The sequence below is a fragment of the Pseudoxanthomonas japonensis genome (genome assembly GCF_010093445.1).
GTDB lineage: Bacteria > Pseudomonadota > Gammaproteobacteria > Xanthomonadales > Xanthomonadaceae > Pseudoxanthomonas_A > Pseudoxanthomonas_A japonensis.
Genome location: NZ_PDWW01000003.1, coordinates 1 through 56,428, shown reverse-complemented (window position 1 = coordinate 56,428; position 56,428 = coordinate 1). Strand labels below are relative to the sequence as shown.

General features: G+C 67.7%; 53 protein-coding genes and 1 tRNA gene (1 of these 54 cut by a window edge). 24 read left to right on the top strand and 30 right to left on the bottom strand.

Features of this window, described 5'->3' with window-relative positions; translation table 11 throughout:
* The 4 genes from mutL to CSC78_RS03570 all read right to left on the bottom strand — a co-directional run.
* Positions 1 to 1,654, bottom strand: the 5' portion of a protein-coding gene (gene mutL / locus CSC78_RS03585; RefSeq protein WP_162336541.1) for a DNA mismatch repair endonuclease MutL. It extends 146 nt beyond the left edge of the window; 1,654 of the gene's 1,800 nt are visible here — the first part of the coding sequence; it begins with the start codon at positions 1,652 to 1,654; its stop codon lies off the left edge, out of view.
* A gap of 65 nt (positions 1,655 to 1,719) precedes the next feature.
* On the bottom strand, positions 1,720 to 3,261 hold the full coding sequence (locus CSC78_RS03580; RefSeq protein WP_162336540.1) for an N-acetylmuramoyl-L-alanine amidase: 1,542 nt from the start codon (positions 3,259 to 3,261) through the stop codon (positions 1,720 to 1,722).
* A gap of 75 nt (positions 3,262 to 3,336) precedes the next feature.
* Positions 3,337 to 3,819, bottom strand: a complete 483-nt coding sequence (tsaE, locus tag CSC78_RS03575; RefSeq protein ID WP_162336539.1) for a tRNA (adenosine(37)-N6)-threonylcarbamoyltransferase complex ATPase subunit type 1 TsaE — start codon at positions 3,817 to 3,819, stop codon at positions 3,337 to 3,339.
* A gap of 50 nt (positions 3,820 to 3,869) precedes the next feature.
* Positions 3,870 to 5,342: an NAD(P)H-hydrate dehydratase gene (locus CSC78_RS03570; RefSeq protein ID WP_162336538.1), complete on the bottom strand. Its 1,473-nt coding sequence runs from the start codon at positions 5,340 to 5,342 to the stop codon at positions 3,870 to 3,872.
* A 66-nt stretch (positions 5,343 to 5,408) separates the two neighbouring features.
* Between CSC78_RS03570 and queG the strand changes: the two genes are divergently transcribed.
* Entirely contained in the window at positions 5,409 to 6,584 is a 1,176-nt protein-coding gene (queG, locus tag CSC78_RS03565; protein WP_162336537.1) for a tRNA epoxyqueuosine(34) reductase QueG, read from the top strand.
* Here the strand turns inward: queG and pgi are convergent.
* The 6 genes from pgi to pcnB all read right to left on the bottom strand — a co-directional run bounded on the left by pgi (position 6,581) and on the right by pcnB (position 12,097).
* Positions 6,581 to 8,092, bottom strand: a complete 1,512-nt coding sequence (gene pgi / locus CSC78_RS03560; RefSeq protein ID WP_162336536.1) for a glucose-6-phosphate isomerase — start codon at positions 8,090 to 8,092, stop codon at positions 6,581 to 6,583. The genes queG and pgi overlap by 4 nt on opposite strands.
* Before the next feature lies 1 nt (position 8,093).
* Positions 8,094 to 8,474, bottom strand: a complete 381-nt coding sequence (gene panD, locus CSC78_RS03555; protein ID WP_162336535.1) for an aspartate 1-decarboxylase — start codon at positions 8,472 to 8,474, stop codon at positions 8,094 to 8,096.
* 73 nt (positions 8,475 to 8,547) lie between these two features.
* A complete protein-coding gene (gene panC / locus CSC78_RS03550) occupies positions 8,548 to 9,390 on the bottom strand; it encodes a pantoate--beta-alanine ligase (RefSeq protein ID WP_162336534.1) in 843 nt (280 codons plus the stop codon).
* Positions 9,391 to 9,426: 36 nt separating this feature from the next.
* Positions 9,427 to 10,239 carry a 3-methyl-2-oxobutanoate hydroxymethyltransferase gene (gene panB, locus CSC78_RS03545; protein WP_162336533.1) on the bottom strand — a complete coding sequence of 271 codons (813 nt, stop codon included), beginning with the start codon at positions 10,237 to 10,239 and terminating at the stop codon, positions 9,427 to 9,429.
* A 17-nt stretch (positions 10,240 to 10,256) separates the two neighbouring features.
* On the bottom strand, positions 10,257 to 10,745 hold the full coding sequence (gene folK / locus CSC78_RS03540) for a 2-amino-4-hydroxy-6-hydroxymethyldihydropteridine diphosphokinase (protein ID WP_379609303.1): 489 nt from the start codon (positions 10,743 to 10,745) through the stop codon (positions 10,257 to 10,259).
* Entirely contained in the window at positions 10,745 to 12,097 is a 1,353-nt protein-coding gene (gene pcnB / locus CSC78_RS03535) for a polynucleotide adenylyltransferase PcnB (protein ID WP_238391149.1), read from the bottom strand. The genes folK and pcnB overlap by 1 nt, the downstream gene beginning before the upstream one ends.
* A gap of 74 nt (positions 12,098 to 12,171) precedes the next feature.
* Between pcnB and CSC78_RS03530 the strand changes: the two genes are divergently transcribed.
* The 3 genes from CSC78_RS03530 to CSC78_RS03520 all read left to right on the top strand — a co-directional run bounded on the left by CSC78_RS03530 (position 12,172) and on the right by CSC78_RS03520 (position 14,438).
* Positions 12,172 to 12,246, top strand: a tRNA-Glu gene (locus CSC78_RS03530).
* Between the two features lie 156 nt (positions 12,247 to 12,402).
* Entirely contained in the window at positions 12,403 to 13,068 is a 666-nt protein-coding gene (locus CSC78_RS03525; protein ID WP_162336531.1) for a response regulator transcription factor, read from the top strand.
* The gene (locus CSC78_RS03520) at positions 13,065 to 14,438 is read left to right on the top strand and encodes an ATP-binding protein (RefSeq protein WP_162336530.1); all 1,374 of its coding nucleotides are present in this window, start codon (positions 13,065 to 13,067) and stop codon (positions 14,436 to 14,438) included. The genes CSC78_RS03525 and CSC78_RS03520 overlap by 4 nt, the downstream gene beginning before the upstream one ends.
* Positions 14,439 to 14,455: 17 nt before the next feature.
* Here the strand turns inward: CSC78_RS03520 and CSC78_RS03515 are convergent, their stop codons facing one another.
* The 4 genes from CSC78_RS03515 to CSC78_RS03500 all read right to left on the bottom strand — a co-directional run bounded on the left by CSC78_RS03515 (position 14,456) and on the right by CSC78_RS03500 (position 17,814).
* Positions 14,456 to 15,559 (bottom strand): MBL fold metallo-hydrolase, encoded by a 1,104-nt coding sequence (locus CSC78_RS03515; RefSeq protein WP_379609279.1) that lies wholly within the window; start codon positions 15,557 to 15,559, stop codon positions 14,456 to 14,458.
* A gap of 1 nt (position 15,560) precedes the next feature.
* Positions 15,561 to 16,136 (bottom strand): GNAT family N-acetyltransferase, encoded by a 576-nt coding sequence (locus CSC78_RS03510; protein ID WP_162336528.1) that lies wholly within the window; start codon positions 16,134 to 16,136, stop codon positions 15,561 to 15,563.
* Between the two features lie 35 nt (positions 16,137 to 16,171).
* A complete protein-coding gene (locus CSC78_RS03505; protein WP_162336527.1) occupies positions 16,172 to 16,978 on the bottom strand; it encodes a MipA/OmpV family protein in 807 nt (268 codons plus the stop codon).
* Between the two features lie 128 nt (positions 16,979 to 17,106).
* Entirely contained in the window at positions 17,107 to 17,814 is a 708-nt protein-coding gene (locus tag CSC78_RS03500; protein ID WP_162336526.1) for a pirin family protein, read from the bottom strand.
* Between the two features lie 303 nt (positions 17,815 to 18,117).
* Between CSC78_RS03500 and fdxA the strand changes: the two genes are divergently transcribed.
* The gene (gene fdxA, locus CSC78_RS03495) at positions 18,118 to 18,441 is read left to right on the top strand and encodes a ferredoxin FdxA (protein ID WP_162110889.1); all 324 of its coding nucleotides are present in this window, start codon (positions 18,118 to 18,120) and stop codon (positions 18,439 to 18,441) included.
* A 76-nt stretch (positions 18,442 to 18,517) separates the two neighbouring features.
* Here the strand turns inward: fdxA and CSC78_RS03490 are convergent, their stop codons facing one another.
* Together CSC78_RS03490 and dapA are read right to left on the bottom strand one after the other, a co-directional pair.
* Complete coding sequence (locus tag CSC78_RS03490) at positions 18,518 to 19,006, bottom strand: hypothetical protein (RefSeq protein WP_162336525.1); 489 nt, start codon at positions 19,004 to 19,006, stop codon at positions 18,518 to 18,520.
* A gap of 15 nt (positions 19,007 to 19,021) precedes the next feature.
* On the bottom strand, positions 19,022 to 19,930 hold the full coding sequence (dapA, locus tag CSC78_RS03485; RefSeq protein WP_162336524.1) for a 4-hydroxy-tetrahydrodipicolinate synthase: 909 nt from the start codon (positions 19,928 to 19,930) through the stop codon (positions 19,022 to 19,024).
* Between the two features lie 180 nt (positions 19,931 to 20,110).
* Between dapA and CSC78_RS03480 the strand changes: the two genes are divergently transcribed.
* The 9 genes from CSC78_RS03480 (at position 20,111) to CSC78_RS03440 (ending at position 26,838) form a co-directional block, all read left to right on the top strand.
* Positions 20,111 to 20,671: a glycine cleavage system protein R gene (locus tag CSC78_RS03480; RefSeq protein WP_162336523.1), complete on the top strand. Its 561-nt coding sequence runs from the start codon at positions 20,111 to 20,113 to the stop codon at positions 20,669 to 20,671.
* A 2-nt stretch (positions 20,672 to 20,673) separates the two neighbouring features.
* On the top strand, positions 20,674 to 21,180 hold the full coding sequence (locus CSC78_RS03475; protein WP_162336522.1) for a peroxiredoxin: 507 nt from the start codon (positions 20,674 to 20,676) through the stop codon (positions 21,178 to 21,180).
* 115 nt (positions 21,181 to 21,295) lie between these two features.
* The gene (locus CSC78_RS03470) at positions 21,296 to 22,693 is read left to right on the top strand and encodes a PhoH family protein (RefSeq protein ID WP_162336521.1); all 1,398 of its coding nucleotides are present in this window, start codon (positions 21,296 to 21,298) and stop codon (positions 22,691 to 22,693) included.
* A gap of 123 nt (positions 22,694 to 22,816) precedes the next feature.
* Positions 22,817 to 23,440: a TetR/AcrR family transcriptional regulator gene (locus CSC78_RS03465; RefSeq protein WP_162336520.1), complete on the top strand. Its 624-nt coding sequence runs from the start codon at positions 22,817 to 22,819 to the stop codon at positions 23,438 to 23,440.
* 45 nt (positions 23,441 to 23,485) lie between these two features.
* Positions 23,486 to 23,773 carry a YciI family protein gene (locus tag CSC78_RS03460; RefSeq protein ID WP_162336519.1) on the top strand — a complete coding sequence of 96 codons (288 nt, stop codon included), beginning with the start codon at positions 23,486 to 23,488 and terminating at the stop codon, positions 23,771 to 23,773.
* 24 nt (positions 23,774 to 23,797) lie between these two features.
* The gene (locus CSC78_RS03455) at positions 23,798 to 24,406 is read left to right on the top strand and encodes a DNA-3-methyladenine glycosylase I (protein WP_162336518.1); all 609 of its coding nucleotides are present in this window, start codon (positions 23,798 to 23,800) and stop codon (positions 24,404 to 24,406) included.
* Positions 24,407 to 24,459: 53 nt separating this feature from the next.
* Positions 24,460 to 25,137, top strand: a complete 678-nt coding sequence (locus tag CSC78_RS03450; RefSeq protein WP_162336517.1) for a YoaK family protein — start codon at positions 24,460 to 24,462, stop codon at positions 25,135 to 25,137.
* A gap of 43 nt (positions 25,138 to 25,180) precedes the next feature.
* Complete coding sequence (gene thiD / locus CSC78_RS03445) at positions 25,181 to 25,990, top strand: bifunctional hydroxymethylpyrimidine kinase/phosphomethylpyrimidine kinase (RefSeq protein WP_162336516.1); 810 nt, start codon at positions 25,181 to 25,183, stop codon at positions 25,988 to 25,990.
* Positions 25,987 to 26,838, top strand: coding sequence for an alpha/beta hydrolase family protein (locus CSC78_RS03440; RefSeq protein ID WP_162336515.1), 852 nt, complete (start codon positions 25,987 to 25,989; stop codon positions 26,836 to 26,838). The genes thiD and CSC78_RS03440 overlap by 4 nt, the downstream gene beginning before the upstream one ends.
* Before the next feature lie 75 nt (positions 26,839 to 26,913).
* On the opposite strand, the gene galE is transcribed toward CSC78_RS03440, so the two are convergent.
* Positions 26,914 to 27,930 (bottom strand): UDP-glucose 4-epimerase GalE, encoded by a 1,017-nt coding sequence (gene galE, locus CSC78_RS03435; RefSeq protein WP_162336514.1) that lies wholly within the window; start codon positions 27,928 to 27,930, stop codon positions 26,914 to 26,916.
* 229 nt (positions 27,931 to 28,159) lie between these two features.
* Between galE and tviB the strand changes: the two genes are divergently transcribed.
* The 7 genes from tviB to CSC78_RS03400 all read left to right on the top strand — a co-directional run bounded on the left by tviB (position 28,160) and on the right by CSC78_RS03400 (position 35,707).
* Positions 28,160 to 29,437, top strand: a complete 1,278-nt coding sequence (gene tviB, locus CSC78_RS03430) for a Vi polysaccharide biosynthesis UDP-N-acetylglucosamine C-6 dehydrogenase TviB (protein ID WP_162336684.1) — start codon at positions 28,160 to 28,162, stop codon at positions 29,435 to 29,437.
* A gap of 28 nt (positions 29,438 to 29,465) precedes the next feature.
* The gene (locus tag CSC78_RS03425; protein WP_162336513.1) at positions 29,466 to 30,473 is read left to right on the top strand and encodes an NAD-dependent epimerase; all 1,008 of its coding nucleotides are present in this window, start codon (positions 29,466 to 29,468) and stop codon (positions 30,471 to 30,473) included.
* Between the two features lie 83 nt (positions 30,474 to 30,556).
* Entirely contained in the window at positions 30,557 to 31,183 is a 627-nt protein-coding gene (locus tag CSC78_RS03420) for an XrtA/PEP-CTERM system exopolysaccharide export protein (protein WP_162336512.1), read from the top strand.
* Positions 31,183 to 32,772: an XrtA system polysaccharide chain length determinant gene (locus CSC78_RS03415; protein WP_162336511.1), complete on the top strand. Its 1,590-nt coding sequence runs from the start codon at positions 31,183 to 31,185 to the stop codon at positions 32,770 to 32,772. The genes CSC78_RS03420 and CSC78_RS03415 overlap by 1 nt, the downstream gene beginning before the upstream one ends.
* Positions 32,773 to 32,812: 40 nt before the next feature.
* The gene (locus CSC78_RS03410) at positions 32,813 to 33,559 is read left to right on the top strand and encodes a P-loop NTPase family protein (protein ID WP_162336510.1); all 747 of its coding nucleotides are present in this window, start codon (positions 32,813 to 32,815) and stop codon (positions 33,557 to 33,559) included.
* A gap of 22 nt (positions 33,560 to 33,581) precedes the next feature.
* Complete coding sequence (locus CSC78_RS03405) at positions 33,582 to 34,883, top strand: porin family protein (protein ID WP_162336509.1); 1,302 nt, start codon at positions 33,582 to 33,584, stop codon at positions 34,881 to 34,883.
* Positions 34,880 to 35,707, top strand: coding sequence for an acyltransferase (locus tag CSC78_RS03400; RefSeq protein ID WP_162336508.1), 828 nt, complete (start codon positions 34,880 to 34,882; stop codon positions 35,705 to 35,707). Before CSC78_RS03405 ends, CSC78_RS03400 begins: the two co-directional genes overlap by 4 nt.
* Before the next feature lie 50 nt (positions 35,708 to 35,757).
* On the opposite strand, the gene CSC78_RS03395 is transcribed toward CSC78_RS03400, so the two are convergent.
* The 7 genes from CSC78_RS03395 to CSC78_RS03365 form a co-directional block, all read right to left on the bottom strand.
* Positions 35,758 to 36,978, bottom strand: a complete 1,221-nt coding sequence (locus CSC78_RS03395) for a pyridoxal-dependent decarboxylase, exosortase A system-associated (protein ID WP_162336507.1) — start codon at positions 36,976 to 36,978, stop codon at positions 35,758 to 35,760.
* The gene (locus CSC78_RS03390) at positions 36,975 to 38,192 is read right to left on the bottom strand and encodes a glycosyltransferase family 4 protein (protein WP_162336506.1); all 1,218 of its coding nucleotides are present in this window, start codon (positions 38,190 to 38,192) and stop codon (positions 36,975 to 36,977) included. The genes CSC78_RS03395 and CSC78_RS03390 overlap by 4 nt, the downstream gene beginning before the upstream one ends.
* A 2-nt stretch (positions 38,193 to 38,194) precedes the next feature.
* Positions 38,195 to 39,385, bottom strand: coding sequence for a GNAT family N-acetyltransferase (locus CSC78_RS03385; RefSeq protein ID WP_162336505.1), 1,191 nt, complete (start codon positions 39,383 to 39,385; stop codon positions 38,195 to 38,197).
* Positions 39,385 to 40,575 carry a glycosyltransferase gene (locus CSC78_RS03380; RefSeq protein WP_162336504.1) on the bottom strand — a complete coding sequence of 397 codons (1,191 nt, stop codon included), beginning with the start codon at positions 40,573 to 40,575 and terminating at the stop codon, positions 39,385 to 39,387. The genes CSC78_RS03385 and CSC78_RS03380 overlap by 1 nt, the downstream gene beginning before the upstream one ends.
* Positions 40,576 to 40,626: 51 nt before the next feature.
* Entirely contained in the window at positions 40,627 to 41,901 is a 1,275-nt protein-coding gene (locus CSC78_RS03375) for an O-antigen ligase family protein (protein ID WP_162336503.1), read from the bottom strand.
* Positions 41,902 to 41,962: 61 nt separating this feature from the next.
* Positions 41,963 to 43,087, bottom strand: a complete 1,125-nt coding sequence (locus CSC78_RS03370; protein ID WP_162336502.1) for a glycosyltransferase family 2 protein — start codon at positions 43,085 to 43,087, stop codon at positions 41,963 to 41,965.
* 8 nt (positions 43,088 to 43,095) lie between these two features.
* On the bottom strand, positions 43,096 to 44,658 hold the full coding sequence (locus CSC78_RS03365) for an oligosaccharide flippase family protein (protein ID WP_162336501.1): 1,563 nt from the start codon (positions 44,656 to 44,658) through the stop codon (positions 43,096 to 43,098).
* 154 nt (positions 44,659 to 44,812) lie between these two features.
* Here CSC78_RS03365 and CSC78_RS03360 point away from each other — a divergent pair, with 154 nt between their 5' ends.
* Positions 44,813 to 45,946, top strand: a complete 1,134-nt coding sequence (locus CSC78_RS03360; protein ID WP_162336500.1) for a glycosyltransferase — start codon at positions 44,813 to 44,815, stop codon at positions 45,944 to 45,946.
* A 45-nt stretch (positions 45,947 to 45,991) separates the two neighbouring features.
* Here CSC78_RS03360 and CSC78_RS03355 read toward each other — a convergent pair whose 3' ends face one another.
* Genes CSC78_RS03355 through CSC78_RS03345 form a run of 3 tightly spaced genes read right to left on the bottom strand, consistent with a single transcriptional unit; the run spans position 45,992 to position 50,858 of the window.
* Entirely contained in the window at positions 45,992 to 46,999 is a 1,008-nt protein-coding gene (locus tag CSC78_RS03355) for an NAD-dependent epimerase/dehydratase family protein (protein WP_162336499.1), read from the bottom strand.
* The gene (locus tag CSC78_RS03350) at positions 46,996 to 48,066 is read right to left on the bottom strand and encodes a Gfo/Idh/MocA family protein (protein WP_162336498.1); all 1,071 of its coding nucleotides are present in this window, start codon (positions 48,064 to 48,066) and stop codon (positions 46,996 to 46,998) included. Before CSC78_RS03350 ends, CSC78_RS03355 begins: the two co-directional genes overlap by 4 nt.
* Positions 48,063 to 50,858 (bottom strand): right-handed parallel beta-helix repeat-containing protein, encoded by a 2,796-nt coding sequence (locus tag CSC78_RS03345; protein WP_162336497.1) that lies wholly within the window; start codon positions 50,856 to 50,858, stop codon positions 48,063 to 48,065. Before CSC78_RS03345 ends, CSC78_RS03350 begins: the two co-directional genes overlap by 4 nt.
* Before the next feature lie 314 nt (positions 50,859 to 51,172).
* Here CSC78_RS03345 and CSC78_RS03340 point away from each other — a divergent pair, with 314 nt between their 5' ends.
* Together CSC78_RS03340 and CSC78_RS03335 are read left to right on the top strand one after the other, a co-directional pair.
* Complete coding sequence (locus CSC78_RS03340) at positions 51,173 to 52,156, top strand: polysaccharide deacetylase family protein (protein WP_162336496.1); 984 nt, start codon at positions 51,173 to 51,175, stop codon at positions 52,154 to 52,156.
* Between the two features lie 16 nt (positions 52,157 to 52,172).
* Positions 52,173 to 52,880: a J domain-containing protein gene (locus tag CSC78_RS03335; protein WP_162336495.1), complete on the top strand. Its 708-nt coding sequence runs from the start codon at positions 52,173 to 52,175 to the stop codon at positions 52,878 to 52,880.
* 58 nt (positions 52,881 to 52,938) lie between these two features.
* Here the strand turns inward: CSC78_RS03335 and CSC78_RS03330 are convergent, their stop codons facing one another.
* From CSC78_RS03330 to CSC78_RS03320, 3 genes are all read right to left on the bottom strand, one after another.
* The gene (locus CSC78_RS03330) at positions 52,939 to 54,522 is read right to left on the bottom strand and encodes a class I adenylate-forming enzyme family protein (RefSeq protein WP_202924113.1); all 1,584 of its coding nucleotides are present in this window, start codon (positions 54,520 to 54,522) and stop codon (positions 52,939 to 52,941) included.
* 2 nt (positions 54,523 to 54,524) lie between these two features.
* Positions 54,525 to 54,779: an acyl carrier protein gene (locus CSC78_RS03325; RefSeq protein ID WP_162336494.1), complete on the bottom strand. Its 255-nt coding sequence runs from the start codon at positions 54,777 to 54,779 to the stop codon at positions 54,525 to 54,527.
* 326 nt (positions 54,780 to 55,105) lie between these two features.
* Positions 55,106 to 56,428 (bottom strand): right-handed parallel beta-helix repeat-containing protein (locus CSC78_RS03320; protein WP_202924112.1); only part of this gene is annotated, 1,323 nt, incomplete at its 5' end.

Below are 56,428 nucleotides of genomic sequence, written 5' to 3'. Positions count from 1 at the left end.
TGGCACGCACGGCGCCGTGGCAGGCCATCGTCGCCAACAGCTCGTCGCGCGCCGCCGCCACGCGCCGGCTCTCGCCGTGTTCGCGCAGGTCGGCCAGTACGTCGCGCAAGAGAGCCTCGGGTTCGGCATTCGACAGCAGGGCGGGAATGCTGCGCACGTTCAACGACTGCGGGCCGCTGCGGGTGACGTCGAAACCGAGCGTCGCCAGCGTGGCGGCTTCGCGCTCGGCCACGTCCGCCTCGCGTTCCGCGACCGCCAGCGCCATCGGCACCAGTAGCGGCTGCGAGCGCAGGCCGATGCTGTCGTGCGCGCCTTTCAGTTTCTCGTAGCCGATGCGCTCATGGGCCGCATGCATGTCGACCACGATCAGGCCGTCGGCGTTCTCCGCCAGGATGTAGATGCCGTGCAGCTGCGCAATGGCGAAACCGAGCGGCGGAATGCCGTCGGCATCGGTGGCCGGCATTGCCTGCACGGACGCCGGCGGCATCATGCCGGCCTGCATCGCGTCTACCGCCGGCGCCGCATACAACGCGGCATACGCCGCCGGCGCTTCCGCCACGTTGAGCCCCAGCGGCGACTGCTGGGTGGGCATCCAGGCGGACGGCACGGATGCAGGCCGCGCAGCGAACGGCGACGGCGTGACGTCCTGCGGCATCGCACCCGCGCGCGTTTCCGCCAGCGCTTCGTGCAGCGTGCGATAGACGAAGTCGTGGATCAGCCGCGTATCGCGGAACCGCACTTCATGCTTGGCCGGATGCACATTGACGTCGACGCGGGTGGGATCGAGTTCGAGGAACAGTACGTACGCCGGCTGGCGGCCATGGAACAGCACATCCTGGTACGCCATCTTCACCGCATGCGCGATGTTGCGGTCGCGCACCGAACGCCCGTTGACGTAGACGTACTGCTGGTCGGCGCTCGCGCGCGAATAGCTGGGCTGCGCGATCCAGCCGTGCAGGCGCATGCCGGCGGCCGCATGATCCACGCGCAGCGCGCTGCGTGAGAAGTCGTCGCCCAGCGTTTCGCTGAGGCGGGCGAGCGATTCCAGCTCGTCCGCCTTGTACCGCCGCGACGGCCGACCGTTGTGCGAGACGCGCAATTCGATGTCGGGACGCGCCAGCGCCAGCGAACGGAGCCACTCTTCGATGTGGCCCATCTCGGTGCGCTCTGCGCGCAGGAACTTGCGCCGCGCCGGCACGTTGTAGAACAGCTCGCGTACTTCCACGGTGGTGCCGACCGCGTGCGGCTTGGGCGCCACTTCGCCGACCTTGCCGCCTTCGACCTGAAGCGATGCACCGTGTTCGTCCTGCGCGCGGCGCGAGGTCAGTGCGAAGCGGCTGACCGAGGCGATCGACGGCAGCGCTTCGCCGCGGAATCCGAGCGTGGCGACCGCTTCCAGGTCGTCGAGCGAGGCGATCTTGCTGGTGGCGTGGCGCGACACCGCCAGCGGCAGTTCTTCCGGTGCGATGCCGCCGCCGTCGTCGCGGATGCGGATCAGGCGGACGCCGCCCTCTTCCAGATCGATGTCGACGCGGCGCGCGCCGGCATCCAGGGCGTTTTCGACCAGCTCCTTGACCACGGACGCGGGCCGTTCGACGACTTCGCCGGCGGCGATCTGGTTGATGAGGGTGTCGGGAAGCTGGCGGATCGGCACGTGCTGGCGGCGCGGTGGCGCCGTCTCGGGGAATCAGCCGTGATGATAGCCGAGCGGGCGCGGACTCAGGGCGCGCCGGCGGCGCCGCCTGCCGCGACGGTACGTGCGTCGGCCTCGGCCTGCGCACGGGCGGCGAACAGCGTGCCCGGCGGCGGCTGGCGGGTGAAATACGTCTGCACGCCATCGAGGACGGCCGAGGCGATCTGGCGCTGGTAGGCCGGATCCTTCAGGCGACGCTCTTCGTCCGGATTGGAGATGAAGGCGGTTTCCACCAGCATCGCGGGCATGTCGGACGTGCGCAGCACGGCGAAGTTGGCGCGCTCGATGTTCGGCTTGTGGTTGTTGCCGATGCGCTTCAGGCCCGCCAGCACGTGGTCGGCGGCGTTCTCCGATGCGCGCATGTGGCCGCTCTGGGCGAGGTCGAGCAGGATCGACGACAGCGTGTTGTCGACCTTCTGCAATGCCACGCCGCCGATCAGGTCGGAGGAGTTTTCCTTGTCCGCCAACCAGCGGGCACGCTGCGAAGACGCGCCCTTCAGGGAAAGGACATAAACGGACGACCCGCGTGCGGCCCGGTTCTCGGCGGCATCGGCATGCAGCGAGACGAAGATGTCGGCGCGCGCGGCACGTGCCAACCGGGCGCGCTGCGGCAGCGGGATGAACACATCCGTGTCGCGCGTGAGGAACGCCTTCAACCCTGGCGTCGCGTTGATCTGACGCGCCAGTTCGCGCGCGATCTGCAGCACCACGTGTTTCTCGTGGGTGCCGTTGGGTCCTACCGCGCCGGGATCCTGCCCGCCGTGGCCGGGATCGATCGCCACGACCAGGGGACGCATCCCCTTCGCCATCGCCACGGCAGGCCTTGCCTGCTCATCCGCAGGCACCGCTGCAGGCTGCTCGACGGTGGTGGTCGCCGTGGGAGGCACCGACGGCTGGCCGGTGGCGATCGTGTACGCAGGACGCTCCGTCGTGGCGGACGGGACAGCGGCTGACGGCTGCCCGTTGAGGATCGCCTGCGGCGAAGGGCCTGCGGCCGCCAGGGCGGTGGGCACGTTCGATTCCGAGGCCGCACCGGCCTGGACCACCTGCGCGGTCAGCAGGGCGGTCGCGCGGGCGGCATCCGCCTGTGGCGACGTCGAGGGCGTCGCGGTTGCAGGCGCTGCAGACGTGTTGGTGGCGACGGACGTGGCGGGTACCGTCGCGCCATCGCCCGGCCATTCGATCACCAGCCGCGCATTGGCGCCTTCCTGCTCCATCCGCGGCTTGAGCGCGGTGACCGGCGACGCGAGGTCGAAGACGACACGCAGCGTGTTCGCGTCCGGCTGGCCGGTACGCACGGCTCGCACGACGCCGGCCGGCGCCGGCAGCCGCAGGCCGGCTTTCGCCGTCGAGGCTGGCAGGTCGACGACCAGACGGTCAGGACCTTTCAGGGCGAGGGTCTTGTACTGCCCGGCGCCTGCGAGCTGGATTTCCGCCCGCGTGCCGGTGCTGCCCTGGGCAACCGTGACGCCGGTGACTTCGCCGGCCAGCAGCGTGCACGGCACCACGGCCAGCACCGCCGCAAGGGCGAGACGCAGCGTAGCGGTGGTGGGAATCCCCGGGCTCATGCGGCGGATTCAAGCATCATCCGCCCACGAATGCAAGGCGTTTTCCCTTAATAATCCGTGACCTGCCGGATGTTCCTAACCGACCTGGAGAGATGGTGCCTGCAACTGCCGTTCGGCAGCCAGCCGTCCAAGCCACTGCTCGCCAACGGCCGAGGCGCCGCTCAGCGACGCCGAGCGGCCCGCCCCTTCGACCGCCAACGCCACGTGCAGGTCGGGGGCAGGCAGCGCAGCGGCGCCACGCTCGGGCCATTCGACCAGCCACAGGACGGCGGCACCCTCGTCCAGGCCGAGGAATTCGAGTTCACCGGCGTCGCCGATGCGGTACAGGTCCAAATGCCAAGCCTCTCCCCCCTCGACCGGGTAGCGCTCGACCAGCGTGTAGGTGGGACTGCGGATGGCACCCGCCACACCAAGCGTCCGCAACAGCGCGCGCGCCAGCGTGGACTTGCCTGCACCAAGGTCACCTTGCAGGTGCACGACGGCGGCCGCAGGTCGCGTGCGTGCGAGCGCCTGGCCCAGCGCTTCGGTGGCGTCGTTGTCGGGAAGGAACACGTGCATGCGGCGATTCTAAGCGCTCGCGCAGCATCCGCCATGCAGGCATGCGCCGATCATGGATTGGACAATCGCCGCAGGTGCGCGAACAGGTCGGACGGCAGCAGACCGCGCTGCCCGTCCCACGCCACGGCGTCGCCGGCCAGCGCGTGCAGCAGTGCGCCCGCGCTGGCGGCATCGAACGCGGAAAGACCCTGCGCGCGCAGCGCAGCGATGATGCCGGTCAGCACATCGCCCATGCCGCCCACCGCCATGCCGGGATTTCCGGCGTCGATCACGCGCGGGGTCTCGCCAGGCGCCGCCACGACCGTGCCCGCGCCTTTCAGCACGACCACGCAGCCGTGGCGCTGTGCGATCGCGTGGGCGGCGGCGAAACGATCACGCTGCACGTCGGCGCTGGTGCATTCCAGCAGACGCGCCGCTTCGCCCGGATGCGGTGTCAGGATCGCGTCGTCCAACGGAAACGGCGAACTGGCGCGCAGATTGAGCGCATCCGCATCGAGCACCAGCGGCTTTGCACTGCGCACGGCATGCAGGAAAAGAGCGCTACTCCACTCGCCCTGCCCCAGTCCGGGACCGACGGCGATCACGCGCGCGCGCGCTATCAATGGCGCAAGATCATCCGTCGATTCCACGGCGCGCACCATCGCTTCCGGCCTGCGTGCCAGCAGCGGCGCGACATTGACCGGACGCGTGGCCACGCTCACCAGACCAGCACCGGTGCGCAATGCGGCTTCGGCGCACAGCGCGATCGCGCCGCCACTGCCCTCGTCGCCACCGATGCAGAGCACATGACCGGATTCGCCCTTGTGCGTGTTGCGACGGCGCGGCAGCAGCCAGCGCGCGAGTGCGTCATGACCCAGCAGCGCAGCCTCGATCTGCACGCTGTCGAAGGCGGCGGCAGGAACGTCGAGTTCTTCCAGCGCAAGCTCGCCGGTGTATTCCAGCGCATCGCCGGTATACAGGCCGGCGTGCCGCACGATGAACTGCAGCGTGCGCGTCGCCAGTACCGCGGCGCCCGGGGCACATCCCTTGTCCGCATCCACGCCGCTCGGTACGTCGAGCGCGAATACCGGTGCCGCCTGCGCATTGATCGCCTCGATCAGCGCCCGTACCTCGCGCTCCGGCGCGCGCGACAGCCCGATGCCGAACAGCGCATCCACCACCACGTCCGCCTTCGGCAACGCGCCGTTGAACAGCGTGACCTGGCCGCCCCCTGCGACGTAGTCGGTGCAGGCGCGTTGCGCGACCGGGTTGCCGGGAACGTGCGCCGGCAGATGGACAACGTCGACGCGGCGCCCCGCACGATGTGCGTGCCGCGCCAGCACGTAACCGTCGCCACCGTTGCTGCCGGGTCCGCACACCACGACGATGCGTTGCGCCTCGGGCCAATGCAGCAGCAGGTGCTGCCAGGCGGCCAGCCCGGCGCGTTGCATCAGCACATACGGATCACCGCCGAGGACCTGCGTGGCGCGCGCATCCAGTGCCCGCGCGGCGTGCGTGGAATACAGGGGCCAGGTGCCGGACATGGCGGAATTCTAGGTCTACCCCGGGTTGCGGGGAAGTGAATCCGGCCGGCCTCCTATAATCCACACATGCCATCCGTCGGTTCCACCACGACTCCACCCGATCCCGCCGCACTCGCCCACCGCGTGCGGACGCTGGCGCGCGAGTTCGGTTTCCAGCGCTGCGGCATCGCCGGCATCGAACTGGGCGACGACGAGCGCCATCTCCGCGACTGGCTGGCGGAAGGCCTGTACGGCTCGATGGAATGGATGGCCCAGCATGGCGACAAACGGTCACGTCCGCAGGAACTGATCCCCGGCACGCTGCGGGTCATCTCGGTGGGACTGGACTACGGCCGCAACGACAGCGACGACGCGTGGGACACACTGCGCGATGGCGAGCGTGCCTACGTGGCGCGGTACGCTCTCGGCCGCGATTACCACAAGCTGATGCGCAACCGGCTGCAGAAGCTGGCCGAATGCCTGCAGCAGGAAGTCGGGGCATTCGGCCATCGCGTCTTCGTGGATTCGGCGCCGGTGCTGGAGCGTGCGCTGGCGCGCAACGCCGGGCTGGGCTGGATCGGCAAGCACACCTGCCTGATCGACAAGGACGGCGGCTCCTGGTTCTTCCTCGGCGAAATCTACGTCGACCTGCCGCTGCCCGTCGACACGCCGGCCAGCGCGCACTGCGGCACCTGCACGCGCTGCATCGACGTCTGCCCGACGCAGGCGATCACCGCACCGTACCGGCTCGATGCGCGCCGCTGCATCTCCTACCTGACCATCGAACACGATGGCGCGATTCCGGAAGAGCTGCGCCCGGCGATCGGCAACCGCATCTTCGGCTGCGACGACTGCCAGCTCGTGTGTCCCTGGAACAAGTTCGCCAAGCGCACGGACGAACCGGATTTCCGCGCACGCAACGAGCTTGACGTGGCGACGTTGCCGCAGTTGTTCGCATGGGACGAGGCGGAATTCCTGCGCCGCACCGAAGGTTCGGCGATCCGCCGCAGCGGGCACGAGCGCTGGCTGCGCAACATCGCGGTGGCGCTGGGCAATGCGCCCACTACACCCGACGTGCTGGCCGCGCTGGCCAGCCGGCGTGAGGATCCATCACCCCTCGTACGTGAGCACGTGGCCTGGGCACTAGCGCGCCACCGCCTGACGGTGGGAGCGACGCAAGTCGCGAAGCGCGCCGACCACAAGCTCGCGACTCACGTCGCTCCCACAAGATCCCGGAGCGCTCGTTGTGGCAGCGGCGACTAGCCGCGTGCTTTCAGCTCCGCCAGCAGCGCGCGCGTCACCGGATCCTGCGCTTCACCCTGCCCCTTCAATGCAGGCAGCAGGCCGTTGGCGAGCTGCTTGCCCAGTTCGACGCCGAACTGGTCGAAGGCATTGATGCCCCACAGCACCGACTGCGCGTAGACGCTGTGTTCGTACATCGCGATCAGGCCACCGAGCGACTGCGGCGTCAGCGCATCCAGCAGGATCATCGTGCTGGGCCGGCCACCGGCGTAACTGCGGTGCGGGTCATCGCTGGTCTGTCCGTTCGCCAGGGCTTCGCTCTGCGCCAGCAGGTTGGACATCAGGGCGAGGTGGTTCTCGGCGTAGGGATCGTCGTTGCGGACGGTGCCGACGAAATCCAGCGGCACGATCTGCGTGCCCTGGTGCAGTGCCTGGAAGAAGCTGTGCTGCACGTCGGTGCCCGCACCGCCCCACCAGACCGGGACGGTGTCGACGTCGACCGGGCTGCCATCCAGCTTTACAGACTTGCCCAGGCTCTCCATCACCAGCTGCTGCAGGTAGGCCGGCAGCAGCGCGAGGCGCTGATCGTAGGTCATCACGCCGTGCGCGGCATGGCCGAGGACATTCCGGTTCCACACCGCCGTCAGCGCATGGCGCACGGCGATGTTGTCCGCCAGCGGCGTGCCGATGACGTGGGCATCGAACGCCGATGCACCGTCCAGCAACTGTTCGAAGCGGTCGAAACCGATCGCCAGCGCGATCGGCAGACCGACCGCCGACCACAGCGAGTAACGGCCACCGACCCAGTCCCACATCGGCAGCACGCGCTCGGGCGCGATGTCGAAGGCCGCCGCGGCCCGCTCGGGGTTGGCACTGACCGCGTACAGCCGTTCGCTGCCACCCAGCCAGTCGCGCAGGATGCCGCCGTTGAGCAGCGTTTCCTGTGTACCGAATGTCTTGGAGATCAGCACCGCCGCCGTGCGCGCGGGGTCGAGCGGCGCCAGCGTGCGTTGCGCCGCCGCACCATCGACGTTGGACAGGAAGTGCACACGGAACCGGCCCGGCAGCGGATCGCGCAGCGCGTCCGCGACCAGCCGCGGCCCGAGATCCGAACCGCCGATGCCGACACTGACGATGTCGGTGACGTCGCTGCCTTCCAGCTGCGCGATCAGCGCCGCCATGCGCTGGCGAACGTCGGACGCGGCAGCGAAGGCTTCGCGCGCCACGACGGCCTCCGAATGCTGTCCACGGAGCGCGGTATGCAATGCCGCCCGACCCTCGGTGACGTTGACCTTCTCACCATCGAACAGACGGCGGAAGGCACCGGTCAGGTCGACTGACTCCGCTTGCGCAAGCAGTGCCTGCCAGGCCGGCGCGTCGTACGACTGCCGCGCAAAGTTGAAGTACAGCGGACCGCTGCGCAGCGTATGGGCGGCGACGCGATCCGGCCCGCGCGTCAGCAGCGTGCTCAACGGAACCGCACGCAGGCGCGCGGCGTGGGACTGCACTGCGTCGAAACCCTGGCTCATGTCAGGCCGCCTGCTTGGGGATGCTGCGGTTGGTGTGGGTGATGCGGTTCTGGCCATCCACGTAGACGAGCGTGGGCTGGAACGCATCGGCTTCCTGTTCGCTCATCGAGGCGAACGCGGCGATGATGATCAGGTCGCCCACCTGCACGTGGCGCGCGGCGCCGCCGTTGAGCGAAATGATGCCGCTGCCTTCGTCGGCGCGGATCGCGTAGGTGGAGAAGCGGGCGCCGTTGGTGACGTCCCAGATGTGCACCTGTTCGAACTCGCGGATGCCGGTGGCGTCCAGCAGCAGGCCGTCGATGGCGATCGAGCCTTCGTAGTTCAGCTCGGAATGGGTGACGGTCGCGCGGTGGATCTTGGTCTTGAGCAGGCTGAGGTGCATGTCGGCGGGGAGAAGAACGGGAGCGCGGAGTTTATCCCCTCATGCTGGCCTTGTACCGCGTGCGACTGGCCGCTCAGAACTCCAGATTGTCGATCAGCCGCGTGCGGCCCAGCTTCGCGGCGACCAGTGCGACGCGCGCGCCTTGCTCGCCATCCTGCGGTTCGCTGAGGTCGGGACGACGGATCACCGTGTAGTCCACTTCATAACCAATCGCGGCGAGCTGTCGTCCAGCCTCGATCTCCACCTGTGCGCGCGGCGTGCCGGCCACCAGGTTTTCGCGCATTGCGATCAGGGTCTTTCGGATCTCCGCTGCACGCGGGCGCTCGTCTGCCGACAGGTACTGGTTGCGCGAACTCATCGCCAGGCCATCGGGCTCGCGCACGATGCTGCCGGCAAGGATCTGGATGGGGAACGCCAGGTCGGTGACCAGTTGGCGGATCACCGCGAGTTGCTGGTAATCCTTCTTGCCGAACGCCGCCACATCCGGCTGCACCTGGTTGAACAGGCGGCTGACCACGGTGCATACGCCGTCGAAATGGCCGGGGCGATGCGCGCCCTCGAGCACGCTGCTCACGCCCGGGACATGCACGTTGGCCGCCAGCTCGACGCCGAACGGGTACATGGATTCCACCGTCGGCAGCCACAGGACATCGCAGCCCGCGCCTTCGAGTCCGCTCATGTCCGCTTCCGGCGTACGCGGGTAGCGGGTGAAGTCCTCGTTGGGACCGAACTGGGTCGGATTGACGAACACGCTGGACACCACGCGGTCCGCGTACTGCCGCGCCAGCATCACCAGCGAGTAATGACCGGCGTGCAGGTTGCCCATCGTCGGCACGAAACCGACCCGCAGGCCCTGCTGCCTCCACTCCCGGACGCGTGCACGCAGCGCGTCAAGTTCGGTGATGGTCTCGATCATCGTGGCCCCTGTGGCGAATCGGTGCGCGCGGCGCAGTCAGTAGGAGTGGGCGTCGTCGGGGAAGGCCCCGCTGCGCACCGCGTCGGCGTAGGCGCGCACCGCGCCCGCCACGGAGCCGCCTTCGGCAAGGAAATCCTTGACGAACTTCGGCCGCCGGTGGCCCGTGTCCAGGCCGAGGAAATCGTGCAGCACCAGCACCTGTCCGTCGCAGCCGGGACCGGCACCGATACCGATGGTGGGGATGGCGAGGTCGGCGGTGATCGCGGCCGCCAGCGACGAAGGCACGCATTCCAGTACCAGCAACTGCGCGCCGGCATCGGCGACCGCACGGGCCTCTTCACGCAGGCGAGCGGCAGCGACTTCATTGCGCCCCTGCACCTTGTAACCACCGAACGTGAGGACCGACTGCGGCGTCAGGCCCAGATGGGCGCAGACCGGGATGTCGCGCTCGACCAGGAAGCGGATGACCTCGAGCTTGTGGCCCGCGCCTTCCAGCTTGACCATCTCCGCACCCGCCTGCAGCAGCGCGATAGCCGCATCGAGCGCGCGCTCGGGCGTGGCATCGGACTGGAACGGCAGATCGGACACCAGCAGCGCCCGGTTGAGGCCGCGCGATACGGCACGCGTGTGGTAGACGATGTCGTCCACCGTCACCGGCAGCGTCGAATCATGCCCCTGCACCACCATGCCCAGCGAGTCGCCGATCAGCACCAGGTCGACGCCGTTGGCGTCCAGCACGCGGGCGAAACTGTTGTCGTACGCCGTCAGCATCACCAGCTTGCGACCGTCGCGCTTGGCGTCGGCGAGGGCGGGAACGGTCCAGGGCTTGCTGTCGGCATGCGTGCTCATAGCGCCGCATTATCCACTCATAACGGACGGATGTTGGACATTTCCAGCACGGACACAGCATCCCGCGCAGCGCCATAGCCAGGAATACGGGCCTCCGGCAGCACGTCCAGCAGCGGGACCAGCGCGAAGGCGCGCTCGTGGAGGTGCGGATGCGGCACGCGCAGGCCGGGCTCGTCGATCACCGCGTCTCCGTACAGCAGCAGATCCAGGTCCAGCGTGCGCGGGCCCCAGCGCTCGCCGTCCGGTCGATGCCGGCCGAATTCGGTCTCGACCGCCAGCAACCGTTCCAGCAACGCGCGCGGCGTAAGCGAGGTCTCCAGCAGCGCGACAGCGTTGATGAAATCGGGCTGGTCTTCCCTGCCCCAGGCCGGCGTCCGGTAGAAGCGCGAGACCTCGCGCACGGTGATGCCCTCGCGATGGTCCAGCGCTTCGACTGCCTCGCGCAGCGTATCGGCGGCATCGCCGAGGTTGGCGCCCAGGCCGATGCAGGCCTGGATGACCGGCATCATTCCGGCGACGAGCCGCCGGTACGGCGGCGACGGCGGCGACGGCGCTTGGAAGGCGGCGCGTCTTCGTCGGCGAAGTCTTCCGTCGGCGCGACGCCGAGCGTAGCCGCCAGTTCCTCGCCGGACTGCGTCTGCGCCTCGCGCCAGAACGCGACGTCCTCGGCATGCTCGGGCGAGGCCGCCAGCCGCAGGACCAGGAAGTCGAACGCGGCGCGGAAGCGCGGATGCGTCAGCAGGCGCGTCACGCGCTTGCGCTGGCGATTGCCGAAGCGCGTCTGCAGCAACCAGATCTCCTGCATCGGCAGCGAGAAGCGGCGCGGGAGCGCAACCGTATTCAACTGGTGCAGCGTGACCCGGTCGGCGGCGCGACGTTGCGCCTCTTCGGCCTGCACGCCTTGCGCCTGCAAGCCCATCAGCGCGCGGCAATACGCCGGCCACAGCAACAGCGCGAACAGGAAGGCCGGCGAGACAGGTTCTTCGTTGGCGACGCGCTGGTCGGTACCGCTCAGGCCGGCCAGCACCATGCGTCGCAGCGCACCGCTGCGATTGGACGCCAGCGCGGCCGCGGTTTCGGGAAACAGCACCTTGAGCAGGCCGAAGCGCTCCAGCCCCTCGAAGCTGGCCACGCCGTGCCCGGACAGGAACAGCTTCAGGATCTCTTCGAACAGGCGCGCCGGCGCGGCTTCGGCCAGCAGCGGCGCCAGCGGCGCGATCGGCGCAGCGGTGTCGGCGTCGATCTCGAAGCCCAGCTTGGCGGCCAGGCGCACGGCGCGCAGCATGCGCACGGGATCCTCGCGGTAACGCTGCTCGGGATCGCCGATCAGCTTCAGTCGCCGCGCCATCGTGTCTTCGAAGCCGCCGACGTAGTCGCGGACCGAGAAGTCGTCGATGGCGTAGTAGAGCGCGTTGGCGGTGAAGTCGCGCCGCACTGCGTCGTCTTCCACCGTGCCATAGACGTTGTCGCGCACGAGCCGGCCGTTGTCCATCTCGCGGTCGCCGCTGCCGTCGTCGACGTTGGCGCGGAAGGTGGCCACCTCGATGATCTCTCGCCCGAACACCACGTGCGCCAGCCGGAAGCGGCGGCCGATCAGGCGGCAGTTGCGGAACTGCTGGCGCACCTGTTCCGGCGTGGCGTCGGTGGCGACGTCGAAATCCTTGGGGTGGCCGCCGACCAGCAGGTCGCGCACCGCGCCACCGACCAGGTAGGCCTGGAAACCGGCATCCCGCAGGCGGTAGAGCACGCGCAGCGCGTTAGGGCTGATGTCCTTGCGCGAGATGGTGTGCTGGTCGCGCGGGATGGTTCGCAGAGCGGTGGCGGGCGTAATAGCGGCAGTTCCATGCAGGAGGGTCACGCGGCCGGCGGGGTGGATTGCCCTCGACCCGACCGCCGCCTATACTAATCCGCTACGCCGGTTTCACCAAAAACGCTCCCTTCGTCTAGTGGTTAGGACGTGGCCCTCTCAAGGCTAAAACAGGGGTTCGAGTCCCCTAGGGAGCGCCATCCGGCCGAGGCTGCGGGTTGAGATCCGCAGCAGGTGAGCCACCAGAACCCCGCCCAGGCGGGGTTTTGTGTTTGGGAGCACGGGCTCGCACGCATTAAAGACGGTTTAATCGCACCGGCCTAGCATGGCCGCTCCCATCCACCCGAGGGCCGCACGTGTCGCGCCTGCTCCTGGTTGAAGACGATCGCATGCTGGGCGACGCGCTGGCCGCCGCGTTGGCACAGGACGGCTGGTCCATCGACCGCGCTGAGGACGTCGCATCCGCGCGGCTGGCGCTGGTCGACCATGGCTACACCGCCGTGCTGTTGGACCTCGGCCTGCCACGCGGCTCCGGGCTGGATGTGCTGATGGCGCTGCGCCAGCGTTACGACACTACCCCGGTGCTGATCATCACCGCGCGCGACCAGCTCAGCGACCGCGTCCGCGGCCTGGATGCCGGCGCCGACGACTACATCGTCAAACCCTTCGAAGCCGGCGAGCTCGGCGCACGCCTGCGCGCTGTGGTCCGCCGCACGCAGGGCCGCGTGGCGCCGGTGCTGCGCCATGGCGACATCGTGCTGGATCCCGCCGACCGCTCGGTGCGCTTGGGCGATCGCCCGGTGCGCCTGGGCGTGCATGAGTACCGCACCCTGCTCGCCCTGATGGAACGCCCCGGCCGCGTGATCGCGCGCGACATGCTGGAATCGCTGGTCTACGGCGGCGACGGCTCGATCGAGAGCAACACCATTGCGGTGTACATCCATCAGCTGCGCAAGAAACTGGGAGAGGGCGTGATCAGTACCGTGCATGGCTTCGGCTACCGCCTGGGAGAGGGCGAATGAGCCACTCGCTGAAGTCGAAACTGCTGCTGGCGGTGATGGCGCCGCTCGCGCTGGGATGGGGCGGCTGGCTGGCCAGCCAGCACTTCCAGATGACGCGGCAGCAGCAGGGCCACGATGACCTGTTCCTGCAGGAAGTCAGCGAACAGATCCTGCTGTCGATGCCAGGCAACCTCGATTCGCTGGACGAAGGGCCGCGCCTGACGCTACCCACGCGGCCGCGCACGGCCAGCAAGAAGTTCGACACCTTGCGTTACCAGGTCTGGATCCTCGGCCGGCGCGTGCCCGTGGTGGCGTCGAACGGCGCCCCGATGCAACCGTTGCGCGCCGACTTCAAGCCTGGCTTCGTGGTCAGCGACGTGGCGGGTGAACCGTGGCGCGTCTATGCCGCCACCGATGCCAGCGGCCGCATCCAGGTGCAGGCCGGCATGTCGCAGTCGGCGATGAAGGCCGAACTGGCGCATTGGGTGAAGATCAGCCTGTGGAGCGGCATCGGCATCCTTCTGATGCTCGGCGCTCTCGTGGGCCTGGCGATCCACTGGAGCCTGCGGCCGATGAACCGGCTGCGCCGCGAGATGGCGCAGCGCGAACCGCATGACCTGGCGCCCTTGCCCGTCTCCGGCCTGCCACGCGAGATCAGGCCCCTGGTGGATTCGTTCAACCTGCTGCTTGAGCGCCTGTCCGACGCGATGCGCGGCGAACGCCAGTTCCTCGCGGACGCCGCGCACGAACTTCGCACGCCGCTGGCTGCGCTGCTGACGCAGACCCAGGTGGCCATGCGTGCCGGCAGCCAGGAGGACGCGCAGGCGGCCTTGGCGCAACTGGCGCACGGCATCCAGCGTACCTCGCGCCTGGCCCAGCAGTTGCTGGATTCCGCTCGCGTCGATGCCTCACCACTGCGCGAAGACCGTCCGGTGGTCGCGCTCCCCGACGTGGTGACGATGGTCGCGCGCGAGTTCGACTCGATGGCGAGCCGCCGCCAGCAGACGCTCGCGCTGCATGCGGAACCGGCCAGCGTGCAGGGCGACCTGGACGACCTTGGCATCCTCGTCCGCAACCTGCTCGACAATGCGGTCCGCTACAGCGGCGACGGTGCACGCATCGAGATCGCCTGCGGCGCCGACGACGAAGGCGGGACGGCCTGGCTGGTCGTGCGCGACAACGGTCCCGGTGTGCCCACCGAGGAGCGCGAGCGCATCTTCGAGCGCTTCTTCCGCGGCAGCCAGGGCAACGGCGAACGCGGCAGCGGCATCGGCCTGTCGCTGGTCGACCGCATCGCCCGCGTACACGACGCGCGCATCACCGTGGAAGACGGCATCGCCGGCCGTGGCTTCGGCTGCCGCGTCGAGTTCCGCGCGGCACCGGAGGCCTGAGTTCCGGGGAGGCGGCGTTACTCGCTGCGCCACCACGGCTGCGTGTCGACGGGTCGCGCGATCGCCAGCGGCTGACCGATCACCGGCGTGGCGATGTCCACGTCCGCCTGTTCCGACAGGGTATACAGCCGCTCCATCGGCTCGCTCCAGCCATGGAACGCCAGGTCGAACGTGCTGTTGTGGATCGGCACCATCGACCTGCCGCGCAGGTCCCGATGCGCCTGCAGGGTCTGCTCGGGCAGCATGTGGACATCCTGCCAGCGGCGATCGTAGGCACCGCATTCCAGCAGGGTGAGGTCGAACGGGCCCAGGCGCTCGCCGATGGCGCGGAAACCATCGAAGTAGCCGGTGTCGCCGCTGAAGAACACCTTCAGGCCATCCGCCTGGATCACCCACGACGCCCACAGCGTGGCATTGCGGTCGAACAGGGTGCGACCGGAGAAGTGCTGCGACGGCGTGGCCGTGAAGCGCACCCCGTCCAGCTGCACGTCGTCCCACCAGTCCAACTGGCGCACCTTCTCGCGGGGCACGCCCCAGCGGACCAGGCGATCGCCCACGCCGAGCGGCGTCAGGAACACCGCCGTCTTCGTCGCCAGCGCGCGCACGGTGTCGCGGTCCAGGTGGTCGTAGTGATCGTGCGACAGCACCACCGCGGACAGCGGTGGCAGGTCGTCGAGGGCGATGGGGGGCGCGTGGAAGCGCTTCGGCCCGGCCCATTGCACTGGCGAGGCGCGTTCGGAAAACACCGGGTCCGTCAGCCAGAAGCGGCCATCCAGTTTGAGCAGTACCGTCGAGTGCCCCAGCCGGTACAACGTACCGTCCGGCGCAGCGTCCAGGTGCTGACGCGTCAGCGCCTGCATCGGGATCGATCCGCTCGGCACGGTGCCGGCCGGCTTGCCGGTCACCAGGAAATCCCACCAGAGCTTGCTGGTCTGGCGCCAGCCCATGGGGCGCGGTTTGCGCTCGTTCTGGAAACCGTCCTCGCCGAACTGCGGCGACTGCGGATACGACAGCGTGGCGCAGCCGGACAGGCCGGCATAGGCGAACGCGGTGGCCGACACGCAGGCGGCCGCTGCGAGAGGCTTCAGCCGCTTCCTGCGTCGCGGCACAGGGGTGGACACCTTAGTCATCCTGATCGCTCCGCAACGGGGGGAACACGTACTGGATCATCGTCGCAGCACCGGTATGGCCGGGCATCGCCATCGGCGCACCGCCCTGCCCCACCGGCACCTGCCAGCGCAGGTCGACGCAGCCCAGGTCCGAGGCCATCCGGCGCGCCGCGTCGAACAGGCGGGAGGCGACGTCGGATGGCCGGGCACTCGCGGGCACGAAGAGCGCTTCCAGATTGAGGTAGTACGCACGCTCGACCATCGAGAACCCCACGGTGGCGAACGCGTAGCCCGCCGGTTCTCCCCGCCGTTCTGCGATCCACGCCCAGGCACGCAGCGGCGCCTCGAACAGCGCTTCCATCAGTTCCAGCACACCGCCGGCCGCGCGCGTACCCGGCGTCGGCGGACGCTCCGCCTTGTGCTGGTCGCACAGGTGCATCAGCGCGGCGGCCTGCGCGCGGGTAACGCGACGGACCTCGACCTGGTCACGGCCCAGCATGTTGGCCCAGGCAGGATCGCCCGGAGCGGGAAGATAGCTGCCCGGCAGTGGCAGCGCTGCCGGCCCCGCAGGCATGAGTCGTGCCGTCATGGGCACCTCCGGAAAAGTGGAAGGATGGACACGCATCAGAAGCCGCGCGAAATGCCGACGAACAGGGAGGTACTGTTGTCCTTGCCCAGTTCGACCAGCGGGCTGTCCTTCAGCACATCCGGCAACGCCCGGTATTCGAGGTTGCCCAGCAGCGCCCAGCGCTTCGCGAACGGATGGACCAGGCTGAGGCTGGCGCGCGGCACCGTGGCGGCACCGGGGCGATAGGCCGCCACGCCGCGCGCGACTTCTTCGTCGAGGATGCCGTAGTAGTAGTCGGCCATGTCGGCCGACAGGCGCACCGCGCCGACTGAGGGCACCAGCGTCGTGCGTCCCAGCGTCAGCGGATAGCTGTAGTCGAGCGTGACGGCATAGCCGTCGCTGGTGCCGCTGACGTCGACGCGTGCATCGAGATCGAGTTTGCCGGCGGCGCCCTTCCAGCTCGCACCGACGCCGACGTCGACGCTGTCGTCGCGGTCGGACAACAGGCGGCGGTCCACGCCGCGGCGTGCCAGTTCGGCGACGCCGAAATCATCCGCATCCAGGCCATCCAGCCGGCCGGCGATGAAGGTCCTCAGTTCGAACCGGTCGTCGGTATAGGCGCGATAGCCCAATGCCGCGCCACGCAGATAGAAGCGGTCACCGTCGTAGGCGATGTTGGGATACAGGCGCGTGCGCGTCCCCTCGCCCGCATATTCGCTGTCGCGATGGACGACCGCCACGCCCGCGCTCCAACGCGACGGCAACTGGTCCTGCGCCTTCGCATCGGTGCGTTCGACGACCTGGGCGAGGGCGGAAAACGGCAACAGCAACAACAGGGGCGTACAGACGCGCAGCGCAAGCATGGAGACCTCGGCGATGGGGGAACCGGACGATCCGGCCTACCCATGCTCGCGCGCGCTCTTTAAGAACTCCTTAAGCGCAGGAACGGTCGACGCGACGTACGTCGACCACGCCCCGTCGACCGCGCGGCTTATTGCATCCGCGGCAGGTCGAACACCAGCACTTCCGCACCGATGCCACGCTCGATGCTGACCAGCGGCTCCGCGTCGTACAGCAGCGCGTCGCCGGCCTTCAGCGGCTTGCCGTTGACGGTGACTTCGCCACGCGCCACGTGCACATAGCCCAACCGCCCTTCGGCCAGCGGCAGGTCCGCCTTCTCGCTGCCGTCGAACAGGCCGACGTACATGCGCGCATCCTGCTGGATGCTGATCGAGCCGTCGCCCCCGTTCGGGCTGACCACCAGGCGCAGGCGGCCCTGCTTCTCGGTGGCCGGGAAGGCCTTTTCCGCGTACGAGGGCGTCACGCCCTGGCGATCGGGGATGATCCAGATCTGCAGGAAATGCGTGGTGCCCGTCTCGCTGTAGTTGAACTCGGAGTGCTGCACGCCGGTACCTGCGCTCATGCGCTGCACGTCGCCCGGCACGATGCTGGAACTGTTGCCCATCGAATCCTTGTGGCCCAGCGCACCTTCCAGCACGTAGCTGATGATTTCCATGTCGCGATGGCCGTGTTCGCCGAAGCCGCGGCCGGCGGCCACGCGGTCCTCGTTGATCACGCGCAGCGGGCCCCAGTGGACGTGCCTGTCGTCGAAGTAGTTGGCGAAGGAGAAGCTGTGCCACGAATCGAGCCAGCCGTGGTTGGCATGGCCGCGGGCATCGGCGGAACGAAGGGTGATCATGGCGGGACTCCTTGGTGTGGCGAGGCGTGCAGCATGACCCTCGACAAAATTGGGATAAATCAGGCAGCAATCAACTGATTGTTCTATCTATATCAATCAATTCAGCTCCATGCCCGATTCGCCCGACCACTGGAACGATGCCTTCCGGCATGGCGCTGCCACCTTCAAGGGGATCATCCGACCGTCGTGTCGTCGCCCGCTGGCCGCGGCCATCGGTCGCAGGGCACCGACAAGAAAGATTCCCAACTCGACGGACGTGGTGATTTAAACTTGCGCGGTTCTTTCTGCTGCACATCGAGCCTCATGCCTTTCGTCGTCACCGAAAACTGCATCAAGTGCAAGTACACCGACTGCGTTGAAGTCTGTCCGGTGGACTGCTTCCACGAAGGCCCGAACTTCCTGGTGATCGATCCGGACGAGTGCATCGACTGCACGCTGTGCGAGCCGGAATGCCCCATCAACGCGATCTATCCGGAAGACGACGTGCCTGCCGGGCAGGAAGGCTATGTGGCGCTCAACGCCGAGTTGTCGCGCGCCTGGCCGGTGATCACCACGCGCAAGGATCCGCTGCCGGATGCGAAGGAATGGGAAGGCAAGCCGGGCAAGCTGCCGTTGCTGGAGCGCTGAGCCCGCGACCGGGCCGGAAACAGCCAATGAAAAAGGGCGCCTCGCGGCGCCCTTTTTTTTCTGGCGTGGTGACGGATCAGCCGCCCAGCTTGGCCTTCAGCGCGGCGAGCAGCTTGACCGCGGCCGGCGACGTAGCGGGCAGCCCGCGCGGGTCGACCGCCGACACGTAGGCCCCCGCTTCCACGGCCGACACGCGCACCAGGAAGCTCGCGCCTTCATAGCTCACGTCGTAGGTACCCAGCAGCTGCGCTCGGCTGGCAACCGTCACGCCCTCGACACCGGCCAGCGCCTCGCCGACGCGCGTGAACGCCTCGTCGCGCGAGCCGGCCACGTTGAAGCCGCCTGCCGCCGGTGCGGCGGCGGGACCCACCTGGCCTGCCGCCGGCACCTGCATCGCGCCGCTGGTGTTGGGCAGGTTGAGGTCCGGCGGAACTTCCAGCGGACGCGCTTCAGGCGCCAGCGCATAGTCGCCCTTCGCACCCTTCTTGAACCACGAGCAGCCGGCGACGGAGACGACCAGCAGCACGAGGGCGAGCGGACGCACGAGGGAAGACGAAAGACGCATGAAATTCTCCTGGGTTCAGGCCGCGAGGCTGTCGCGGCTGGATTGTGCTTCCAACGCCTGCGCCAGAGCGGCGAGACGGTCGGCGGTATCGGTATGGGCGGAAGACAGCGTAAGCAGCGGCAGGCGCAGGCCGTGGCCGAAGCCCGCGCGCTGCAGCAGCGCCTTCACCGGAATGGGATTGGATTCGACGCCGAGGAAGGCGTAGATCTCCTGCACCTGCGCATCCAGCGCCGCGGCGGCGACGGCATCGCCCGCGCGGGACAGGTCGCACAGGCGGCGGAACGTGCGGGGCAGCGCGTTGGAACCCACCGAGATCAGGCCGTCGGCACCGGCGAGCATCGCGCGCGATGCGGTCGGATCGTCGCCGCTGAGGATGGCGAAACCCTCCGTGCGCAGCGCCAGCAGTGCGGCCATGCGCTCGGGCTCGGCGCGCGCTTCCTTGATGCCGACGATGTTCGGATGGTCGACCAGTTCCGCCACCGTCTCCGGCAACAGATCGCAGCCGGTACGGCCCGGCACGTTGTAGAGCACCACCGGCAACCCGCCCTGGTCGGCGACGGCGCGGAAGTGCGCCACCAGGCCGGCCTGCGTGGGTCGCACGTAAGGCGGCGTCACGACCAGCGCGAACTGTGCCCCACCGGCGGCCGCGCGACGCGTGGCCGCGATGGTCTTCGCGGTATTCATCTGGCCGGTGCCGGCCAGCACGGGGATGCGACCGCGCACCTCTTCCACGGCGATCCGCAGCACGGTGTCGTACTCGTCGTCGGACAGTGCCGCTGCCTCGCCCGTGGAGCCCGCCACCACCACGCCCTGGGTGCCGCCGTCGAGCTGCTGTTTGAGCAGCGCGCGCCAGGCTTCCAGGTCGAGTTCGCCCGACGCCAGGAACGGCGTGGCCAGTGCGGTGATGCTGCCGGAAAGGTGCAAGATGGAGGCTCTCGGTGGGGATCCGACGGCCGGTGACGCCCGTAAGCGCAGTTATCCCGGTCCGCCGACAATGTCGGCCGCATGTTACTTGCGGGCTCAAAGGGCGGGCAAGTATGCTGCCAGCGTCGCCGGGCCGCAGCCCGGCCGCCATTCAGCCAGACCGCAACGCCGGAAGCTCTCTTGACCGATTCCACGCCCCGGCCTTCGCCGACCGAAAACCACCTCCTGATCACCGCCTACACGACGCATCCGGAATCGCCACTCCTGTCGGTGACGCGCCGGATCGCCGACAGCGGCTGCAATCTGGTGGACGCACGGCTGTCCACGGTGGGCCGCGACGTGTCGGTGACCGCGCTGGCGACCGGTTCTTGGGACGCAGTGGCGAAGCTGGAGGCGATGCTGTCGCGGCTCGAGCGCGATGATGGCCTGAAGCTGGTGTTCTACCGCACCGGCCCGAAGGTGGTGCAGTCCAACCTGCTGCCGTACATCGTGGAAGTGGTGGCCGCCGACAAGCCGGGCATCCTGTTCCAGCTGGCCGATTTCTTCGACCGCCAGGGCATCACCATCGAGAACCTGCAGAGCACGCGCTACCGCGCGATGCAGACCGGTGCGGAAATGTTCTCGGCGCAGGTCACCATCGGCGTGCCGGCGAACATGCACATCGCCGCGCTGCGCGACGATTTCCTCGAGTTCTGCGACCATCTGAACCTGGACGCGATCATGGATCCGATGAAGTTCTGACGATGACGGCGAAAAGCGCGAACGCACTGCCCAAGTCGACTTTGAAACTGCCGCTGGCGCTGTCCGGCGGCGAACATTCCCCATCTGCCGCAGGCGCTACCACCCTCGCCGATTACGCCGGCACCTGGCTGGTCCTGTACTTCTATCCGAAGGACAGCACGCCCGGCTGCACCACCGAAGGCCTGGATTTCAACGCGCTGCTGCCGAAGTTCAAGAAATTGAACGCCACCGTGCTGGGCGTCTCGCGCGACTCGGTGAAGTCGCACGACAACTTCTGCGCCAAGCAGGGGTTCAAGTTTCCGCTGGTGAGCGACGCCGACGAAGCGCTGTGCAAGGCCTTCGACGTGATCCACGAAAAGAACATGTACGGCCGCAAGGTATTGGGCGTGGTGCGCAGCACCTTCCTGATCTCGCCCGATGGCCGCATCGCACAGGAATGGCGCGGCGTGAAGGTTCCCGGCCATGCCGACGCCGTGCTGGACGCCCTGAAGGCCCACCAGGCCCAGTGACGGAATCCCCTTCCCTTTCACCCACCATCCCGCGCCGCGGCGGGTCATGGTGGTTCGCTGCTGTCCGCGGAAACGTCGCCCGTGTTCACACATCTTCCTCGATGAGGTTGCCCGAATGACCCGTAGCAAGCGTATCTATGTGTTGGACACCAACGTGCTGATGCACGACCCCACCGCGCTGTTCAAGTTCGAAGAGCACGACGTCTACCTGCCGATGCAGGTGATCGAGGAACTCGACAACGGCAAGAAGGGCACCTCGGAAGCGAGCCGCAATGCGCGGCAGGTCAGCCGCTTCCTCAACGAACTGGTCGAAACCTCGGGCCTGGACAACCTGGCCGCCGGCATCCCGCTGATCCAGCCCAACAGCCTGCAGCTGCGCGGCTCGAAGAGCGCGGGCCTGCTGCGCTTCCAGACCAGCCATTTCGAGGCCGGCAAGAGCTTCGGCGCGGTCATCCCCGACAACGCCATCCTCGGCGCGATCCTGGCGCTGAAGGAGCAGGAGCCGGAGATCCCGGTGGTGTTCGTCTCCAAGGACATCAACCTGCGGATCAAGGCGGCGATCGCCGGCATCGTGTCGGAAGACTACGAGAACGACCGCGCGCTGGACGACTTCAGCCTGCTGTATACCGGCGCGGATCCGCTGCCGGAGGATTTCTGGCAGCGCCACGGCAAGGACCTGCGCTCGTGGACCGACAAGGGGCGTACGTTCTACGAAGTCGCCATGGCCGAGGACGCCGGCTGGTATCCCAACCAGTTCCTGTACCTGCCCGGCGACGATGAATCGGAGTTCCGCGTCAGCAAGGTGGAAGGCGACAAGGCGACGCTGCAGATCGTCGACGATTTCCGCCACAGCCAGCATGCGGTCTGGGGCATCAACGCGCGCAACCGCGAGCAGAATTTCGCGCTCAACGCGTTGATGGATCCCGACATCGACTTCGTCACCCTGCTCGGCACCGCCGGCACCGGCAAGACGCTGCTAGCGCTGGCCGCCGGCCTGGCGCAGACGATGGACCAGCAGCGTTACCGCGAGATCATCATGACGCGCGCCACGGTCAGCGTCGGCGAGGACATCGGCTTCCTGCCGGGCACCGAGGAAGAGAAGATGACGCCGTGGATGGGCGCGCTGACCGACAACCTGGAAGTGCTGACGCACAATCAGGAAGGCGGCGCCTGGGGCCGCGCGGCGACCAACGACCTGCTCGCCTCGCGCATCAAGATCCGTTCGATGAACTTCATGCGCGGCCGCACGTTCCTGTCGCGCTACCTGATCCTCGACGAGGCGCAGAACCTCACGCCGAAGCAGATGAAGACCCTGATCACCCGCGCCGGCCCCGGCACCAAGATCGTCTGCCTGGGCAACGTGGAGCAGATCGACACGCCCTACCTGACGGAGACGACCTCCGGTCTGACCTACGCGGTGGACCGCTTCAAGAACTGGGCGCACAGCGCGCACATCACGCTGCGGCGTGGCGAGCGTTCGCGCCTGGCGGACTACGCGTCGGAAGTGTTGTAGGTCTCGCCGGCGTGCCGGTTGTCCGGCACGCCGGCTCTTCTACAAATCAACTGAACCACTGGCGATTTCTTGTCCTGTAGCATCTTACTTGACAATTAGGACGATCATCCTAATCATTGCTCGATGGACAAGAAAGCAACCCGTGACCAGATTGTCGAAGCGGCGGACGACCTGTTCTATCGACAGGGCTACGAGCACACGTCCTTCACCGAAATCGCGGATGCGGTGGGGATCTCACGCGGCAACTTCTACCATCATTTCAAAACCAAGGACGACCTCCTCTCGGCCGTTATCATGCTGCGCACGGACCGTACGCATGGACTCCTTCAACAGTGGGAAGACCAGGGCATGCAACCGGCAGATCGGATCCGCGACTTCATCCGTATCCTGGTCGCCAACCAAACCCAGATCATGCGCCACGGTTGTCCCGTCGGAACGCTCTCCGCGGAACTGTCGAAGCTGGGACACGGCGCAGCTGCGGAAGCAAACGGGTTGTTCCTCCTGTTCCATGCTTGGCTGCGGCGGCAGTTCGCACAGTTGCGGCCCGGTCATGATGCCGATGCACTGGCACTGCACCTGCTGGCCCGCAGCCAAGGAGTCGCCACGCTGGCGCAAGCCTTTCAAGACGCCGACTTCGTGATGCGCGAAGTGGCGTTGATGGAGCAGTGGCTGGACGCATGCGTGCCTGCAGCCAGCCAAGACTTAGCCACGCCTCGCCGGCAGCGCAAAGCAGCGGGCAAGCGTTGATGCCGACCACCCAAGTCTGGTGCAACAAGCAAGGAGACCCAGCTGATGTACATCGTACTGCTCAAGTTTTCCGACGATCGTGGTCAAGCAGGCGCACTGATGGAGGCGCATAACACCTGGCTCAAACGCGGCTTCGACGAGGGCGCGTTCATCTTGGCAGGCAGCCTCGTACCGGGCCTGGGAGGCGCGCTTCTGGCGCAAGGTATGGCACTGGACGCACTACGCGAGAGAGTGGACGAAGATCCCTTCGTGGCCGCCAACGTGGTGTCCGCAGAGATACTGGAAATTGCACCGTCCAAGGCCGACGCGCGGATGCAGTTCCTGCTCTCCTGAGCCGTTCCACCAAGGACCACGAGCATGGACAAGACCATCACCGGACCTGACGGAAAGCAGCGCTGTCGCTGGTCCGCCGCCACGCCGGAGTTCCTCGACTATCACGACCTGGAATGGGGATTTCCGGTTGCGGACGATCATCGCCTGTTCGAAAAGCTGTGTTTGGAGGGATTCCAGTCCGGATTGAGTTGGCGCACCATCCTGGCCAAGCGCGACAACTTTCGTACCGCATTCCACGGATTCGATTTCCATCGCATTGCACGCTATACCGAGCAGGACATCGAGCGTCTGCTGCGCGATGAAGGAATCGTGCGCCATCGGGGCAAGATCCAAGCCACGATCGAAAATGCGCGGCAAGCGCTACGCATGGTCGAAAAAGAGGGTTCTCTGGGAGCCTTTTTCTGGCGCTACGAGCCCGATCCTGCAAAACTGCCGCCGCCACAAAGCGCCTCCACCTCACCCGAGTCCATCGCCCTGTCCAAGGCGCTGAAGAAGCGCGGCTGGAAATTCGTCGGCCCGACGACGATGTACGCCTTCATGCAGGCCATGGGTCTGCTCAACGACCATGTCGAAAACTGCAGCCTCCGGACTGAGGTCGCATTGGAACGCCATCGTTTCCAGCGACCGGGTTGAATCTACGGTCGGATAGACTGATCGGGCACAGGTGAGGAAACCGATTCGGACACATGGGTACGCAACTTCCCCGCTGGGTCTGGATCGGTGCGGTGACGCTGGCCTGCGTGGCCGGCATGGTCAACGTCATCGGCTACCTGGGGTTCGAACACCAGGCGGTCAGCCACCTGACCGGCACCACCAGCCTGCTGGGCGCGGCGATCGCGCACGGTGACGGACGTGCGGTGATCCACCTGTGGGGCGTGCTGATCGCGTTCTGCCTGGGCGCGATGCTGAGCGGCCTGATCATCCAGGACCAGACCCTGCAACTGGGCCGCCGCTACGGCGTGGTGCTGGCGCTGGAAGCCGCGCTGCTGCTGGCGGCGATCCCGCTGTTCAAGCAGGAACAGATCTGGGGCGCGCTGCTGGCGGCCGTGGCCTGCGGCCTGCAGAACGCCATGGTCACCACGTACAGCGGCGCGGCCGTGCGCACCACGCATCTCAGCGGCATGTTCACCGACCTCGGCATCGGGCTGGGCCATCTGTTGCGGGGCATGCCGTTGCCGGTGCGCCGGCTGACGCTGAGCGGACTGATCATCAGCGGGTTCCTCGGCGGTGGCGTCCTGGGCGCATGGCTCTACCGCCACCTCGGATACGACGCCCTGTTGGCGCCGGCGTTGCTGACCGGCGGCACCGGCGTGGGCTACGTGCTGTACCGCCAGTGGCAACGGACGAAGACGCCGGCTGCCTGACCCATCGCGCCACACGCCTGAGTGCGGGTGGCACAATCCACGCATGACAGTCCCTTCCGTGGTTTCCGCCCTCACCATCGCCGGCTCCGATTCCGGTGGCGGCGCCGGCATCCAGGCCGACCTCAAGACCTTCGCCGCGCACCGCGTGCATGGCCTCTCGGCGATCGCCGCACTGACCGCGCAACACACCCGCGGCGTGACCGCGGTGAACGTGCCGCCGATGGACTTCCTGCGCGCGCAGCTCGATGCCTGCTTCGAGGACTTCGACATCCGCGCGGTGAAGCTGGGCATGCTGGCCACCGCCGACGTGATCGGTGTGGTGGCCGAGGCTGTGCGCGCGCAGCGCCCGGCCACCGTGGTGGTCGACCCGGTGATGGTCGCGACCAGCGGCGCCAAGCTGCTCGAAGACAGCGCCCTGCATGCCCTGCGAACGCTGTTGCTGCCGCTGGCCGACGTGGTGACGCCGAACCTGCCCGAGGCAGAGCTGCTGCTCGGCCGCGCCATTCCCGATGCACAGGCGATGCGGTCGGCGGCGAACGACCTGCTGGCGCTCGGTGCGCGCGCGGTGTTCCTCAAGGGTGGTCACCTGCCGGGCGATGGCGATGTGGTGGACTTGTATGCGGACGCGGACGGCGTGACGGAAACCTCACACCCTCGCCTGTCGCTCGAAGCGCATGGCACCGGCTGCACGCTGGCCTCGGCCATCGCCGCACGCCGGGCGCAGGGCCTACCGATGAAGGACGCCTGCCTTGCCGCATCCGATTACGTTCACGCCGCCTTGCGCGGCGGATACCGGCCAGGGCGCAGCGACATCGTCGTGCTGGACCATGTCGGCGCGGCGCCTGTCGCATGAACGTCGTCGACCAGCACGTGCTCCACGAAGAGATTCCCCTGCAGTCTCAGGACGGCCACGCCTACACCCTGATCGCGCGCATCCCCGCGAATCCGTCCAGCGCGCTGCTGTGGATCCCCGCGCTGGGCGTGGCCGCGCGCCACTACCTGCCGTTCGCCGAGACGCTCGCCACCCGCGGCGTGGCGGTGTTCGTGCACGAATGGCGCGGCAACGGCAGCAGTTCGCTGCGCGCGGACCGGCGCACCGACTGGGGTTACCGTGATCTGCTGGAAACGGATATTCCCCTTAGCCATGAAGCGCTACGACAGCGCCTTCCTGGCATGCCGCACCGCATCGGCGGACACAGCCTGGGCGGCCAGCTGGCAGCCTGCCATGCCGGCCAGGCGCCGGACGCGTTCGCCTCCCTCTGGCTGGTCGGCAGCGGCACGCCGTACTGGCGCACGTTTCCGGCGCCGCGCGGCTATGCGCTGCCGTTCTTCTACCAGTTCGCACCGTGGCTGGCCCGCGCCTGCGGCGCGTTGCCCGGGCGGCGACTGGGCTTCGGTGGCGACGAAGCGCGCGGCCTGATCCGCGACTGGGCGCGCGTGGGGCTCAGCGGCCGCTATCGCGCGGCGGGCTGGCCGGTGGACCTGGAAGCCGGCATGCGCCAGGTGCATGCGCCCGTGCGCGGCGTGCTGTTCGACGACGACTGGCTGGCGCCGGAAAGCTCGCTCCGCGCGCTGATGGCGAAACTGCCGGATGCACCGGCGCACGTCACCGTGCTGGACCACGCCCGCCTGGGCGCGCGCGCCGACCATTTCGCCTGGATGAAGCAGCCGCAGGCCGTGGTCGACGCCCTGCTCGCCTGAGGCCGTCCCGGCAGTCCGGGAGCGTCGCGATGCCGGCGCGGAATCCGGCCAACCCGATCGCATCCCGGGACGCGCTCAGGCGACCGGGTAGCCCTGCGGATTCTGCGATTGCCAGCGCCAGGCGTCACGGCACATCGCCTCGACCCCCAGTTCGGCACGCCACCCCAGCACATCGTTGGCCAGCGACGGATCGGCGTACACCTCGGCGACATCCCCCGCGCGCCGTTCGACGATCTGATAGGGAATGTCCCGCTCCGCGGCGCCGGCGAACGCCTTGACCAGTTGCAGCACGCTGATGCCCTGGCCGGTGCCGAGGTTGACCGTCAGGCTGCGGCGTTCGCGCAGCAGGAAATCCAGCGCATCGGCATGCGCCCGCGCGAGGTCCATCACGTGGATGTAGTCGCGCACGCCGGTGCCGTCCGGCGTGGGCCAGTCGCCGCCGAACACGCTCAGGTGTTCGCGGCGCCCCACCGCCACCTGGCAGATGTACGGCATCAGGTTGTTGGGGATGCCGGTCGGGTCTTCGCCAATGAGGCCGGATTCGTGGGCTCCCACCGGATTGAAGTAGCGCAGGTTGGCGGCGTGAAAGGCGGGATCGCTGGCGCAGAGGTCGCCGATCAGCTCCTCCATCACCAGCTTGGTGCGGCCGTAGGGATTGGTCACCTGCAACCGCGCGTCCTCGCGCACGGGGACGCTGGCGGGGTCGCCGTAGACGGTGGCGGAAGAACTGAACACCAGGCGCTTCACGCCTGCAGACTGCATGCCGTGCAACAGGTTGAGCGTGCCGCTGATGTTGTTGTGGAAATAGTCCAGCGGACGCTCGCACGACTCGCCCACCGACTTGAGCGCGGCGAAATGGACCACGGCATCGAAGTGCTGCCGCGCGAAGAAGCCGGTCACGGCGTCCCGGTCGCGCAGGTCCAGCGGCTGGAAAGGCACCGGCTGCCCGGTGATCTGCTGCAGCCTGGCCAGCACACCCGGCGAGCTGTTGCTGAAATTGTCGGCCACCACCACATCGTGGCCGCGCTCGACGAGTACCACGTAAGCATGCGCGCCGATGTAGCCGGCGCCACCGCACAACAGGATCCGCATCTCGACTCCCCAGTCGCTGGTCGCCTACCTTCCAGGTGGGCGGGTCATCGGATAGATACGCGTGTGGCGCGGCAATCAGGCCATGCGCACCCCCTGTCCTGTGCACGCGGGTTTGCACGTTGATCCTCAAGATTCCGTGCCGGGGCCGTGACGCACCGGCATCGCCGCTCGCTATAGACTGCTCGACCAACTGCAGCACACAGGGGATTCCACGTTGACGAACGCTCCATTGCCCACCCTGGACCAGGTCCGCATCGCCGTGATCGGCCTGGGCTACGTCGGCCTGCCGCTGGCGGTCGCCTTCGGCCGCAAGTTCCCCACGCTCGGCTTCGACATCAACAGCAAGCGCGTGTCCGAACTGCGCGACCACCAGGACCACACGTTGGAAGTCAGCGCGGATGAACTGCGCGATACCCCGCAGCTCGACTTCAGCGATGACCCGGCCGCGCTGGCGGGCTGCAACGTGTTCATCGTCACCGTCCCCACCCCGATCGACGACTACAAGCGGCCCGACCTGCATCCGCTGGAGTCGGCCAGCCGCACCGTCGGCCGCGCGATCGGCAAGGGCGCGGTCGCCATCTACGAATCGACCGTCTATCCGGGCGCGACCGAAGAAACCTGCGTCCCGATCATCGAGCGTGAGTCCGGCCTGCGCTTCAACCAGGACTTCTACGCCGGCTACAGTCCCGAGCGCATCAATCCCGGCGACAAGCAGCATCGTCTGGAAACCATCATGAAGGTCACCTCCGGCTCCACCGCCGAGGTCGCCGATTTCGTCGACGCGCTGTACGGCAGCATCATCACCGCCGGCACGCACAAGGCCAGCAGCATCCGCGTCGCCGAGGCCGCGAAGGTCATCGAGAACACCCAGCGCGACGTCAACATCGCACTGATCAACGAACTGGCGCTGATCTTCCACCGCCTCGGCATCGACACCCATGAGGTGCTGGAAGCCGCCGGGACCAAGTGGAACTTCCTGCCGTTCCGTCCCGGCCTGGTCGGCGGGCACTGCATCGGCGTGGATCCGTACTACCTGACCCACAAGGCGCAACAGATCGGCTACCACCCCGACGTGATCCTGGCCGGCCGCCGCATCAACGACGGCATGGGCAGCCATGTCGCGCGACGCGTGGCCAAGCTGATGGCCCGGCAGAACCTGCCCACCGCGGGCGCGAAGGTGCTGGTGCTGGGGCTGGCGTTCAAGGAAAACTGCCCCGACGTGCGCAACACGCGCGTGGTCGACATCGTGGCCGAACTGCGCAGCTACAACGCGCAGGTCGACGTGCACGACCCGTGGGTGAATGCGGACGAAGCACGCCACGAGTACGGCCTGGACCTGGTGGCGGAGCCACAACCCGGGCAGTACGATGCGGTCATCCTGGCCGTCGCGCACCGCGAGTTCACCGAGCGCGGCGCCGAGGGCATCCGCGCCCTCGGCAAGCCGGGCGCGGTGATCTTCGATGTGAAGCGCACCCTGCCCCGGCATGCCGTCGACGACTGCCTGTAACCGCCCCCTTTCTGTACGGAAATTCCCGATGCGCGTTCTGGTCACCGGTGCCGCCGGTTTCATCGGCTCCCATCTCAGTCATCGCCTGCTCGACCGCGGCGACGAGGTGCTGGGCTACGACAACCTCAACGACTACTACGACCCCACCCTGAAGGAGGCGCGGCTGGCGCGGCTGCTGCCGAAGGAGGGTTTCCGCTTCGTCCGGGGCTCGCTGGAAGACCGCGCCGCCCTCGAGGCCGCGTTCGACGACTTCAAGCCCCAGCGCGTGGTGAACCTGGCCGCTCAGGCCGGCGTGCGCTACTCACTGGAGAATCCGCACGCCTACATCGACAGCAACATCGTCGGCTTCACCAACATCCTGGAGGCCTGCCGCCACCGTGGCGTCGAGCACCTGGTCTACGCCTCGTCCAGCTCGGTCTACGGCGCGAACCGCAAACTGCCGTTCGCGGTGGAGGACAGCGTCGACCACCCGGTCAGCCTGTACGCGGCGACCAAGAAGGCCAACGAGCTGATGGCGCACACCTACAGCCACCTGTTCGGCCTGCCCACCACCGGACTGCGCTTCTTCACGGTGTACGGGCCGTGGGGACGTCCGGACATGGCGCTGTTCCTGTTCACCAGGAACATCCTGGAAGGCAAGCCCATCGATGTGTTCAACCACGGCCACCATACCCGCGACTTCACCTTCGTCGACGACATCGTCGAAGGCGTGATCCGCACCCTCGATACCGTGCCGGGCCCCGACCCGACCTACGACCCGCTGCTGCCCAACCCCGGCTCGTCCAGCGCGCCGTACCGCGTCTACAACATCGGCAACCACCAACCTGTGCAGCTGCTGCGCTATATCGAGGTGCTCGAGGATTGCCTGGGACGCAAGGCGGAGAAGCGCCTGCTGCCGATGCAACCCGGCGACGTCCCCGACACCGAGGCCGATGTCGAAGCCCTTCGCCGGGACACGGGCTACTCGCCATCAACGACCATCGAGACCGGCGTGCGCCGGTTCGTCGACTGGTACCGGGAGTTCTACCGCGCCTGAGCGCGGCCCCCTGAGCCCGGTGGCCGGGCACGCCCCTTGTCTGCGTTATATGAGGCAATCCGCAACAACACAGGGGATGCTTCATGAACCGTACCTTCGTCGGCCTGACGGCCGTCACGCTGGCGCTCCTGCTCGCTGGCTGCGCCTCCGGCGGCGGCAGCAGCAAGTCCGCGCCGCCCCAGCAGGCGAGCGTCGCCGTCGAGAACTACCAGATCGGTGTCGACGACATCGTCCAGGTTTCGGTATGGCGCAACCCGGAACTGGGCATCACCGTCCCGGTGCGTCCGGACGGCATGATCTCCGTGCCGCTCGTTGGCGACGTCATGGCCGGTGGCCGCACGCCCACCGAGGTGGCCGCCGACATCCAGAAAAAGCTCGCCGACTTCGTGCGCGACCCGCAGGTCGCCGTGATCCTGACCGAACTGCGCAGCCACGAGTACCTGTCGCGCGTGCGCGTCACCGGCGCGGTGCGGCAGCCCATCTCGATTCCCTACCGGCAGGGCATGACCGTGCTCGACGCGGTACTGGCGGCCGGCGGTGTCAACGAATTCGCCGCACCCGACCGCTCCGACCTGTTCCGCCGCAACAAGGACGAGACCAGCGCCACCTATCCGGTGCGGCTGGACCGCATCCTGAACCGGGGTGACCTGTCCACGAACTACACGGTGGCGCCGGGCGATGTCATCGTGATCCCGGAGCGCACGTTCTGATGAGCTCCACCACTTCGTTGCCGCCCCCGCGCACGGCCGCGCAGGCCCGCAAGGCGGATGAACTCAAGCCCGAAGAGCTGCTGCTGGTCCTGTTGAAGGAAGCGCGCAGGCGCGTTCTTCCGATCGCCGCCACCTTCACCGCCGTCACCCTGCTGACGCTGGTCGTCGGCTTGCTGGTGATCCCGCGCAACTACGTGGCGTCCACCACGATCCTCGCCCAGGACAGCGACATCATCCAGCCGCTGCTGGAAGGACGCGCCGTCCCCACTGGCGTGGCCGACCGCGCCGGCATGGCACGGCAGATCGTGTACAGCCGCAAGGTGCTGCAGGAAATCCTCGCCGTGGGCAAATGGACGGAGAAGGATCTCAGCCCGGTCGCGCAGGACAAGCTGATGGAGGACATCCGCAACAACACCGCCATCAGCAGCCCGCGCAACGACCTGGTGCAGATCAGCTACCGCGACACGAATCCCGAGCGCGCCTACCACGTGACGGAGGCCTTCGGCACGCTCTTCATGCAGGAAGCCCTGGCCGCCAAGGAACGCGAAAGCCGCGAGGCTTACGAGTTCATCGACAAGCAGGTGCAGGAGTACCACCGCAAGCTGACGGACGCGGAAAAGAACCTGCAGGCCTACCGCTCGCAGAACGCCGATGCCCAGCCCGGCAGCGCCACCGACGTGAACACGCGCATCAGCTCGCTGCGCACCCAGGTCGAACAGACGCGGATGTCGCTGCTCGAGCAGGAATCCCGAGCGGCCGCCATCACCGACCAGTTGTCCGGCGAATCGGCCGTCACCGCCGTGCAGACGCGCGAGAGCCTCTATCGCGCGCAGCTGATCGAACTGCGTGCGGAACTCGACCGGCTGATGCTGACCTTCACCGACCGCCATCCCGACGTGGTGCGCGTGCGCCACCAGATCGAGGACGTCCAGCGCGCCATCGTGCAGGAGCAGGAACGCCGCCAGCAGCCCACGCCGGGCGCGCTGGCGTCGGAGGACGCCCAGCTCAATCCGCTGTACAACGAACTGCGCAGCCAGCAGGCCCAGGCCCGCCACGAGGCCGCCGCGACCCGCTCGCGCATGGGCATCGCCGAATCCATGCTCGGCGCCGAACTGGACCGCAGCCGCCGCATCGCCGAATCCGAAAGCGCGCTGGCCGAGCTCACGCGCGACTACGAGGTCAACCGCGAGATCTACCAGGACCTGCTGCGCCGTCGCGAGAATGCGCGTGTATCGATGGGACTGGACCAGGAGAACCGCGGCCTGACGCTGCGCATCCAGGATCCGGCCACCATGCCGCTGCGCCCGAGCGGGCTGCGCTTCATGCACATCGCCGCCGCCGGCTTCGTGGCCGCGCTGGCCCTGCCGCTGGGGCTGCTCTTCCTGCTGGTCCGGTTCGATCCCCGCGTCCGCGTGGCCCGCCAGATCGTGCAGAAGACCAGTTATCCGCTGCTCACCGTGATCCCGACCTACCTTACGCCGAAGGAGCGTCGCCGCCAGTCGCTGAAGTTCATGGCCAGCGCGGCGATGGTCTGCAGCGTGTTCGTCGTGTACGCCCTGGTGTTCGCCTTCAAGGTCGCCAGCGCCTGATGCGCCGCCCATGCACGACGCCCGTCGCCAGGAAGAACCCATGAACATGAATACCCACCCGAACAGCGGCGCCGCGGAACGCACCGAGCCCACCGTCCCGGCGCGCTCCATCGTGCGCGCCACCGAGACCCAGGCCTTGAGCCCGCGTGCCCTCGAGGATCGCCGGCTCATCCACCGCAACGATTCCACGCGCCTGCATGCGGACGCCTTCCGCGACCTGCGCACGCGCCTGCTCGCGCTCGGTGGCGACCGGAACTTCGTCACCCTCGTGGCGCCGGTCGTACCGGGCTGCGGTGCCAGCTTCGTGGCCCGCAACCTCGCCGCCGCGTTCGCCTTCGACGAGACCAAGACCTCGACCCTGATCGACTGCGACGCACTGCGGCCGGCACAGCAGGCGGCGCTCGGCGTCGACGCCGCCCAGGGCGGGCTGATGGACTACCTGGACGGGCGCATCGACGAAATGGCACCGGTGCAGTACCGCACCGTGCTGCCGCGGATGGACCTGGTGCCGACCGGCGGCGTGCGCGAGATCACGGGCGAATCGTTCTCCTCGCTGCGGATGCGCAGCCTGGTCGATTCGCTGCGAAGCACGCACGGCAACCGGTACCTGGTGCTCGACGGCCCGCCGGTCCTCAAGTCGCCCGACGCGCGCATCCTCTCGGACCTGGCCGACCTGGTCGTGCTGGTGGCCGGCTACGCGCGCGTGACCACCGAACAGATCGAGAAGGCCGCCGCCAACTTCGCGCCGGAAAAACTGGCCGGCGTCGTCTTCAACGACATCCAGTAACCGTATCCATCGGGGAGCTCTCATGAAACGGCATCCATGTCGTCCGGCGCTGATCTCGGCGGCGATTGCAGCCGCCATCGTGTTCGATGCGCATGCCGTGCGGATCGACTACACGCTCGATGCAGGCATCGAACGCGACGACAACGTCACGCTGTCCCAGACCGACCCGATCGAGCAGGACATCTACCGCGTGGGGCTGGGCTTCGCCATCGAGCAGAACTCGTCCGCCGTGCAGGCGAGGATCGCCGGCCGCCTCGACCACCGGCGTTACGAAGCCATCTACCCCGACGCCACCGACCGCACGCTGGATGGCCGCCTGAACTGGATGGTCATTCCCGACCGCCTCGGCCTGGTGGTCGAGGACAGCTACGGCGTACAGACCATCGACCGTTTCGAGCCGGACTCGCCAGACAACCGCCAGCAGGTCAACGTGCTGTCGCTGGGGCCCGACCTGCATTTCAACCTGGGAGAGGCGCTGCGCGGACGCGCCGAACTGCGCTTCATCAACAGCGACGCGGAGGTCACCGAGGATTTCAATTCGGACCGCATCGTGGGCGCACTGCGCGCGATCAAGGACCTGGATGCGACCAGCGCGCTGTCCTTCAACCTGCAGATGCAGGACGTCGACTTCGACAACGACCTGTTCGCCCGCGACCATCGGCGCTACGAGGCGTACGCCAGCTACAACCGCCGGTTCAGGCATTTCGACATGCTGCTCGATGGCGGCTATGCGCGCCTCGACTACAAGGACGGGCAGTCGCGCAACAATCCCCTGCTACGCGCCGAACTGGGCTGGCGCCCGAGCGAGCGCAGCCGCTTCAGCGTTAACGCCGCCAACCAGTTTTCCGACGCCGCGACGAGTGCGCTCAGTGCCATCGCCGGTGCCGCCCCGGGCATTCCCGAGTCCGTCCTGGTCGGGCGCTCCACGATCACGCCGTCCGCCTACGAGCAACGCAGCCTCAACCTGGCCTACGAGTACACCGGCGTCCGTACCATCTACACGCTCTCCGGCTATACGCAGAAGCTGGAGTACGTCGATCCGGGCGCCTCCACCGAAGAGAGTCGTGGCGTCGCCGCCGAACTCAGCTACCGCCTGCGCCCCTCGCTGACGATACGCGGATCCGCGTCGCGGGACCGTACCGAGGCGGTGGCACCGGCCCGCCGCGAGAACAACCGCCTGTACTCGCTCGGCCTGGAGAAGCAGTGGTCGCGCCACTGGTCTTCCATGCTGGAATACACGCGTTATGAGCGTACCAGCGCATTCGCGACCGGCGAATTCAAGCAGAATCTGATCTACCTCAGCATCGCCTACCGAAACCGATGAGCAACCAGAACAAGGCGGCGACGCCGTCGATGCGGCACTGGGTCGCCACCTCGCCGCATCCTCTCGCGGCGGCCGTGCGCAACGTGCGGCGCGGCGTCCACGGTTTCACCCTGCCGGCGCCGCGCGTACTGGTCCTGCCCTACCTGTGGCTGTTCCTCGCATGCCGCAGCGCGATCTTCTTCGTCCGTCGGACGCTCGTCGCCGAGCCGCTGTTCAAGGCGTACTGCACGCGCGTCGGCAAGGGCGTCACCACCGGCATCTATGTACCGTGGGTGCAGGGCAAGGGCGACCTGATCGTCGGCGACCACGTCCGCATCAGCGGCAAGCTGTCGATCAATTTCGCCGCGCGCTTCGTCAAGCGCCCGTGCCTGGAGATCGGCGACCATAGCGACCTCGCACACGACTGCCGGCTGGTCGTGGGCAAATCGGTGAAGATCGGCCGCCATGTGGAGATCGCCGGTGGCGTGACCATCCGCGATTCCGGCGGCCATCCGGCCGACCCGGCGCGCCGCGCCGCCGGCGCACCGCCGGACTCGGCGGACGTCAAGCCGATCGTCATCCACGACAACGTGTGGATCGGCTCCCAGGTCCTGATCCTGCCCGGCAGCGATATCGGCGAAGGCAGCATCGTGTCCGCGCATTCGGTGGTCTCAGGCACCGTCGCGCCCTATACCGTGGTGGCGGGCAATCCCGCGCGCCGCATCGGGACGCTGACGCCGCCGCCGGACCGCGCCCATCTCACCCCTGCCACGAAGCCGTCCCCCGCCGCCAAACCCGAAGCCTCGGCTGCGCCCGCCGCGGATGGCGCAGCGGCGACCGGCTGAGAAAAGCCTGCAGGTGCCGGCGAGCCCGGCACCTTCCCCTTCCTTCTCCCTCAGACCAGCGCTTCGACGGCCTCGGGATGACTGAGGAAACCGCGCGGACTGGCGCTGCGGCCATACGCGCCGGACTGGAACACCACCACCAGATCGCCCGGTTCGGCCACGTCCAGTTCCATCCGGTCTGCCAGCAGGTCCAGCGGGGTACACAGCGGACCGACCACGTTCGCCGTTTCGGTTCCGCCACGGCGTCCGTTGACGGCGACCGGATAGTTGCGACGGATCACCTGGCCGAAATTGCCCGAGGCCGCGAGGTGATGGTGCATGCCACCGTCGACGACCAGGAACACCTGGCCGCGCGACCGCTTGCGGTCGATCACGCGCGACACGTAGATGCCGGCTTCACCGACCAGGTAGCGCCCCAGTTCGATCACGATGTGGGCGCCCGGCAGATCGCGCACCAAGCGGTCCGACAGCGCCGCCAGGTTGTCCGTCACCGGCATGGCATCCAGCGCGGCTTCACCGGGCGAATAGGGAATGCCGAAACCGCCACCCAGGTTCAGGCTTCGGATCGGCGCCGGCAGCAGGTCCTGCCATTCGAGCGCCTGCTCGTAGCACTTGGTCTGCGCCTCGACGATGGCCGCGTGCCGCAGGTTCTGCGACCCGGCGAACATGTGGAAGCCCTCGAACGCCAGGCCGGCGCCGGCGATATCGCGCAACAGGTCCGGCACGCATTCGGCATCGACGCCGAACTGGCGCGCGCCGCCGCTCATCTTCATGCCCGAGGCCTTCAGCTCGAACGGCAGGTTCACCCGCACCGCCACGCGCGCCGGCACGCCATTGCGCTGCGAGGCCTCGGCCAGCACCTTGATCTCGCGGAAGGATTCGACGTTGACCAGGATGCCAGCGGCGACGGCCTGCTGCAGCTCGCCGTCGGACTTGCCAGGACCGGCGAAGCTGATGTGCTCCGGCGCCATGCCGGTGTCCAGTGCGACGCGCAGTTCGCCGGCGGAGGCCACATCGAGGCCATCGACCAGGCGCGCCATGTGTCCGACCAGGGCGGGCATCGGATTGGCCTTCATCGCGTAATGCAGCAGCACCGCCTTCGGCAGCGATGCGCGCAATGCCTGCGCTCGCGCGGTCAACCGCTGGCGGTCGTAGAGGTAGCACGGCGTGCTGCCAACGGCGTTGACGACGCGCGTCAGAGGTTGTCCGCCGACGAGGATTTCGCCGGTGGTGTCGCGGGGCCAGTCCCAGCTGGGAGTCGATGCATTCATGCGGTGCGGATGTCCGTCTGTCCGGTGGAGCCCTGCCCGATCGCCTGGTGGAATTCGACCAGTTGCAGGATGTTGTTGCGCCATTGGCGGTGGCGGGTGATGTAGGCACGGGCGTTGGCGCCCACGCGCCGCAACGCCTCCGCGTCCTGGCTGTACTTCAGCACACTTTCCACTGCCGCTTCCATGTCGCCAGCCGGGAACATCCAGCCGGTCGCGCCCTCTTCCAGTACTTCGCGGATGGGCTCGAAATCGGGCGCCACCGGCGCCACGCCGCAGGCCATGAACTCGAACAGCTTGACCGGCGAGGTGTAGTCGCCCGCGCTCGGCAGCACGGCCATGTCCATCGCCGCCAGCAGGCCGGGCACCGCATCGTGCGGCACCCGTCCGGTCAGCACCACACGGTCGGACAGGCCGCGCTCTTCCACGAACGCACGCAGCGCCGGATACGTCGAGCCATCACCCACGAGCAGCAGCTTGAGGTGCGGCGCCGCCTCCAGGCGATCGGCGATCTGGTGGACGAAGCGGTCGATGGCATGCCACGGCACGAACGCCCCCAGGTAGCCGCAGACCACATGGCCTTCCAGACCGTAGTGGCGTCGCGCATCATCGCGCTGGGCCTGGGTGAAGGTGAACTTGTCGATGTTCGCGGCGTTGGGCGTGATGATCGCCGGGGCCAGCGCGCCATGCGCCGCGAGCGCGCGGTCGCGGAACACCGACGACACGAACACCAGCCCGTCCGCGTTGCGGAAGGTCCAGCGCTCGATCGCCATCGCCAGCCGCTTGAAGAACAGCGGGCGCACGCGCTCGACGGTCGCCGAGTCGTTGACTTCCATGATCATCGGCACGCCGCGCCTGCGCGCGAGCCAGGTCGGCAGGAACATGAAGAGCGAATAGCGCTCGTAGATGAAATCCAGGTCCGGATGCTGGCGCAGGTAGGCCAGCAGGCGCCACGCGGCGACCAGGTTGTAGGCCACCTCGGCCAGTTCGAACAAGGGCTCGGGGAGCTTGTTGACCCACGCCATCCACGGCCTCGCCTGCTGGGTGGGCGACATGGCCTTGGGCGATGAATACGGATCCGCACCGGGCAGCGAAATGATGTCCACGGCCACGCCTTCGACGCGCAGCGCGTCGGTGATGCCGCGGATATGCACGCCCTCCACGGCCTTGCCCTGGGTGCGATGGTGGTAGAGCACGCGCTTGACGGGGATGTCCATGTTCACTCGCTGGATGAAGTAAGCGGCGCTTGGCGCGCCAGGGGAATGCCGAAGGTGCCGGTGCCCAGCGCCTGCGCGACCAGTCGTTCGCTGTCGTGCGCCAGTCCGCGTTGCCGCACGTCGATCCACTCGAGCGTGCGCGCTTCATGCGACAACCGGCGCTTGTACGGCTGCGCGCCGGCCAGGAAATCGAACGCCGCCAGCCCCTCGTCCAGGCAATGCTGGATGCAGGCGGCCAGCGCGACCGAGCCCGGACTGTCGTAGCGCGGCAACGCGCCATAGTTCAGTCCGCAGTTGTAGAAGTACACCGTGCCGCGCCAGTGCAGGTTGTACAGATACCCGACCACCAGCGCGCCCGCGCTGACGCGCGTCAGCCGCACATAGCCATCGCCGGTACCCTTCCGCACCAGCGCCTGGTGGAAGGCATGGAAGAAGTCGCTGGAGAACGACCCCTCCTTCCCCTTCGACCGCCACCGGCGCTCGTGCAGCGTGCGCAGCTCGTCCAGCCATGCCAGCGCCTGCCCGATGCTGTCGGCCACCTCGACCTTCAGGGGACCGTGCGCTTCGTAGGCACGCAGGCTCTGCCGCAGGTGGTGGCGGAAGTTGCGCTTCAACGAATCGACATAGCCCTTGCCGCTGTCCCGCAGCCGGTCCAGGTCGACCCGACAGCAGGGCTGGCTGAGCACGCAATAGCAGTGCAGGCCGGCGGGCAGCGCGGACGCGATATGCGGCCCATGCGCGGTGGCGGTGATGCGGAAGCGCCTCCACCCCTCCCAGTGGCCTTCGAGGGCGCGGAACAGGGCCGCGTACGCGGCGACTTCACCGCCGCGCCTGACCAGCAGTCCGGAATACTCGACGCTGATCTCGTCCAGCGCGTCCATGCCGGTTTCCTGCAGCCGCAGCGAATGACGCCCGAAGAAGCGGCCCTTGCCGCGCTCCGGCGCATCGACCGCCACGGCCAGCGCCAGCAGGCCCTCCGCGTCCTCGATGCGGAACACCCGCGGCACGATATCCGCCGGCAGCTGTTCCAGCCAGGTCGATATCCAGTGCCAGTGCGTGAACGGGGTACCGTCGGACTGCGCCTGCAGGCGCATCCAGTCGTCGGCAAGATCCGGGTATTCGGCCAGCACCCGCCATGTCCCCCTCGCCTCGCTGCTGATCCGCGATGCCGGGCCGCCGACGGCGCCCGTCATCAGGCACGGCCCAGGCAGACGTCGCCGTCGCTCACGCCCAGCACCTGCCGGCAGATGGCCAGCGTATCGGCCGCGACGTCGCCCCAGCCGCGGCTCACCGACGCCGACACCGCGGCGGCGTCCCAGGTGCGCGCCAGCGCATCGGCCAGGCCGCGCTCCAGCGCAGCGGCATCGCGCGGCGGCACCAGGATGCCGTTGCCGGCCTTGATGATCTCGCCGGTGCCGCCGACCGCGGTCGCCACCACCGGACGGCCGCAGGCGATGCCTTCGACTACCACGTTCGGATAGCCTTCCGACCAGCTCGGCAACGTCAGCACATCGGAGGCACCGATCCATTCGGCGACCTGAGCCGGCTCGAGTCCGCCGGTCATGGTGACGCGCCCGGCCAGGCCGGTCGCCTGCACCAGGCCGGCCAGTTCCTCGCGCATCACGCCGTCACCGACCAGGGCCAGGCGGACGCGCGGATCCTGTCCCGCGAGCGACTGGAATGCCTGCAGCAGTTCGCGCATGCCCTTGGCTTCGACGAAACGGCCGACATAGGTGATCAGGCGCGCATCGGCGGGGACGCCCAGCTTGCTGCGCATCGCCTGGCGGTCGCGCGGATGGAACACGTCGGTGTCGATGCCGTTGACCACCGGATGCACGCGCTCGGGATCGGCGCCGAAGGTCGCGATGGCGGTGTCGCGCATCGCATGGCTGACGGTCAGGATCGCGTCCAGGCCCTGCAGGGTGCGACGGGTCAGGTGGGCATTGAGGCCGGTGCGCACATGGATGTCGGAACCGCGGGCACCGACGATGCAGGGCACGCCCAGGCGCCGTGCCGCACGCTTGGCCGCCGCACCATCCGGGTACACCCAGTACGCCAGCACCAGGTCCGGCTCGAACCGGCGCATCCGCGGCACCAGCGCGCGGCTCGCCATCCAGCCGTTGGTGGCGCGCGACAGACCCGGCAACGCCGGATAGGTGAAGGCCTCCACGTCCACGCCGTCCAGCGTGTAGTCCTCGCCGACCTCACCGCGCAGGAAGCTGCGCGGCGACAGGCCCGGAATGCGGGGATAGCTCGCCTGCTGGAAGAACACGCGCACCTGCGCGAGTTGCGACAGCGCGCGTGCGGTCTCATGGATGTAGCGGCCCCGCGTCTGGTCGTGGGGCACGGGCAACATCGGGGTGACGAGGGCAATCCGGGGCATCATCAATCTCTTTGAACGCGAATGGTCCGTCTCTCAGGCCAGAGACAGCGGTCATCCCATCGCCAGCAGCACCTTCAGCACGACATAGAAGCCGACCACGGCACCCGCCGTCAGCACGGCCCAACGCACGAGGTGGTTGCCGAGGCGCAGTTCGCCCAAGGCCGGGAAGCGCGCCAGGACATTGGAATGGTGGGCCACGACCAGTGCGGCGAGCAGGTACAGCAGGATCACGTAGCTGCGGCTCAGGAAGAACGCCGCAGCGAAGAAGCCTGCCTGCGCCACCAGCAGCACCAGCGCCATCGCCCTGGCCTCCTGCCACTCCACGATGTCGTCCTCGTCCTCGAATTCCGGCTCGAAACGGACGATGCGGTACATCATCCAGAAACCGTACCCGACGAAGGTGAACCACAACGAGAAACCGATGATGCCCGTCTCGGCGAGCACCAGGATGATCGAGTTGTGCGCGGTGAGGTAGTGGTACTGCGTGAACTGCCCTGCCCCCACGCCCAGCACGGGATGGGTGATGAACATCTGCATGCCTTCGTACCAGGCATCGATGCGGCCGGAAGCGGAGGACTCCTGCACGTTCAACTCGTCCAGTCGCGACGGCATCATGCGCAATACCACCATGGCCCCCGCGCCGAGCATGGCGGCCCAGATCGCGCCGCGCTGGATCCAGATGTAGACAGCGGTCATCGCGACCACGGCCAGGAACGAGCCGCGCGAGTTGGTCAGGTAGATGCCGTAGAACAGCAGCAGGCATCCGCAGTACCAGAACAGGCGCCGCAGGCCCAGCAGGCCCCCGCGGCTGCCCAGGTAGGCCGCCATCGGCAGCGAGATGACGAACAGCATGCCCAGGTCGTTGGGATCGCTGAAGATGCCGACGTACTGGATGCGGCCGTCCTCGACCGTCGTCTGGCCGGTCCAGCCGACACCGGTCGCCGCTTGCTCCCAGCCGTGCGCCGCCATGACGAACGCGCACAACACGATCACCGTCATGATCGTCCGCGTGTAGGCGGGCGTGTTGACTGCATTGGCGAGCAGGAAGAAAGACACCAGGCAGGGCAGGAAGTACAGGAACGCCCCCACCGCGCCTTCCATCCACCCTATCGCCAGCAACGACAGGCAAAGCACGAGGTGGAACATCGGCAGCAGGAGGTACTGCGGCGCATTGAAGCGCTTCTCGCGCGAGAAGACCCAGGCGCCCAGCGCCGACACCATCGCCATCGGCAGGATCGGAATGCCGAGGTCCGCCATCTGCGGATAGTCCTGCGGCCTCAGCAGGACCAGCATCAGATAGATCAGCACGAAGACGAACATCATCATCGGCGTTCGCCCCCCCTGGCGTGCGCAACTCCTTCAGGATGCCACGATCCACCGCATCCGCTCACCACAGGTGCAACCTCGGGTTCCGGACATAGGCGACCAGCGCCTGACCGGCGTAGAGATTCATGTGCAGGAACGTCGACGCCAGGCGCACCGGCATCCACTCCGACAGCGCAGGCAGCCAACTGGCGGCCACCGCGAGCGCGACGCCCCCCAGGCCGGCCAGCAGGCAGGCCAGGTACAACGGGTGCGAGAAGGCCAGGATGGCCGACGACACCGCCAGCACGCAGAGCAGCCACGGCACCATCAGCCTCAGCAGCTTGTGGCTGACGAAGCGGAACCACAGCGGGTTCTGGAACGGCACCACCAGCCACGGCGCGATCGCCACCGCCTGATAGTTGCCGGCCAGCGTACGCACCTTGCGCACGCGTTCCTGCGCCGAGGTCGTGGATGGCGTGTCCCAGGCCACGGCGCCCGCCTCGAAGACGACCCGGTAGCCGTCGCGCACCACGTTCATCGGCGTCAGCACGTCGTCCAGCACGGTGCCGGCGGGAAGCGGCACGTACAGGTCCCGCCGGATCGCGTAGAGCGCGCCCGTGACCCCCACCACCGAGCCACTGCGGGCCTCGGCGTTGCGGATCATCTTTTCGTAGCGCCAGTACGCACCGACCTTGGCGGCGAAACCGCCGGTCTCGTCGGTGAAGCAGAGCTCGCCGCTGACCGCGCCGACGTCCTGGTCCGCGAAGTTCGTGGCCAGACGCGACAGCGCGTCGCGCTCGAGCCGCTGGCGCACGTCGACCATCAGCAATATGTCGCCGGTGGCGGCGTCCACCAGATCCGCCAGGCACGCCGCCTTGCCCCGGCGCTGCGGGAACTCGACCACGCGCAGGCGCGGCGACGCGATCCGGCGCAAGGCGTCGGCCGTCGCGTCCGTGCAACCGTCGCAGGCGACGACGATGTCCAGGTGCTCGGGCGGGTAGTCCAGCGACAGCAGGTTCTCGACCTTGGCCACCGCGCTTCCGGCCGCGTTGTACACGGCCAGGAGTGCCGTCACGCGGGGCGTGTACGGACGCTTGCGCACGGGATCAGGGAACAGGCGACCCCACGCCAGCACCCACAGCGGATAACCGGCGTAGGTGAACGCGATGACGGCCAGGCTGCCCCAGAAGGCGATGAGGACGGGCATGTCCGCCATCAATGCACCCCGTCCGTCGGCAACCCGTCGGCCCAGCGCTGCAGGCGTCCCCGCATCCGGCCCGCAAGCGCCGGGTAGCGTTGCAGCAGGGCGTCGAGATGCTGGATGTCGCCGGCACGCCAGGCGCGCATCATGACGGTCCCCAGCACGAACACCGCCGCATAGATCAGGCCACCCGCCAGTTCGGTCCAGGGATTGATCCCGCCCAGCAGCATCGGCACCAGGGCGACGGCGATCGCCATCAATGCGCACAGCAGCATGCGGCCGAGTTCGCGCCACGGCATCCGCAACTTCAGCAGGCGGGACACGCCGGTGGCCATCAGCGTGAAGATGAGCACTTCCGAGATGGCATGCGCGGCCACGGCGCCGTTCAGGCCGTAGCGCGGGATCAACAGCACCGACAGCACGCCCACGCTCAGGATGGAGAACAGCACGTAACCCACGCGCAGATGCTGGTTGTCGGTCGTCGACAGCAGCGCATTGAACGCGCCGCCGATCATGGTGAATCCGCCCACGATCATCATCACGCGCAGGGGATTCACCACCGCCTTGTACTCCGCGCCGTAGAGCAGGGTGATGGCGCTGTCGGCCACCAGTGCCCCGCCCCCCGCCAGCAGCAGGCCGATGAAGGCGAAGTAGCGCATCGCGTTGGCCATGATCGCGTTGACGCCCTCCTGCCCGCCCTTGCCGAACGCATGCCCCATCATCGGCATCAGCACCGTGGCCAGCCCGGACGCGAGCAGGTCCACGCCTCCGCGCGTCAGCGCGGCGGCGATCGCGAAGTAGCCCACCGCCGCCGAACCGACCATGGCGTTCAGCATCCAGGTCTCGATGGACTTGTTGCTGATGGCGTAGGCCAGCGTCAGCAGCACGGTCCATCCGAGGTGCCGCTTCAGGCGCGCCAGCGTCGCCGGATCCACGGGCTCCCGCGACGGCCGCACGCCCGCCTTGCGCAGCATCATGGACGAACACACGACGTACCCGACGCTGACGAACGCGAACAGCAGCAGGTACGCCAGCAACGGCGCCTTCATCACCACCATCACGAGTACCGCGGCGATGCTGAGCAGGCTCATCGTCACCGTGGAGCGCGCTTCGACGTGGAACAGGCCGTACCCTTTGGCCACCGACACATCGAACAGGAACATGGCCTTTGCGATGGCGGCGACCAGCACCACCGCGGCGAATACCGCCAGGTGACCGTCCCAGCCGGCGGGCTTGAACCAGGGCATCGCCACCAGGAACAGGCACCCCACCAGCACGACACAGGCGAGCTGTCGCCGGCGCAGCCATCCGTGGATGCTGCTCGCGTTCTCCGGCGAGCTCCTGCCCAGGCTCTCCGATGCGAAGCGGATCACCGTCGTGGTCAGGCCGTTGTTGCTGAACATGATCAGCAGACCGGCCATCCACACCATGTAGGTGTACCGGCCGAAGTCGTCCGGCCCCAGCGTCCGCGCCAACAGGATGCTGGTCAGCATCCCCAGCGCATACGTCACGTAGGTCGACCCCATGACCATGATGGCGCCGCGGATGGCCGTTCGGCCGTTGAAAGGCTGGTTCATATTCCCCTGGGATCGGTGCAACGGGCCGCACCTGTGCTCACTGCCTCGAACAACGCAGAAAACAGCGAACAGTGGTCACGCGTCGTCGCATCCGGCTCAGGCTGGCGTTCATACTCTGACCTGCCGCCGGCACCTTTCACGTTGTCATCGCCATATGAAACCAACAGGCACGCTGGGCATCGTTCATGTCCTCGACTCCCTTGAATACGGCGGACTGGAACGCGTCGTTGCCGACCTAGCCATCGCACAGGCGAAACACGGGCACGCGGTCACGGTGTTCAGCCTCTGCGACACCGACGGATTCCGTCCCTTCCTGGAGCAGGCCGGCATTCCCGTCGTCATCGGGCACAAGCGGGGCGCGGCGGATCCCGCAATGATCCGCCTGCTGCGTTCCACCCTGCTGGAGGCCGGCGTGGACGTGGTGCATACCCACAACTTCGTGCCGAGCTACTACGCCGCCGCCGCCACGCGTTTCGCTCGGCGCCGTCCCGTGCTGGTGAACACCTGCCACAACATGGGCGGCAGGCTCGGCAATCGCCGGTTGCGCTGGCTGTACCAGTGGTCGCTGGCGCATTCGCGCAGGATCGCGATGGTCGGCCGCAAGGTCCGTGACCAGTTGCTGTCGCGCAACCTGGTGCCGGCCAGCCGCAGCAGCGTGGTGATGAACGGCATTCCGGTCGACCAGTTCCCGCGCTCGCCGGCGCTCCGTGACGAGGTCCGCCGCGAACTCGGCATCGCACCGCAGGCCTTGGTGGTCGGTACGGTCGGCCGCTTGGTGGAGCTGAAGAACCAGCGGCTGCTGCTGGATGCCGTGGCGCACCTGGCAGCCTCCCATCCGGACCTGGTGGTGGTGCTCGCCGGCGATGGCCCGTTGCGCAGCGGACTGGAAGCCTCCGCCGGACAACTCGGCATCGCGGATCGCGTCGTGTTCACCGGCGCGCGCAAGGACGTGCCCAGGCTGCTCAACGCCTTCGATGTCTTCGCCCTGCCCTCGCGTACCGAAGGATTGTCGATCGCCCTGCTGGAAGCCTGCGCGGCCGGACTTCCCCTGCTGGCCACGCGTGTGGGTGGCAACGACGAGATCGTACAGGCGGACGAGACCGGGCTGCTGGTGCCGTCGGACGATGCGGTCGCATTGCGCACGGCCCTGTCGCGCCTGCTGCAGGTGCCCGCCGAGCGACAGCGCATGGGCGAGAACGCGCGGCGCTGGGTGGTCGAGCACGGTTCGATCGACGTCATGCGGGCAAACTACGACGCGCTGTACGGCGCCGCGCTGGCAACGCGCTGACGCCCCCCGCGACGGCTGTCGCCGCGCGGGTGGCGCCCGGTGCCGTCAGCCAGCGCGCTTAGCAAGATCCTCGAACGCGCGCTCCAGGCCGATATCGGTCGGCACGCGCTGCTGCCAGCCGATCGCCTTCAGCTTGCCGTTCGGGTATTCGAAGCGGCGGTACATGGAACGCACCACGTAGGGCGTGAACACCGCCGGCAGCTGCCCCTTCGACCACCGGTGATAGCGCAGCAATATTTTCGCGCCCAGCATGAACACCGGATACGGCACCGGCAGCACGCGCAACCTGGCGACCTGGCGACGGTAGGCGCGCAGGTACTGCGAACATGTCGGAATGTCGTCATCGACCACGTTGTACGCCTGGCCATCGGCGCCGCCCAACGCGGCGCAGGCGATCGCATCGGCGCAGTTGTCCACGTAGGTCAGCGGCAACGGCGCGCGGCCGCCCAGGCTGAAGAACAGCCCCATCGCACCGATGCCGACGCGGTTGGAGAACGCGCCGCCACCGGGCCCGTAGATCACGCCCGGCCGCAGCACCACGGTCTCGAAGCCATACCGCTCGCGGTACTCGTCGAGCAGGTGTTCCTGCCGCGTCTTGGCGTGCGCATACGGCCCCTTGTCGATGCCGATCGGCTCGACCGGCACCGTTTCGTCGTGGGCCGCACCCGTCGGCAGCGAGGCGGTCTGGTAGACCGCGAACGAACTCACCATCACCACGCGGCGCACGTGGGCGGCGGCCGCCGCATCCAGCAGGTTACGGGTGCCGACAACGGTATTGGCGAACATGTCCGCCGCCGAACCGCGCATGCCCGCCGCCGCGTGCACCAGCACGTCGACGCCTTCCAGCATCGGCGTCAGATCGTGGCGATGCAGCAGGTTGGCGGCAACGACACTGACGTTCGCGTCGGGGTAGTCGCGCTGCAAGCCCTCCAGCAGGCCCGGCGGCGCCGTGCGGCGCACATGGATGCGCAGGTCCTGCACGCCGGCTGCCAGCAGGCTGTCGGCGATCCTGCGTCCGAGGAATCCGGCCGCGCCGGTCAACAGCACGGTCATGCCGGCCGCTCCAGTGCTTCGACGATGCCGTCGATCAGGGTCGCCACCCGCAGGATGTGGGCATGCGGCACGGGATCCTCGTCCCGGCCGTCGATGGCGCCGTAGAAGCCGCGCAGCAGCACGCGCATGCACTGGAAGTAATGGAACTGGTTGCGCATGAAATCCCCGGTGTTCCTCGCGCCGTTGCGGGCGAAACGCAGCGACTGCACCCAGGCCGGGAACAGCCGGCCCAGCGAACTGGGCTGGTCCTGCCGCGCACTGCGCACCAGCGTGCGCGCGGCGTAATCGAGTTCGACGGTGTCGCGGGTGCCGTATACCTTCATCGTGTGCGAGACCGGTCGTGCATGGGAGCTGACCATGCCGGACACCGTGACGCCGTTGGCCCCCGACAGCGTGAAGCGCAACTCGTCCGGCATCGCATCGAGCGCGGGGTCCCCGCTGGCCGGGCGCATGCGGTGGGCGAAGGCGTTCACCGTCACCGGCTCCTCCAGGAAGCCGACCACCTTGGCCAGTACATGGTCGAGCACGTTGTGGAACAGCTTGCCGGGCAAGCGGTGTACCCAGTGCGCAGGATCGCCCATCACCGCCATGCCGTAGTCGCCGCCCAGGTTGTAGCCGTAGGTGGTGTCGATATGCACCACGTCGCCCAGCGTCCGTTCGGCCATCAGGTCGCGCAGCTGCAGGCCCGGCGTCTCGAAGTTGTAGAGGTAGTTCACGCCGATCTTCCGCCGGGTCGCCTGCGCGCATTCCAGGATGCGGCGCGTACCCGCGGCGTCGAGCGCAAAGGGCTTTTCGAGGAACACATGGCAACCCAGTTCCATCGCCTGGCATGCGAGCTGCACGTGCGAGTCCGGCGGCGTCACGATGTGCACCACGTCCAGCCGCTCGGCGCGCACCATCTCTGCCATGTCCGCATGCGCGGCCACGCCGTTCCAGCGCTGCGCGAACCGTTCGACCATCAGCGGTTCGCGATCGCATGCGGCGACCAGGTCGGCACCGCCGATGGCGCGCAACTGCTCGGCATGACCGTCCGCGATCTTGCCGCACCCCACGATCCCAACCCTCATCCGACGCTCCCGGCAACGCGCGGCTGGGCCGGCGCCGACGCCTCGCCGCCTACGCGGTAGGCCGGCCGCGCGATCACGTAGTCGCGGTACTGGCCCGGCTCGCCGGTTTCGCCGGCTTCCGCGGCTTTCGCCAGGTTGTACATCTCGCGCGCACTGACGTAGTGCAGCTTCCACTGTTCACCGTCGTTGTAGCGCGATTCCAGGTAACGGTAGGCCTCGTCCATCGACTGGCCGAGCAGCGTATCCATGTCGCAGTCCTCGGCCCCGTGGGTATGGATCTTGACGAAGGTCCATTCCGGTCGGCCTTCCACGTGGATGCCGGTCTTCACCCAGGCATCGATGCGGTCGCGCGACGGCGGCGCGACCTTGCGGATGTCGGAATTCTCGATGCGCGGGATCAGGCCGAACTTGCGGCTCTTCCAGCGGAAGCCGAGCGGCCCCTGGATGATCATCAGGTCCGCATCGGCCTGGCGACCACCCGCCTTCACGCGCGGGCCGGTGTCGTGCGACTTGCAGCGCGCGGGATCGTCCTTGGCGTAGTGGATGCGGTTGACCGTGCGCGTCTGGCACGGGTCCGGCGCCGCCGGCAGCGTGAAGTCGGCATAGCAGCCTTCTTCACGCAGCACGATCAGCTCGTTGTCGACGCCGCAATGGCGACCACTCGGATGGCTGTTGTCCAGCGCCCAGTTGCCGTGGATGAAGGCCCATCGCGGCTGGCCGGTGGCCGCATCGCGAGGCAGCGCATCGTGGCGCGAGGCAAGCAGTTCGGTGAAGCGCGACAGCTTCTCGCGCAGGCCGGCCTCGGTATCGTTGTCGTGGTGCAGGTGGATCTCGATCTCGCCCAGCCCCTGCCGGCAGAGATCGACCAGCGCGTCGAGATGCTCTTCGCGATATTCCTCTTCGGGATAGAAGAACGAATGCACCGGTGGGCGGCCATCGGCATCGCGATGACCGGCACACAGGCGCGGCAGGTCGCGACTCCAGCGGGCGACGCGAGCACGCTCCTTCTCGAGGTCGGGCTTGCCCCACGCGGGCTCGTAGTGGTCGACGAAGCAGAACAGCAGGTGGCGGGTGGTGCCCTCGGGCACCGGCGCGCGCCAATCCTGCTTCATCCAGGCCAGCAGCCAGCCCATCACGTTGCGCTTGCGCACCAGACGGATGGCCAGGGCCAGGCCCAGCAGGACGACGACCGTCAGCGAAATCAGTACGAACTTCATCAGCGATATCCCGGGAACGAAACGGTTCCACACCGCCTGCAAGGAGGCGTAGTGCGATCTTGCGACCAGACCGGCATCGTCGGCGCCGGCACTCAATGAGGCAAGGGTGTCGTCGGCGACAGCCACGACGGGCGAGGAAGGCGGCGGCACGGCGGCCGCCTGCAGGCCGGTCTCGTAGGCGCCGAGGTCCGGCGGGTCGCCGCGTGGATGGCCATCGATGTCGTCCGTCACCGCGTCGAGCGTGGTGCCGGCCTTGATCGCCGGGCTTCCGGTCTGCAGCTTGCCTGTGTCGTCCAGCATGAAGGAAGCAGCCTGCACGCCATGCGCATCGGCCCCCATGCGGCGGCGCCAGCGGTCGAAGTCGCCGTTGGCGACCAGCATCGGCGTCTGCGGGCGCTGGTCGATGAACCGGCAGGCGCCCCGGCGATCCGAATAGCCGTTCCAGTCCATGCCGGGATCGCCGTCGAGCGCCGACAGCGCGCCGCCGAGTTCCTCTTCATGCGTCCAGCGGATCTCCACGCACGGTCGGCCATCCTGCACGACCAGGTTGTTGCGCACCGTCGGGTTGATGTTGGGCGGACGCTTGGCGTCCTGGTCCCAGTCCTGCAGCGACAGGCCGAAGAACAGCGCGGCATGCCCCTTCGACCCGGCATTGATGATGGTGTTGTTGGCGACGATGGCATCCTTGGAGGCGTACATGCCGATGCCCGAATACCCCGTGTTGCGCACCACGTTGTTGCGCACGATTCCGCGGATGGACTCGTAGTACTGCGGGTTCGCGCTCAGGTCGAAGAACTCCACGCTGGTGTCGAAACCCACCAGGATCCCCGCATCGCCCGTGTTCTCTACCCGGTTGCGCTGCACCACCACATCGCGTGCGCCGCCCTTGAAGTACATGCCCGTGGTGGCCGTGTCGTGGATGTAGCTGTCTTCCACCAGCATCCCGTCGGCATTGACGTTGTCGATGCCATCGGCATTGCTGTTGTCGCGCGCACCGGTGGTGTGGATCTCCACCCGCCGGATCGTGGCCCGGTTCGACTTGGGCGTGATCTTGATCCCGTCACGGCCCGTGCTGTGGATCAGCAGGTCTTCCAGCACCACGTCACTGGCGCCGGTATCGGTGGCAGGACCGCCCTGGTACCAGTTGGTCTGCAGCATGATCCCGTAGTAGTAGCCGCCGCTGATCTCCAGGTTCGACAGCCGGCTGCCCGAGGCCGCCGGGTCGATCTGGATGGTCACCGTCTCCGGCGTGGTGATCGCGCAGTGGATGCGCGCCTTGCCTTCGCCGGCGTAGGTCTGCAGCGTCATCTTCTGCCGCAGGCGCACATCGCACTCGTTGTAGATACGGTTGTTGGCCGGGGCGCGCAGGGTGATGGTGTCGCCGGCACGGCCGGCGCTGATCGCACGCTTGACCGTGCGGTAGGGGTTCTGCAGCGTGCCGGTGCCGCTGCTGTCGTTGCCCGACGTCGAGACGAAGTACTCGGCCGACAGCGCGGGCTGGCTCACGCTCGCACCCGTGGCCAACAGCAGCGCCATCACGGGAACGGCCGCGCGCGAGGAAAGGGACATGGACATCGGTGGCGGGTTTCCTGAAGTTCCCAATCCCGCCGTGTACCATCACGACAGGGGCGGCCTGCCCGGAGGGTTGCCAGGGGAACGTTGCGCCGGTCGTCGCTGCCGTCGACAACGCATCCGCCGTGGTCGCCCCCCCGGGAATGTCCCGTGCACCGCGTCTTATCAGGGGAAAACGCGGATGCATCCGGATTCCGGCCAATGACAGTCCTGTTTCAGGGACAAACCGCGTTACAGGAAGGGAACAGGATCTGTCGACACGCGATGCATGCCGGTATTCGCGCGCGGTCGAGAAGGGGATGGACGTGAAAAGAGGAATGATCGCCAAACTGCTGTCGGTGACGGGACTGGGCCGCGTACTGGCCACGCTTCCCCGCCGCGGGGTACTGGTGTTCAACTACCATCGCATCGGCGACGACGCGGCATCGCAGCCGTACGATCGCGCGCTGTGGAGCGCCAGCGTCGATGGCTTCGACGCGCAGGTCGGCCACTTGGCACGCGGCTTCGACGTCATCTCTCCGAAGGATCTGGACTACGCGCTGGGGGACCGGAAGGGTCGCTACGCGCTGATCACCTTCGACGATGGTTATCTCGACAATTACGAGTTGGCCTACCCGATCCTGCGGCGCCATCAGGTTCCGGCCGCCTTCTTCATCGCGACAGGCTTCATCGACAAGCCGTCGCTGCCGTGGTGGGACGAGATCTGCTGGCTGCTGCGCACGTCGCCCCACGCGAGAATCTCGCTGTCGCCCTGGATCAGCCAGCCGCTCCACCTCAAGCCGGATTGCAACGGCGCCATCGCGCTCATGCTGGCCCGCTACAAGTCGCTGCCCTGCAGCGACGCGGAGGCGATGCTGCACGCGCTGCGCGCTGCGGCCGGCGTGCGCCACCCGGACGACGTGGCCGGGCACTGGATGAACTGGGACATGATCCGCGAGATGGCGCGCGGCGGCATGACCATCGGCGGGCACACGGTCAACCATCCGGTGCTGTCGCGGATGCCGAAGGAGCAGCAGTACCGGGAAATCTCCGGCTGCGCCGCACGCCTGAAGGCCGAAGTCGGGTGCGACATGGAGTACTTCGCCTATCCGGTCGGCAACCGGACCTCGTTCAACGAGGACACCCGCGCCTGCCTGGAAGCCATGAACGTGCGCCACGCCTTCTCGTACTACGGCGGCTACGCCACGCAGGCATCGCCGCGCTACGACATCCCGCGCGTGGCGATGGAAAGCCACATCGTGCAGTACGAATTCGAAGCCATGGCATCGCTGCCGCAGGTCTGCGCGCGCCCCTACAACTGAGCAACGCTCCACCCCCATGAACGACGGCGCGGATTTTCTGGCCCTGTACAAGGAACTCGGCGTCGATCCCGAGTGCGATACCGACACCTTCAAGCGCGCCTACCGGCGACGCGTGTCGGGACTGCACCCCGACCGAGCCGGCAGCGGCAACGGCGACGAAGAAAAGCTGAAGAAGCTCAATCGCGCGTGCTCCGCCGCACTGGAGTTCCATCGCGTGCACGGGCGCTTCCCGGGTACCGCGGTGAAGTCGACGGTGGCGCCGGCCGGCGTGCGCAGCGAGGTCGTGCCGGCGGTTGGCGAGGACGCCATCGACGACGCCGACAGCCCGATGCGCTGGCGCGCCCTCCTCTGGCTGGGCCTGGGCGTGGCGCTGACGGCACTGGTGCTGTCGGCGAGCGATGACGATCACCCTGCCTCGCCGACCGCATCGGCGGTATCGATCCCGGACGTGGCCCGGCCAGGTGCGCGCACGACGGAGATCGCCGTCCTGAAGCTCGGCATGACACCTCGCGAGGTGATCGCCGTGACCGGCCAGCCTTTCGGCAGCGACGCGAGCGGACAGCAGTGGCTGTACGGCGCCTCGTGGGTGCGGGTCGCCTGCGGGCAACTGGTGGACTGGTACAGCTCACCATCGCGGCCGCTGAATGTTGCCCACGAACGGCCGGGACCCGACGATACGGTGCCCGGCTTCAGGCCGCGGCGGCACTGTCCGCCGGGCGGCTGACGGCCGCACCGGAGTGCGGCGAGGCGCGGAGCGTGCGCGGCTCCGCGTCGATGACGTCCTACGCGGGTTCTTCGTCGGCCGGAATCGGCTTGCCTTCGGCTTCGGCCTGCAACACGCTGCGCCGGATCTTGCCCGTGCCGGTCTTCGGCAGCGCGTCACGGAACTCGACGGACCGCGGCACCATGAATTCCTCCAGGTGCGCACGGCAATGCGCCATGATGGCGCGGGCGTCCAGGTCGTCGCGGTCGGTCACCACGATCGCCTTCAGCGCATGGCCCATCACCGGATCCGGCACGCCTACCAGCGCGGCTTCGCGGACACCCGGCAATGCGTACAGCACGTTCTCGACTTCCTTCGGGCTGACCTTCTCGCCGCGCGACTTGAGGATGTCGTCCTTGCGGCCCACGAAGTACAGGAAGCCTTCTTCATCCATGCGGAACAGGTCGCCGGTGTGCAGCACCCTTTCCCACGGATAACGCCCGGCCTTCAGCGTCTTCGCGGTCGCCTCCTCGTTGCGCCAGTAGCCCTGCATCACGTGGCCGCCACGCACGACCAGTTCGCCGACGACGTTCGGCGCCACCGGCTTGCCCTCGTCGTCGGCTACCCACACTTCCGTGCCGGGAATGGCGATACCGACGCTGTCCGGCCGCTTGCGCAACTGCTCCGGCGGCAGATAGGTACACCGCTTGGATTCGGTCATGCCGTACATCGAGAAGATGCGGGCATTCGGGAAGATTTCCTGCAGCTTCAGGATGTGCGCCGGCGGCAGCGCTGCCGCGGTGTTGGTCAGGTAACGCACGCCGCGCGCCCAGGCCGGATCGAAGTTGCCGATCTGCACGATCAGCGCCGCCATCGTCGGCACCAGCGGGAAGCCGGTGATGTTCTCGGACGCCAGCAGCGGCAGGATCTTCTGTGGGAACGCGAACGACTTCTCCAGCACCAGCGTGGCGCCCATCTTGACGCACATCAGCAACTGGTAGAGGCCGTAGTCGAACGACAGCGGCAGCACGCTCAGCACCACATCGTCGCGGCGCGATTCGAGGTAGGTGGTGATCGACGTCGCCGCATGCTCGATGTTCTTGTGCGTCATCATGACGCCCTTCGGATTGCCGGTGGAACCCGAGGTATAGACCAGCATCGCCAGGTCGATGTCCACGCCGGCGTGGCGGCGGGCGGCGGCACCGCCATCGACGCCATCGATGAAGGCGGCATACGACACGGTATTGGCCGGCAGCGCCACGGCCGTATCGTCGACGATCACCACCTTGCGGATGCTGGGCGCCTGCGCGGCGGCGGCCAGCGCCACCGTCGCCAGGCTGGCCTGGGTGAACAGCACCGACGCCTCGCAGTTGTTCAGAACGAAGGCGAGCTTGTCGGTCTTGGTGGTCGGGTTGACCACGCTGAAGATGCCGCCGGCACGCAGGGTGCCGAAGATGCCCACCGCGGTTTCGACACGGTTCTCGAGAAACAGCACGCAGCGCTCGCCGTTGGCGAACGCGACGCGGTCGACCAGGGCGTCGGCGAAGCGGTCGGCGGCCGCATCCAGTTCCGCGTACGTGGTGCGCACGCCTCCCTGGATGATCGCGGCCTTGGAAGGCTCGTGCGCAGCCGCGGCGGCCAGGTGCTTCTCGTACCTCAGCATGGTTACGCCGCCTCCTGCTGCTTGCGCGTCACGTAGGCGACGATGCCGGCGATACTGCCCAGGTTTTCCGGCAGCACGTCCTCGTCGTCCACCGTCACCTCGAACGTCTCTTCGATCCACGTCACGATCGTCAGCACGCCGATGGAGTCGACGACCCCGGCATCCAGCAGATCCTGGTGAGTGTCGAGCTGTTCCCCGGCGTCGACCGGGAACGTCGTCCCGATGAATTCCCGTACGCGCTGCTCCATCGATTCCATGCAAGCGATCCAATTCGTTCTGTGGTGTGGACAGGAACGATGGCGCAGGCAGGTACCCCCTCCTGCAGCCATCGTCTCGTGATTCGGGCCCTGCCGGCGACGCGGACGTCCCCTTCAATGCAGGTGGCGGAATCCCGGTGCCGAGCTTCCCGTCATCCACACGGCAGGCGGCCAAGGCACCGGAGCCGTACTCCGATGTCGGGAAGAACGCACAAGCAGGCGCGAAGCGGCCAGTTCAGGCTTCCCGCACGCCGCGACGCAAACGAAAACGGGGCCCGGCGAATGCGGGCCCCGTCCTTGTGAATCTGGTGCAGTCCTGCAGCCGGTCAGTTCAACCAGCCCACCCATGCGAGCAGCCAACGCCACGCCCTTACGGCCGGCGGTGTGTATTGCCTGGCTGCGGCGGGCCTGGTCGTGGTGGGCTTCGCGGTCGACACTGAAGGCGCGGTGGTGGTGGCCGGCGTGCTCGACGGCACGACCGCCGACGCGGATCCGCTCGGCAGGCTGCCAGCCGTCACCGGCGTGGACGCCGCGCTGGTGCCGCGCACCGGGACCAGCGGCTGCACGCCATTGACGCGGATCGGGGCGGTGCTCTGCTGGCCGTATTCGTCCGCACCGAGGTCGAACGGTGCGGAACGGGCCTGGCCATCGATGTCGTCGGTCACCTGCGCCAGCGTGGTGCCGGCGTCGATGGCGGGACTGCCGGCAGGCAGATGGCCGGTGGCATCCACCGAGAACGCCGCCTGCTTGCTGTTGGCATCCGCACCCGTGCCGCTGCGCCATTGCGCCAGGGTCCCGGCCGTCACCGTGCTGCCCGGGCGACCGTCACGGAACACGCAGCCGTTGTTGAAGCCGTTCCAGTTGCTGTTCGGCGAACCGGAGAGACCCGACAGGCCGCCCAGCTCGGACGAGTAGCGGATCTCGACGCAACGGTTGTTGTCCTGGATCACCAGGTTGTTGCGGAGGGTCGGGTTGGTGTTGGCGGGACGGCCCGCCTTCGGATCCCAGTCCTGGAAGGTGACGCCGAAATAGAGCGCGGAGTGGCCCAGGCGCCCGGCATTGATGATGGTGTTGTTGGCGACGATGGCATCCTTGGAGGCGTACATGCCGATGCCCGAATACCCCGTGTTGCGCACCACGTTGTTGCGCACGATTCCGCGGATCGACTCGTAGTACTGCGGGTTCGCGCTCAGGTCGAAGAACTCCACGCTGGTGTCGAAACCCACCAGGATGCCCGCATCGCCCGTGTTCTCCACCCGGTTGCGCTGCACCACCACATCGCGTGCGCCGCCCTTGAAGTACATGCCCGTGGTGGCCGTGTCGTGGATGTAACTGTCTTCCACCAGCATCCCGTCGGCATTGACGTTGTCGATGCCGTCGGCATTGCTGTTGTCGCGCGCACCGGTGCTGTGGATCTCCACCCGCCGGATCGTGGCCCGGTTCGACTTGGGCGTGATCTTGATCCCGTCACGGCCCGTGCTGTGGATCAGCAGGTCTTCCAGCACCACGTCACTGGCGCCGGTATCGGTGGCAGGACCGCCCTGGTACCAGTTGGTCTGCAGCATGATCCCGTAGTAGTAGCCGCCGCTGATCTCCAGGTTCGACAGCCGGCTGCCCGAGGCCGCCGGGTCGATCTGGATGGTCACCGT

Bases quoted from the DNA above. Each gene is read 5' to 3' on its own strand.
- CSC78_RS03580 (WP_162336540.1), bottom strand. From the start codon at position 3,261: ATGAGCCCGGGGATTCCCACCACCGCTACGCTGCGTCTCGCCCTTGCG.
- tsaE (WP_162336539.1), bottom strand. From the start codon at position 3,819: ATGCACGTGTTCCTTCCCGACAACGACGCCACCGAAGCGCTGGGCCAG.
- CSC78_RS03570 (WP_162336538.1), bottom strand. From the start codon at position 5,342: ATGTCCGGCACCTGGCCCCTGTATTCCACGCACGCCGCGCGGGCACTG.
- queG (WP_162336537.1), top strand. From the start codon at position 5,409: ATGCCATCCGTCGGTTCCACCACGACTCCACCCGATCCCGCCGCACTC.
- pgi (WP_162336536.1), bottom strand. From the start codon at position 8,092: ATGAGCCAGGGTTTCGACGCAGTGCAGTCCCACGCCGCGCGCCTGCGT.
- panD (WP_162336535.1), bottom strand. From the start codon at position 8,474: ATGCACCTCAGCCTGCTCAAGACCAAGATCCACCGCGCGACCGTCACC.
- panC (WP_162336534.1), bottom strand. From the start codon at position 9,390: ATGATCGAGACCATCACCGAACTTGACGCGCTGCGTGCACGCGTCCGG.
- panB (WP_162336533.1), bottom strand. From the start codon at position 10,239: ATGAGCACGCATGCCGACAGCAAGCCCTGGACCGTTCCCGCCCTCGCC.
- folK (WP_379609303.1), bottom strand. From the start codon at position 10,745: ATGCCGGTCATCCAGGCCTGCATCGGCCTGGGCGCCAACCTCGGCGAT.
- CSC78_RS03520 (WP_162336530.1), top strand. From the start codon at position 13,065: ATGAGCCACTCGCTGAAGTCGAAACTGCTGCTGGCGGTGATGGCGCCG.
- CSC78_RS03510 (WP_162336528.1), bottom strand. From the start codon at position 16,136: ATGACGGCACGACTCATGCCTGCGGGGCCGGCAGCGCTGCCACTGCCG.
- CSC78_RS03505 (WP_162336527.1), bottom strand. From the start codon at position 16,978: ATGCTTGCGCTGCGCGTCTGTACGCCCCTGTTGTTGCTGTTGCCGTTT.
- CSC78_RS03500 (WP_162336526.1), bottom strand. From the start codon at position 17,814: ATGATCACCCTTCGTTCCGCCGATGCCCGCGGCCATGCCAACCACGGC.
- fdxA (WP_162110889.1), top strand. From the start codon at position 18,118: ATGCCTTTCGTCGTCACCGAAAACTGCATCAAGTGCAAGTACACCGAC.
- CSC78_RS03490 (WP_162336525.1), bottom strand. From the start codon at position 19,006: ATGCGTCTTTCGTCTTCCCTCGTGCGTCCGCTCGCCCTCGTGCTGCTG.
- CSC78_RS03475 (WP_162336522.1), top strand. From the start codon at position 20,674: ATGACGGCGAAAAGCGCGAACGCACTGCCCAAGTCGACTTTGAAACTG.
- CSC78_RS03470 (WP_162336521.1), top strand. From the start codon at position 21,296: ATGACCCGTAGCAAGCGTATCTATGTGTTGGACACCAACGTGCTGATG.
- CSC78_RS03465 (WP_162336520.1), top strand. From the start codon at position 22,817: ATGGACAAGAAAGCAACCCGTGACCAGATTGTCGAAGCGGCGGACGAC.
- CSC78_RS03460 (WP_162336519.1), top strand. From the start codon at position 23,486: ATGTACATCGTACTGCTCAAGTTTTCCGACGATCGTGGTCAAGCAGGC.
- CSC78_RS03455 (WP_162336518.1), top strand. From the start codon at position 23,798: ATGGACAAGACCATCACCGGACCTGACGGAAAGCAGCGCTGTCGCTGG.
- CSC78_RS03450 (WP_162336517.1), top strand. From the start codon at position 24,460: ATGGGTACGCAACTTCCCCGCTGGGTCTGGATCGGTGCGGTGACGCTG.
- thiD (WP_162336516.1), top strand. From the start codon at position 25,181: ATGACAGTCCCTTCCGTGGTTTCCGCCCTCACCATCGCCGGCTCCGAT.
- CSC78_RS03440 (WP_162336515.1), top strand. From the start codon at position 25,987: ATGAACGTCGTCGACCAGCACGTGCTCCACGAAGAGATTCCCCTGCAG.
- galE (WP_162336514.1), bottom strand. From the start codon at position 27,930: ATGCGGATCCTGTTGTGCGGTGGCGCCGGCTACATCGGCGCGCATGCT.
- CSC78_RS03425 (WP_162336513.1), top strand. From the start codon at position 29,466: ATGCGCGTTCTGGTCACCGGTGCCGCCGGTTTCATCGGCTCCCATCTC.
- CSC78_RS03420 (WP_162336512.1), top strand. From the start codon at position 30,557: ATGAACCGTACCTTCGTCGGCCTGACGGCCGTCACGCTGGCGCTCCTG.
- CSC78_RS03415 (WP_162336511.1), top strand. From the start codon at position 31,183: ATGAGCTCCACCACTTCGTTGCCGCCCCCGCGCACGGCCGCGCAGGCC.
- CSC78_RS03410 (WP_162336510.1), top strand. From the start codon at position 32,813: ATGAACATGAATACCCACCCGAACAGCGGCGCCGCGGAACGCACCGAG.
- CSC78_RS03405 (WP_162336509.1), top strand. From the start codon at position 33,582: ATGAAACGGCATCCATGTCGTCCGGCGCTGATCTCGGCGGCGATTGCA.
- CSC78_RS03400 (WP_162336508.1), top strand. From the start codon at position 34,880: ATGAGCAACCAGAACAAGGCGGCGACGCCGTCGATGCGGCACTGGGTC.
- CSC78_RS03395 (WP_162336507.1), bottom strand. From the start codon at position 36,978: ATGAATGCATCGACTCCCAGCTGGGACTGGCCCCGCGACACCACCGGC.
- CSC78_RS03390 (WP_162336506.1), bottom strand. From the start codon at position 38,192: ATGGACATCCCCGTCAAGCGCGTGCTCTACCACCATCGCACCCAGGGC.
- CSC78_RS03385 (WP_162336505.1), bottom strand. From the start codon at position 39,385: ATGACGGGCGCCGTCGGCGGCCCGGCATCGCGGATCAGCAGCGAGGCG.
- CSC78_RS03380 (WP_162336504.1), bottom strand. From the start codon at position 40,575: ATGCCCCGGATTGCCCTCGTCACCCCGATGTTGCCCGTGCCCCACGAC.
- CSC78_RS03375 (WP_162336503.1), bottom strand. From the start codon at position 41,901: ATGATGATGTTCGTCTTCGTGCTGATCTATCTGATGCTGGTCCTGCTG.
- CSC78_RS03370 (WP_162336502.1), bottom strand. From the start codon at position 43,087: ATGCCCGTCCTCATCGCCTTCTGGGGCAGCCTGGCCGTCATCGCGTTC.
- CSC78_RS03365 (WP_162336501.1), bottom strand. From the start codon at position 44,658: ATGAACCAGCCTTTCAACGGCCGAACGGCCATCCGCGGCGCCATCATG.
- CSC78_RS03360 (WP_162336500.1), top strand. From the start codon at position 44,813: ATGAAACCAACAGGCACGCTGGGCATCGTTCATGTCCTCGACTCCCTT.
- CSC78_RS03355 (WP_162336499.1), bottom strand. From the start codon at position 46,999: ATGACCGTGCTGTTGACCGGCGCGGCCGGATTCCTCGGACGCAGGATC.
- CSC78_RS03350 (WP_162336498.1), bottom strand. From the start codon at position 48,066: ATGAGGGTTGGGATCGTGGGGTGCGGCAAGATCGCGGACGGTCATGCC.
- CSC78_RS03345 (WP_162336497.1), bottom strand. From the start codon at position 50,858: ATGTCCATGTCCCTTTCCTCGCGCGCGGCCGTTCCCGTGATGGCGCTG.
- CSC78_RS03340 (WP_162336496.1), top strand. From the start codon at position 51,173: ATGATCGCCAAACTGCTGTCGGTGACGGGACTGGGCCGCGTACTGGCC.
- CSC78_RS03335 (WP_162336495.1), top strand. From the start codon at position 52,173: ATGAACGACGGCGCGGATTTTCTGGCCCTGTACAAGGAACTCGGCGTC.
- CSC78_RS03330 (WP_202924113.1), bottom strand. From the start codon at position 54,522: ATGCTGAGGTACGAGAAGCACCTGGCCGCCGCGGCTGCGCACGAGCCT.
- CSC78_RS03325 (WP_162336494.1), bottom strand. From the start codon at position 54,779: ATGGAATCGATGGAGCAGCGCGTACGGGAATTCATCGGGACGACGTTC.